This is a genomic window from Succinimonas amylolytica DSM 2873, from assembly GCF_000378405.1.
In the GTDB taxonomy this organism is placed as follows: domain Bacteria; phylum Pseudomonadota; class Gammaproteobacteria; order Enterobacterales; family Succinivibrionaceae; genus Succinimonas; species Succinimonas amylolytica.
On the sequence record NZ_KB899641.1, the window covers coordinates 72,823 to 130,493 of the forward strand.

Genomic DNA, 57,671 nt, shown 5'->3' on the forward strand with positions numbered 1-57,671 from the left:
GCCAACGAACAAAATCTATGCAGTGCTAATTTATTGCCGATTTGTACCAGGAATCGGAAAAATGCCTAACCCTCACTGTCAGATATTAAAGGCATCTGTCCCAAATATCAACATCGATAAACGTTTTGTGGAATGTAATCCGCCGCTTAATAGCGGTTAAACGTTAGTTTAGGAAAAAAAGGAGCCAGGTCAGAAAAATTCCAGGCCATAATGGGCATGAGCTTAACAGGATTATGAAGTGCGTTAGAAGTACCTGAACTGAACTCCCTGTCTGCCGATATCAACGAGCTTAGGTATCAGAATGGCAAGTTCATCCTCGGTAAAGCCGGCATATTCGTTAAAACAGGCACATGATGTAACATTGCGGGCAATATTGAATCCGGAGATAAGAGAATCAGGAGATACTGATGACACTCCGGTAATAAAGGTTTGGGCGACAACGCTTTTAGCTCCCTCCTTTATGGCTGCATAGAAACCTTAAGGAATCCGCCGGTGCCGGCAATAGGCCTGAACAGTTCCAAATTCTGAGAGAGAATACTGTTGGCAAAATTGTCATATTCGTCAACCATCAGGCAGAGTGACTTTTTGGAAGGGGGCTGCTTATAAGTATTAAAGAAGGACCTGATAAAGCTGGAAGGAGTTTTCATTTCTGCTTCTGCAGGCTTAAAGATAAAATCATGATAACGGCTTGTAAAGTCTGTTATCCCACTTTTAACTGCAATAATAAAACTTCTCACCAGGGTATATTCCGTATTCCAGATACTCCGAAAATCTCAAAATCAGTTACAAGATAGGTGTTATAACCAGGAATAATTTTCGTATAGATACTCTTCCTGTTAAAGATTTCATCGTATATGTCATTGTATGAGATGCGGGAGAAGCATTTCAGCATTTGGGCAAAGGTACTTTTGCCAAAGTGTTTCGGACGTAGCATAATCGGGTATGGCACGGAATCATACTTTTATCATCAAGAAACTTGATGACAACGCCTTTATCCACGAAAGCAAGATCTGCTTTACGGAACATTTCATAATTGACCTGTCCGTACGGATTATTTAGCAGTTCAGCCTTGTGCTCGCTCATAAGCAATCCTTAATCCCTTCTTCTCTGAAAATCTCATAACGCCGTATTATTAGCTCACTCTGCTAACGAATAAAAACTATTCAATACGGTGCAGAATCTGTTTTAGAATGAAAAAGAACTGTTCAGCAAAAAGGGAATGCCATTCCCAATTTTTAATGATTTAAGCCCCGGTAACACTAAAACCTCTGTTCTGCAGAAATTCATCATGTGAACGCTATCGTCTGGGCAGTGCGGATTTTCGGAAGCTCCGGCGGATTCCCGAAATAAGCATGCAAACCTTGTTTCATAGCTTCGAAACGCAACCGTGAGGCCATGTCTGACTACGTTACTCTGCCATTTTCCGGACCTGATGTTCCGGATGACATGCTGATTCTGCAGCACGTCTCAGAAAGTTTTTCTCAGGTACCTGAAATAAACGGTCAAAGCAGCATTTCACAGCGAGGAGCCCGATCTTCCGATTAGGCATTCGCTTTCCGCCCTGATTAAGAACTTTTGAAAAAAAAATCTCCGCGCCTAAATTAACGGATCAGGAGACATTCGCTGGTTCTTCATACTGAGAATTAATTCCGGATTTATACTCCGTGCTTTCTTACGGGATCCATTCCCCTTTCTCACCTGCTGATGTGGTGATGTTTTATCTCAAATGATGTAATTAATTTTCAGACTTTGTTGTCAGGGTGTTAAAAAACTTGCAAAATTTTGTTAACAATGTATCATTACCGAGTTATTTTCGACTAAAAATCAAAACCGGAGTTGTGTCCATGACCAGATTTTATTATTTCCTCGTTTGGGTAGTCTGCACCCTAGTCATCATGGCTGTAACCGCAAACGCTGTACTTGGAATAGATCAGACAACACTTATGAATGCTCAGACACCTGAGGCCATGAAGGAACTTCTGGCTCCGTCTGTAATAATGCTTCAGAGCGTAGCTTTCCTTGCCACTGTCATCGTTCTTGTGGCTACTGCCTTCAGACTTGGTAATGCCAATATGTCGAAATGGCTGACCCTGCTCATGTTCGTTCCTCTGGTAAATTTCTTATTTGCTATTTTCCTCTGCATTAAGAGGTAATGAGCACGGAATTCCTTTTCAGGAATTTGACTTACCTTAACAATCCTGTCTCTTATGGCAGGATTGTTATTACACTTTGCCAGTATCCAGAACATCTCTCAGAGCCGGATGGCCTGCCGTGAAAATCATAAAGGCAGCTCTCCGTTTCCGAAAAGCCGCCCTTTCCTTACACTCGTATAGCAGATTCGCTACTCAAAAAGCACCTCGCTCCTGGAGGGATCGCCGGCAGATTTCTGCACCCGGATCCGCGACCATATCATGGCTCCGTTAACGATCTGATCCACATGGGTGATAATGCCGATCTGCCTGGGACTCACGGCGGTCATGGCGCTGATAAGCCTGTCCAGCCTTTCATTGTCCAGGGTATCGAATCCTTCATCAATGAACATATTGTCGACTCTGACATTGCTGGAAACCAGATCCGAAAGACCAAAGGCCAGTCCCAGCGCTACCCGGAACTTTTCACCTCCGGACAATGAGCTTACAATGCGGCTCCGGCCACCCCGGTCATGATCAATTACCATAATTTCAAAAGGATTCACTGTTGTCTTGCCGTTATTCTGCGTCCCGGTGGCCTGCCGCAGCTCATACCTTCTTTCAGTAAAATCCCGGATATAGACATTGGCACGGCTGATAAGATAGCCAAAGGTAATGGTCTGGGCATACCGGGCAAAGCCGCTCCTGGTTCCGAACATCCCGCACAGGTCATAAAGAGCGCTGTTGTTATTTCTAAGCTTCTCCTCTTCGGCTGCACACAAAGCGGAATTTCTGACACACTCCTCATTGTTTTTAAGACTGCGCCTGAGCTCCTCTGCTTCCGCAGCAACCAGCTTCCTTTCTTCAGCAAGCTTTAGAGGAAATTCCTCTCTGAGTTCCCCTTCCGGACTCAGGAAGTCAGCAGGAAGCCTCTCACGAAGACCGGAAAGCCGTTCGTCAAGTCTGCCAAGGAGATTTTTATGTTCGTCGATTCTGGCATCCAGATCCCGGATTTTATCTGAAAGAGACTGTACCCGGTTCCTGGCGGTACGGTATTCATCTTCTGAAATTCCAAGACCGTTCCGGAGATCATCTTCAGAATAGCCGGGGTTTTGGGAGACGATAGCCAGAAGCCTCCGGGAGAGCTCCTTCTCATTTTCAGAAAGCTCTGTTTCCTTCCGGGTTAATTCGGAGGCGCCCTCCTGGATTATCCGGTTCTGGCTGTCCAGATCCTTTTCGGAGGCCTTCAGGGTCAGCTGTGCTTTGTTCAGATCGGCTGACGCCTCGCTGACCGCCTTCTCCAGGGCTGTTCTGAATCCGGACACGGAAAGACCTCCGGTAAGAGCCGCAATGTCATTCAGAGCCTTCTGCCTGTCTGCCTCCAGTGCGGAAAGCTGCTGAGAGATGGCGCGGAGCTTTTCGGTAACAGAGTTTTCGCGATCCCGGATAGCTGCGCAGTTCTTCTCAAGTCCGGCAAGCTCGGCAGAAATCGCCCGGTGATTTCCGTCATAGTCTGACAGCCGTCCGATAACCTTCTGATACTCTGCAATTCCGGATTTGAATTCCGGCTCTGCTGATCCGGCAAGTTCCTTCCAGACCCGGGAAACCAGAGGGCTGACATTGTTCAGAACCAGCTCCTTCATCCGGCTCTCTGTGGCTCCGATTTCCTTAAGGGAGTTATTACGGGCTGTGCAGGCGTTTTCCAGAGAGTTAAGTCTGTTTCTGGCATTTCCGATAATAGCCACGCTATCCCTGATCCGCTTTTCCTGCTTCTCAATGACTGAGGCGGCGTTCCTGATAATTCCGCCATAGGCTGCAAGCTCGCCGGATACTGCGGCAAGACTGATTATTTCCGGAACAGCGGGAATCTTTGCGGCTAAAGCGGAGACATCCCCGGAAACATCAAGCTCCTTCAGAACCTGCTCAAGTGCATCCACATGGTTGCTTAGACGGCTAAACTGGAGCATATTAGCCGGGGGAGGTGCGTGCCTGTCAAGCTCCTCCAGCTGATCCCGGATTATCCTGAAAGCAGCGGTCTCATTTTCAGGAATCCCCGCACGAACCTTCAGAACTTCAGCCAGATTGCCGGTGATTCTCCCATATTCCGAAGAGATCTCAATCTGCTTTTCGTCCATGGTCTCCCTGAGATTCCCGAGACCGTTATAATATCCGGTAAGCTCAAGTCGGGATTTGTGAACAGCATTACCGGCTTCCGTTACCCTTTGAGACAGCCCGGCCCGGAAGGCTGCGGCAGAGGAACAGCCGTCTATAAGCCGGGCAATTGTTTCTTCGTCTGCGGCAATTACGGCTTTCTTTTCGGAAATAGCCGCCACGATTTTGTCCCGGATACCATTCGCAGTATTCAGTTCCTGCCGGGAAACCGCTATCTCGGCCTCCTTGGCCTCCAGTGCCGTCTGAAGCTTTCCGAGCTCTCCCGCATAGCCGTTAATGCGCTTTACAGTCTCCCCCAGTTCCGTAACCCGGGACTGGTATTCTGCATCAGAAGCTATGGTAAGCTCCTGCCAGATCCCGTCAAGATCCGGCCGGTCCGAGTAAGGGGACTGGCTGAACAGAGCTTCAAGATCTGCCCGCCTGTTCCCGAGAGCTTCAAGCCCGGATTCTGCTGTACGGTACTTTTCCCCAAAATTCCGGAGCTCCCCGATAAGCACCGGAATGCCGCGGAGATCTGACTCGATCCGGGAGATCTCCTCCAGACCGGCGGTAAGCACCTCTGTTCCAAAGACTTCAAGAGCATGGCGGATATTTCCGGCCGCATCCGCAAGGGAAGAGAGAGTTTTGGAAAGGGAGTCCGGAGGAACCGGTATCAGTTTTGCGGTTTCCAGAGACAGGTCACTCCCGGAAGCCGCCTTCGCAAATTCCTTCCAGCCTGCCGCAAGATGCGACACCTCATGGCAGAAATCCTCTGTTTCATGACCGGAAAACAAAGGAAGCGCAAGTCCCCGGGAGCAAACATCATGCAGACACTTACGGGCATCCTCAATTCTGGCGGGTAAGTTCCCGTTCCCGGGTAAAGGGTTCTTCAAGGACTCTATGCTGTCCCGGAACGCCCTTACTAGTCCTGAAATCTCTCCGGCTTTCGCGGCAATTTCGGAGGCGGCTCCAGGGTACTCTCTGCTGTGCTTCACAATGGCAGTGGCCAGAACATCCTTCCGGGAACATAGCCGGCTGAGTTCATCGGATACTGCAACGCGCTCTTTTTTAAACTCATTCATGTCATGAGTTATCCTGGCAAGATAGGATTCGGGATTCCCGGCCGCTCCGTCCAGCTTCGGATGATCCCGGGATCCGCAGCAGGGGCATTCCTCTCCGGGTTTTAGGTTTAGCGCCACCTCGCTAAGCCGGATCATGCCCTGGCAGGTGCGAATGTTATCCTCCAGTTTCTCAAGACACTCTTTCTTTCTGGAAATGGGGGAACCAGCATCAAGAAGCCCGAGAAGCTCCTCCCGTTCTCCGGCAAGAAAGCCGGAGGTTTCGGAATAATCCTGCGCCAGCCTGAGGAAAGCTGCGAATTTTTCCATAAGATCCCTGGCCTGATGATTAAGTTCTCCGAAAACCTTCGGACACCGTGCCAGGAAAGATCCCGCTTCATCATAAAGACCGGCATCCGGAAGGATCTCTTCGGCAATGCTGAAAGACGCCTTATCCCCGGTTAGCTTCTGATATTTCCGGTATCCAGACTCCCAGTCAGATCTGACAGCTTCAAGAATCTTCTCCTTTTGGGAAATCTCCCCGGAGATCCCGGCAAGATCGTCTTTTACGCGGCGATGCTTTTCAGCAGCAATCGCAAGGTCATTCCAGGAATCCTTTAAAAAGCTCAAGTTCTCATCCTGCTCATGCTTCTTTTCAAGAGCTGTCTTTCTTTCCTGAAGCTCCCCCTGTTCCCGCTGCAGAACCTTAAGGCGCTGTCCGAGCTTGCCGATGGTATCCTCCCCGGTCTTTTTTTCACCCACAAGGCCTGAAAGCTCGTTCTTTGCCTTAAGGCACTTCTGTTCCAGCTGTTCGGCCTTCCCGATATCGGCTTTTCGGGAATCCAGGCTCCTTTCCTCAATGAGGAGATCCTTCCTGGCGTCCAAAAGCTTCTCAAGGGCGTTTTGGCATAGCTGTGCGTCACCGGCAAATTTTGCAGCGTTCCCGTCCAGTTCATCCAGCTGCTTCCCAAGACGGGATACGCTGTCAGAAATTCCGGAAAGAAGAGACTGCCAGTTACCAAGAGCCCCTAAAGCATTTTCATAGGGAGCGGCATCCGGAAGCTCCTTCTCCGGAAAAGAATAAACACCGGGGTCTCCTGAGATGACCCCATAGCGGGCGGCATCTTCCTTCAGGGCCGCAGATATTTCAGAAATCCTCGCGTCCTGTTCCCTGACGGCAGCCTTAAGACTCCTGAGAACGGCTTCTCTGTCCCGCCAGGCCGCAACATTTCCGTTAAGTTCGTTCCAGACCGGAACCAGATCCTGAAATTCTTCGTCTTTCCGGTGCTCATCCTCCAGAGACTTGAGCCTGTCTTCTGCCGCGCTTCGGGTCTGAAGCTGCTCGTCCAGGTCTTTCTGAACCTGGGCAAGCACCGCGTTCTCAGCCTCCCGGTTTTCCAGAAGACCGGAGGCAGCACTGTCCAGTCCGGCCACCTTCTTTTCCAGCATCTCGGCCCGGGCCACCTCCGGCAGTTTCAACTCTCTTTCCCGGTTCTTTTCGTTATAGATCCGCTCCTTATCCAAAAACGCAGTGCGGGATTCCTCATACTTCTTCTCAAAACTCCCCAGAGCTTCCTTCTGCACCTCGTTCTTCTGCTTAAGCTCCTCCAGCGACGTTTTAAGAACCCCAATTCCGGTATAGAGATCCCGGACCGGTGCCGCCAGGTCATGAAGAGCCACGGCCCGGTTTTCATTCTGAAGTCCCGCAAGCTCTGTCTTCAGATGTTCCCGGGAATTTTCCGCCCCGGCAATTTCCGCTTCCTTCTCCCGCATCGCAGTCCGGGTTTCAGAAAATTCCTCCGCGGCCCGGGTTACCGAGCCCATGTCATCAAGTCTTTTCTGAATCTCCGAAAGCTTCTGTTCCTTTGCCTGAATATCCTCTGACGTCAGAAGCTGGGCAGTAAAAACGTCCTGGCGCGATTTGATATCCTGAAGCTGCTTTTCAAGATCCCCCATGCGCTTCCGGGCCGCCTCGTCAATAGCCTTGTAGACTTCCGTGCCGGTAAGCTTCTCAAGGAGTGCAATCTTGGCTTCGGAGGGATCGTCCAGAAATGCGGAAAACTCCCCCTGCGGGAGGATGATCACCTTGCTGAACTGATCCCAGGTCAGACCGGTATATCTGACAGCGTGATCCTGAACAATCATCTTGTTGTCGACACTGACCTCGGTTCTGACAATGTTTCCGGAATCATCAAGAAGGCTGATCCTGAAGGAACGGCTGAATTTGGTCCTTCTCTTGACAATTTCATAGCAGGAACGGTAAACGGAACCGTTATTTGCCACAAAATCCACCGTGGCAGAACAGGAGCTTTCCCCTCTGGTCATAATGTTCAGGGGATCGTACTTGGCGAGTGATAATTGCTCATCCAGGGAAACAGCTCCGCTCTTGCTGTTAAATTTGCCGATGCGCGGGGTATTGCCGTACAGCCCCAGACAGATAGCATCCAGAATGGTGCTTTTTCCGGCACCGGTGTCACCGATAATGGCAAATACTTCGTTCCGGCCTCCGAGAAGCTTTCTGAAATCAATCTCGAAGGACGCCAGACTGGCCAGGTTGGTTCCCGCAACTCTTAATATTTTCATAGCGATATCCCTAAATTCCTAACATGCTTGCTATCTGGTTCGTTACTTTGCATTTGGTGCTGCTTCCCGAATACCCTGCGCTTCGGCAATAATTTCCGAAAGGAGCTTTCGGACATCCTCAGGCATCTCCTTTCCCTTATTGACATCCCGGTACATGCGGGCCGCCAGCTGCATAGGATTCATCACATCGTCCAGAGACTGAAAATCCAGGTCATTCTGGGATCCTTCAGAGCAGCCGGAATCCCTGAGCTCTACCTTGAACTGGCAGATACGTGCTTTGACCCCGGAAAGCTTCCGGAGCTCCTGGTCCAGAAAAATCCGGTATTCTCCGATGCTCTTATAGGATGTATGCCCGGGATCATATGCGGCAAACACCGACAGGAACGGGAGCCCTGCAGGATATGGACCGGATAGCCCCCGGAGAGCATTAAGACCGGCAAGCACAGTATCTTCAGAACCGCTTCCGGTGCCCCGCGGTATTCTGATAAACTCCACCGCCCTCTTGTATACATCCGAAGTAACCGATACGCTGAAGGCCGGACCTCCGTCCTTGTGTTCCTGCGGAGCAAGTTCCACAAGATCCACCCCGTTCCGGTAGGCGATCTCCCCGAAATTTACCGGAAGCGGGGACCCGGAATAGCGAATCCGGGCACTGCCGGCCAGATTCTGTCTGAAATGAATATGCCCGAGAGCCACGTAGTCATAGCCGTCAAAAATTCCGGTGCCCACCTGGTCTTCGCCGCCCAGGGCATTTCCCTTGCCGTCGTTATCATCTCCAAGGGCGGAATCCCTGACATAGAAATGTCCCATGGCGATTACCGGAATCTTTCCGGCGGCTGTCTCGGGCCAGTTTTTTCTGATATAGGAAAGACACCCCTGGTAAATGTTGCGGACTCCGGTCTCGTAACTGACATCACTGTCCCCGGAACCGCGGTTCATGGAAAGGCCGGCCACCGTTGTCGGAGTCAGAAACGGCACGGCTGCCACTACCGCCAGCAGTCTCTGATCCGCTGCATAGACGGGATATGCCAGTTTTTCATAAACAGGCTCGCAGATTTTTCCGTTTTCACCGCTGGAGGAAACCGGAAACTCCCCGACGATTTTCAGCCGGGTACAGCTTTCCATATAAATGGAAATGCTTTCGATCTTTCTCCCGCTGTCATGATTGCCGCTGGTAATCACGATATGCAGATCGGGATAGGTCCTTCTGATTTCATTAAGGGTTCTCCCCAGAAACTTCTCTGCCTCTATAGTCGGCGTTACCGTATCAAAGACATCTCCGGCCACAAGAAGAATCCCGGGACGGGTTCTGGCAATGCTTTCCATAAGGGCGGTTCTGAAGCTTTCGTACTCTGCTGTCCGGTCATAATCATGAAGCCGTTTGCCAAGATGCCAGTCGGAGGTGTGGAGAATTCTTAAAGATGTGATCTGGTTTTCCATATGTAAAGATTCCTGAAAATGATAATACGGAACGGAAGTAGCGTCTGGTTAATAAACTGTCTAAAAAACGACATCCTCCGTTATAAAAGAATGAAAGACTTCGAAAAGCATGCAGAACTGAACGATGGAGAAAAGAAAGAACAAGAAGAAGCCGCATCCTTTCGCGAAATCTTTCATCGCTTTAATAATGGCATACCGCAGTATCAAAAATCAATGTTTTTTGAAAAATAATTTAAAAATTTGATCGGCCTATAATTTCGCAAAGAAAAAGAATCTGAAGAAGCTGGCACTGCTCATAAATGCGAACCCGAGAGCTGCGGTTCTGACTGATGCCGATTAGGCCCGCTGAAACATAGTACATCGGGCGGGATGTTAAGGTGATATCCATGAGGTTTCCGGAAACAAATTTCTGCAGACATGCATAGGAAATTCATGAAACCTGAAGCTGTACCCCGATGCGTAGGCTTTAAAGCGGTGCTGCGGAAATGTTCTCTAGCACCGCTTGTTTTGCTTCGTTGCGGCGGGTGGATTCCTGATTAGAAGATTTCAGATTACAGATTCACCCACAAAGCGGGCCGAACAGTAATGGAATCACTGTTGACATCGCTACCAGTAATGAGTAGTGCATCGTCCGTAAAGACACTCGCATCATGAAACTGACAAAACCCCTGACAGTAAATGACGGAAGTGAGGACGAATGTATCTACCTCATCGAACTGAAGTACGCCGCTAAAAAAGACGCTACGGAAGCAAAGATTGAAAGTCTGAAAAAGGAAGCAGCCGAACAGGTACAAAGCTGCAAAACCGCCCTCGTGTTCAAGGATAAACAGGTCAAGGCCTATGCCATGGTCTTGGCCGGTTCGGAATGCGTGTATTGCGGGTTGCTATTTGAACTGTTGCAGATTTTGCAGCAGCTCAATAGAACCTTTTGAGAACGGGAAACTACTTAACACAAACAAAAACACACTAAGCAGGATTTTTATTGTTATTTACTCTGATTCCATAATTTTCATTATGACCCGCAATTTCTGATTCATTCATTTATCGGTGCCAAAAAGTATTTCTGCAAATAATAGAGCTAATGAAGCCTTTAAAACATCCCCTTTTTGAAAAAATGAATTTTTCGGAATTTGGACACACTCATATATTTCTTATTAATATGATTTGGCAGACATTTCATCTGTTATATTTAATTCGCTCAGTAATTCTGTTGTATCGCTGTGATATAATCAGATACAGATGAATTGTCCTGACAAATAATAATTTAGGATTCACCATCCCTGCGTGTATCTTCCTCAAAAGAATCTTGGGCTGCTACGGTACTGTGAAATTTCAGACTGCCCGCACTGCACAAATCTGGCCAGATATACAGCAGTCCCCAGCCGGAGCATCAGAGTTTATATCCTGATAAACATGACGAGCAGAAACATTATCAGGAATCGATTTAACTTAGTATTGCTCTATGTAAAACTTATTTTAGATTAATTTCTAACACAAATCTAACCAAGGAGCAGTTTATGTATAAACGCCTCTATACCGCCTGTCTGATTTTTCTTCTTAGCTGTTTTGTATCGTCAGCAGTTCAGGCCAGACCGCTGTCCGAATATATAAAAAAGATTGCTCCGGACGATGACATAATTGTTGACACCGTTAATGATGAAGAGCGGGCCCTGGTTGCTGACAGAGAGCGTGATATTAAAAAATTCTATGATTTGATAATCACCGACGACCTGAAAAAAATAAACCTTCTCAGCAAGTCGGTATTTGAAATGTTTTTATCAGAGAAAACCGATTTTACAAAACTGTCCTCCATTGATTATTACAACGTTTACAAAAACAACCAGGCCGACAGCGACAGCAAATATCTGGACAGGACAATAATGCTCTTCGGCACCGTTGAAAAAATTGACACCGCAGACAGCAGGGGCCCGGTTCTGCATTTGGAAACCGAAGACCGCCGCGTTCATGATGGAACCCATGCCTTTTTCAGGGAACCGGAACGGGATAAAGCTCAGATTGTAAAACTGGAAAAGGGGGAAATTGTGACTCTGCTTTGCACCGGCAACGGCATTGCCGGTGGCTTCCCCTCCCTTAAGGACTGCGAATTTCTGGACGGATACCAGGCTGAGTTTCGCAAAGCTCTTCACGAAAAGCTGGATGCCGTAATGAGCGGAGATCTCCAGGCTTCGAAGTTTGCCCTGGCAAGCCTGATCTTTTCCTATGCACTGCTGGTGGACGAACCCAAGCTGATGAAGGATCTCATAAAAAGAGACACCCTCCCCAGTCTGGCAGAAAAGTCACTCCGGCATAACCTTCTGGTGTTGATGTGGATCTTCGATATGAAAACACCGGTTCCCCTGGTTCTGTCTCATAAGGACAAGCTGCGGGCCAGACTGCTGAAGCATGAGATATGGAAGTACCTGATTGTCAAAAAGATCGTCGATCAGAAAAACCGCAAACTCCTGGTTAAGGACTTTGATTTCGACAACGCCCCGCTATTGTAATTATCCCTCATAAATTCCGGCCGATAATCCTTTCTGCGATCTGCTCCAGGATCTTCAGATGCTCAGAACGGCCTTTTCGGATCTTCGCGGGGCAGCTATCATCCGGAACAATACAGCGGGATTTCTTCTGAACGAATCCCGCTTTATCACCGGTAAACTGCTCCGGCTGGTATCGCTGTCCCGCAGAACTGTTTTCTGAAAATCAGTAGTGCCTAATCACCTCAAAACGTTCCATTGTGTAGTGCTCTCCGGGATCTATCCCCGCTTTATGGCAGGCAATGAGAATCTGCTGGCTAACGGAGTCCACGCCCTCAAGATCCGGAAGGAGAAGCCCCCGTCTGCTGCCGCAGCTAACAATAACTCCGTACCTCTTAATGTCCAGCTCCGCCGGCGATGAAATGCGCTCCGGAGACTCCAGCACATCCACCGAAATGTCCAGAAAAGGAAGCTCTTCCGGGGAAACCGGATAAAACCGCGGATCCCGGGTGGCTGCAGATACGGCATTGCGGATAATTTCCTCCGCCAGATTCGGCATTACAGGAGAGATAGTGCCGATGCAGCCCCGGAGATCTCCGAGCTTATGAATGGAAACAAATGCTCCGGCCCTTTTCCGGAGAAGCTCCTCCGGAAGTCCTTCCGGAACCTCCGGTATTTTGCCGTTAGTTACATATTCCGTTACCGTATCCCAGGCAAGCTTTACCCAGGGATCGGCTTTAAGACGCTTGTCCAGACATTCCTGTACATTGGCTTCAGTCATTGAGATTTCTCCATTATCTGACAATTAAGTTCGGTAAGATTTCCCCTGAAAGGCTGGACGGCACCCTGTCAGGCCGCCCTGTAGCAGGAACTCCGCATTCCAGCCCCGCCGGAGGCTGTCACCCTTTTGTGCTCCTGGCAAACGAGCAGATCCCGTAGCCCACCCCGGTGGCATCCTCGTGAGAATATACCCGGGGCTTTACGGCATACCCAGAAAGCGCTCCGGCCATCATGACAAAAGAAAGATGGCCGCACTCTGCCGCCCGGTCCCGAAAATCCTCCTCAAAATCAAAGAGCTCGTTAAAGGCGGCTCTACCCAGCACATCCATGATCCGGGCATCATATTCGGGGCCTTCGGGAGCAAAGCCGTAGGGACCATCCTCTCTGAGCTTATGGGAAAGATCCCCGCTGGCCACGTAAACTGCTCTTCTGGAGAGATCCTCGGTCGCTCTCCGGATCTGTTCTCCGGCCTCATAATAGGCCTTTATAGGCAAATCGGAATAGCCGGTAACCAGAAGCCGGGAGTTAGGAAGGAATTTTCTGATAAACCAGAGAGGCACCATAGTTCCGTGATCCAGCACCGGTCTCCCGAAAGGAATAAAGCGTCCGCTGTACCTCGCATCACCGGCCAGAAGATCCCGGAGTCCGGTATCAACTGTCTCGGTGAAGCGCACTCCGGGGGCCCGGAACTGTCCGAAATCTCCGGTAACGCGCTCTCCGCCGTGCAGGATAAAGCCACCCATTCCAAATTCAGCATGGGGACTCGAAATCACAATGGTATCCGGCTTTAATGCAGCGATCTCTCTTGCCACAGCATCATAGGAAGCAATGGTCTGTGCCACTATCGCCTCGTGGCCTTGCCCCACCGCAGGCACTATCAGAGGCGGATGCGGCACGGTAAAGGCAGCAATAATGCCGGTTTCTCCTTCCGCCTGTCCGGCATTGGCGGATACTGGATTATCAGTCATAGAACCTCCGTTCATCTTCTCATGATTAACAGCAAAAATCTTTCGGGACGCTTCTGATATGTATTTCCGTTTTCAGCAGAATGAAAAACTGCCGCCCATATCCTGCTATGCTAGTTTCGGATCCTGACGGCCGGCCTTATCAGATTCCCCGGCTCATGGACTGCCGCCTCAAGGAAAGTGGCGTCAGTTCAGATTAGAACCGCCCTCGCTCTCTGCCCCGATGGTGCAGAGCCACCAGGGACTGCTTATCCGCCGGATCATTTCCAGCACCGCGGGCTTCAGAGCCTCCCCTCTCCGGAACAGCCTGAACACATAGGCACCGGCTGCGGAGGAGGCAAATGTGCTCTGACCTGCAGCAGTACTGACTGCGGGATTTTCATGAGAAGAGGAATGCTTTTCCGAAACCGGATTCCCCTTCTCAGAAGCTCGGGCAGGAACAAAGATAAAGATCGGCCTTACCAGATACCACTTCCAGCTTTCTTTCCACGTAAAAGCCGTCCAGAATCTTTCCGGTGTCCTCCCTGACACAGTTTAAGACTGTTTTACTGAACTTGTCAGGAAAACCGGTATTAACTCCTGTTACGGTCATAGGGACTCCGCTGACAGAAGCTTGAGCTCCAGAAATCCCTGCCAGGTCACAGTCGAGGAAACAGAAAACAAATAGTCAGCGGGGCTGCACCTGCCATCTAAAGAACAAACGAAGACTCTTTAGGGAATTCCGCATCCGGACTGAGGTTTTCTCTGACAATCTTAAAGAACTCCTGGCAATAGGAATATCTTGTCATTCAAGCTGATTTCGTTAAAAATCCCGGCATCTTTTTCCATAGCGGCACCTGAAATTCTGAGGAGCAGAGGTTTATACCTGATTAAGTATAGCAATGGAGGAGCCCTGGAGTTTTCATATCGATTGAAAAAACCAGCGCTATTCAAATTTTCTGAACACTTTCTATTAAATATTGGGGGATCTTCTGACTCCCCTTCTCTTTGTTCACAAACGTTTCTGAATGGATTACCGGATTATCAGAACCTTCTCTCAGATAATCAGCGGAAGCTGGCCTTTGTACACTGAAGCCCCGCCGACTCTCGCAATATATTCCAGGTCCGGAAGCTCGCTCAGCATCTCAGCCGGAAACGAAGGTTCGCTTTCCTCAGTTACGGTTCTGACGGTATTGAGATTGGGGTCTGTCATGCTCTCCGCGGTGCTCTGGGTGCTCTCGGACACACCCCGGTAGCTGATACGCACTTTGGGAAGAGAATCAGCAACATATTCCCGGGTTTCCCTGTCAATTACCCGGAGACTGATGAGATTGTTGACGTTGCCCAATACCTGCATAGCCCGGGCCGCAGATCCCAGCCGTGATTCGAAATCAGCCACCGTCTGAGTCGCCATGGTGATCCGGAACTGAGCCCCCCGCCCCTTGTTCAGAAGCTGAATAAGCTGCTCATTTATCACCTCTGCAGTTTCATCTACAAAGATATTCACCGGGCGGAGGTTTTTCCCGTAGTTGTACCGGCTTCCGGCCACGGCTGCAAGATCCGCCAGCAGAAGGGAGCCCAGAGCCGCTCCCACTATGGGATCGGTAAGAGAGTCCAGTCCCAGGTAAACAACCCTTTCATGAGCGATAAGACTTTCGAAATCCCAGAGCTCCTCACCAATTCTCACATTATCTGACGGCGACAGCAGATTCCCCAGTTCCCCCTGAGTCAGCATATCCAGAACCGGCAAAAGAGACGCCACCATCTTGCCGTAATGGGCACTGTCATGCTTTGCCAGGGCGAACAGGGCCTCCAGCTCCTCGCTGGGACTCCATTTCTTTATTGCCCGGAGGTAAAAGGCGTTGTATTCATTAAGAAGCTTTCCCGGAATCTTGCTGGTGGCTCTTAACAGACGATCCCGCTCTTCCCGGAAGCGATCCGGGGTATGCTTCAGAAACCATTCCCGAAAACTCAGAAAAGCGAGCTCCATTACCCGGGAGTCGGTGTAGTACCGCACCAGCTTCAGGGTAGGCCTTTTTCCGGTAATGATAATGCCGCCGATAACAGTATTAAGAGCAAGCTCGGCAAAGGCCCTGAAGGGATCCGCCCCGCCCCGGGCCGTGGGAACCAGAGCGGACAGCCGGCTGGCAAGATCGCTCCTTCTGCTGAAATTGTACAGGGGATTTATCTTTATACTCCGTTCCGGAAAACCGGGGTGAAAGAACTTGAAGAGACGGGGATCTGTGGTTGCGGAGATCGCCCTGGTATGAGCCGCCAGATCCTGATCCCCTTTGGGATCCAGGATGATGACGCACTCTCCGCGTAAAACCGCCTGGGCAATCAGAAGGTCAAACAGCCTGGTCTTGCCGGCACCTGTAGTTCCGGTTATAAGCACATGTCCGGCAATAAAGCTCAGAGGAATATACAGGGATTCCGGTTTCCCAAGCCCCTGAATAAACCGGGAGCCCCTTACTCCGGGATCCCGGGTAAGCAGCTGTCTCTTCCAGGAGCTTTCGAGATAATCCCGAAGCTTCTGTGCCTCCTGTTTCCGCCAGGGAAAGCCGGTACCAAGATAGAGGAGGTCCGGTTTCATAAATTGTGAAAGACTGCCCAGCGGCAATTTCCGGAGCCCCTGACCTGAAAGTCTGGAAATGTGCTCCCGGAGTTCCTGATGCTTCATTATGCGGTTAACAAGGAGTAATGAAAGGCCCAGGACAGCCAGCAATGCTGCAGGAGACCGGACCGTGCCGGGGTCAGGCAAACCAAATACCGCGACAGCAGGGATCGCTATTGCCAGCATTCCCGTTCTTGCCCGGGACAGTGTCAGGATCAGTGCCTTATCCGCTATTTTGGTACTGTTCATATTTATCCTTCCGATACAGCTATTCTCTCTGTGCGGGGATCAGACACTCTACGGAGTTTTCGGGAAGCCCGGTTCTGAAAAGCCGGACTCCTCAGCTCCACTCTATGATGACTATCCCAGCAGCCCTCGCATAGTCCCCGGAATCCCGTGGACACCTTGCTAAACAAAATAGCGCGGCCCCTTTCCAGCCGCATTTTCCCCCGCCTTTTCAGTTTCAGCCCGGGCTTCAGACAGCTTGATAAACCTCCCGCTGGCATTCCGGGGCCGCGGCGGCGTCCTCTTTTCTCTCAGGGGGTTAAGAGCCCAGTCGTCATCTCCCGGGCTGTTGCCTGACTTACCGCCCTTTTCAGAATACGCTTCAAGTCCGGTGCGTAAAATGATCTCCCGATCCGGAACTTCAGTTTCAGGAACCGGGAACAGCGGAACATCCAGATGTTCTTCGGGGGACGGAGTCTGCAGTTTTTTCTTCCGGGAGGCTTTTCCGGATACTGCCCCCTTTTTCTGAAGTTCTGCAGTTTTCTTAACGGAACTTCCCTGAGACATCGTTCCCGAAACTCCGTCGTTCCCGGCGGATGCGGGCTTTTCCGGGAGAGACGAAGAAGAAGCAGAAACGGATACGGCTTCCCTGGGAGGATTTTCCTTTCCGGCAGGAGAATGCTGCGCCGGCTTTTGGCCTGCCCTTCCCCCTCTGGCGTCCTTTCCCGCCCTATCCAGGAAGGCTGGAGAAGTCTCATTACGGAACACATTTCCAGTCTCCGGCGGACAGGATTCCTGGGAACTTTCCGGGGCAGATTCCCTGCCCGGATCTCCGCAAGCTTCACCGTTCTGTGCGGTCTTTCCGGCAGCCCCCGTTCTACCGGAGCCTCTGACATGCTTCCTTTTGCTGTAAAGGGCATTCACGGCCGCATACAGGGTTCCCCCTGAGGCTTCAGGTGTCTCATTTCCGGAATCCAGATATGCCAGAAAGTCCCGCAGAGGTGTGCCGCCTGTTCCTGTTTTCCGGGGAGGGGTGTCTTCTGACAGCCCATAATGACAGGGATCCTGAGGAGAAAGCGGTTCTGTTTCCGGATAACCGGCGTCAGAACCAGCCCCTTCCGAATGCGGAACCCTTCTGTCATTCCCTGCACCGGGGGTTTCTGATCCTCCCGCATCTTCGCATCCGCATTCCGCATCCTGAGAGGAGGAACCGGCTGTTCCTTCATGGGAGCTGCAATCAGATTCGGGAGATGACGGAGCTTCTTCTGCAGCCCCCGGAAGCAAAGCACTGAGTTCCTCCATAGAATATTCCCGGGAGCTTCCCTCCCGCTTCAGTCTCAGCAGGAGATCCCGGATTGCGGGATCCGTTCCGGGAAGAGAGCATGGCAGCACCAGATTCTGGCAAAAATACTCCGGGGCAATAATCTCAAGTCCTAAAAGGAGCCGGGCCCGCCCCCGGTCGTTAATGACCAGCGGTGTCAGAACCTCGCCAGAGGACTCACTGAAGCTCCGGGCAATCCCCAGAAGCACCAGCTTTTCTGCCAAATCCCGGAAATCCCGGAGATTAAGATTAATCCCCATATCTGCTCCAAAGCGGATAAGCTCCCAGAACCGGTCCGGGGTCAGCACAAGATACAGTATTTCATCTATGTACCAGAGATAGCTACCGGGAGCATTAAAGGGAACGGGACTTTCCCGGATCCGGTTCTGGAGTGCTGCTATCAGCCGAATCAGCGCATGAGGCTTCCGTGCAAAGCGCTGCAGGGCAGCTCCGGTTCCCCGGAGGTCCGCCTCCACACTGCCGGTATCCGCCTTTTTTATTATGGAGTAGAAGGCTGAACCCGGGTTGCCGTACAGGGCGTCAAAGAGTTCGGAATATAAAGCAGGCTCAGACATCAGAACTCTAAGGAGCGGCGGCGGAATGATTTCCCTGGCGAGAAGCGGTGTCAGATTCTCATGGGTTCTGCCCCGCTTCGGACGATAGCGAAAAAAGTAGCTTCGTGCCCCGCATCTTTGCAGGAATCCCCGGAGGCTTTCCTGTACCGGACTCCAGACATCACCGTCAGCGGTCATGACCTCCATGTCCGACACTGCTTTTCCGGCATCATGAAGAAGTCCGCCGGTGTACACAGAAAGAGCATACAGCACCGCTTTCCGGCGCCGCTGTTCCGGTTCGTCTCCCACCGTCATGACATCCCTTTTGAGAAAGCTCAGGGTAAGCGCCGCAGTCTCCATACTGTGCCGGAAAAGCCCGCCGGCTTCACAGTGATGGTAACATTCCGAGGCCGGGAGCGCGTCCATGTAATTAAGAGCATTTTCGATAAGAGGAAGTACCTTTTCTGAAAATTCATCCGGCCGGAGGGGAAGATGCTCCCTTGCCTCCCCGATAAGGGCTGCCAGGTTCTGAAAATACTCTTCCCGGGGCCGGAGCTCCAGTCTTCCGGAATACTCCGCGGCTCCCTTTCCCGAAAATTCCGACACCTGGGCGCTGACAGCCTCTCCGTCCGCGCCCTTCTGAATCACCCGGGAGGCGGAATCATGGCCAGAGCTCCCGTTCCCCGCGAGATAATCGTCCAGACTGAGAAAAGGATCTTTGGATACGGGGATGGCGCCGGACATAAATTCTTCCGAAAAGAAAATACCGTCGCCGGAAAAAATCTCCCGAAAGGGCTGCCCTGACTTTCCGGTTTGGGAATCTCGGGGATCGCAGAGCTCCTCTGCAGACTTCCCCCTTCTGCGGGAAGCTCCCTCATGGGGGAGTCTCTTTCGGGAACTCCGGGAATTAAAACTGCTCCCCGTCTGCAAAGACGCAGAGGACAGCTCCTCCTCAATGAACCGAAGATACTCCCGGGAAGTCTCCGTCCGGATTCTCCCGGATGCCGCTTCTGAGTGTACCCTGTTCCTGCGCTGTCTTCGCGGTGCTGATAAGGATCCCTGCGGTACCGGCTTGGTTTTCTTCCCGCAAGAGCCGTCAGCACCAGAAGGCTGATTCTGTGCCCCCGCAGGGTAATCACACCGAGCCCTGCGTTTCCCGGTTAGATTCCGGACTCTGCTGCCGCTGTCAGGACAGGAACCTGAAAGCACTGCCATAATCCGCCTGATGAATTTCAGCATATATTCTCCCCTGAAAATTTCAGATAAGAATAACCTGAAGATCCGGGAACAGCGTAAAAAAAGCCATATAGCCAGATTTAGGTCCTTCATGACAGGGAGAATTATTAAAAAAATCGGGTAGGGGGAGCCTAACTCACCCCTCCCACACCACCGAACGTGCGGATCCGCATTCGGCGGTTCAAAACGATAAACGCAGAAGTAAATATATCAGCCCTTCCACGCAAACTGTTCCAAAGTAGCCCATCCCTCACTCAGCAGACGCTTATTACTAAGAATTCTGTGAATCACAGGAGTCATGGACATAGTCCAGTACCTATTAGAGGAATACGCATATTGAGAGGGGGATGCGGACAAAAAAGGCCGAAGAAACTACTTGACCCCACCGCCATTTACACATAGAGGAAGAATGATTAAGAAAGGGGCCCATGAACAACTTGGACATCCGGAAGAATGGAAATCAAAGCAAAGAGACTGGGGGCCCTTTGTCGACACTCTCCATGAGCTTTTTGCCGATCTGTTATGAAGTCATTTAGCGGCCTGCGAGCAAGAGTCGCCTACGAACAAGAGAAATGCGCCCAGGCAAAAGATTAAAGATACTCTTTTGCCTGATGAATACAGTAGACAGTTGCCATAATGATCCCAAGCATCTCACATATTAGAAGCGCAGGCATAAGAAGCATCTGTTGAAACTGCTAAAATGAAAAAGCACTGCTTGGCAATGGCTTTAGAAATCTATTATTCCAAATGCATAGGATGACACAGGATGAATAGAGATGACGCTTTTCTAACGGAGCTTCAGGTTAATGATAAGGTTAAGGTGACCGTAAATTTCTTCGGTCAGGAAATGCCGTTCGAGGGAACCTGTACCGGAAAAACTGATGACAAGATCAGCATTCTGACCAATGCTAAACCGGAGCCAGTGGAATTGCCGCTGTCTGCCATTATAGAAGGAAGTATAACAGGTAAAAACAAAATCAATATTGAAGAATCAGCAGATGACAACACTTTCGAAAATATTGAAATTAAGCACCCTGAAGTAATATATGGCTATTACATTACAGATCTGAACAATGAAGCACAATCCGGCAATTACACAAACAACCCAAATGAATTCACTTTATCCAATATTATTACAGCCATCATATTGGCATACAGAGAATTTAGAAGCAACATAATAATTAAAAACTTATATAATAACAGTGCCTTTGATTTGAATAACGTAGAAACATTTGACAGCTTTTACAAAAACAACAAATCTCAAAACGATGATGTTAATGAATTATATAATCAGTATATATCTTCATTAGAAATATTTATAAACAAAGATATCACACATGAATTATTAACTTATTACTTAAAAAATTATTTATCCGATATCTCTTACCTTAGCAAATATTGTTATTATTTTTCTTATGATTCAGAAGAAGAAAAATCAGATATAAACGACAGGTACTTTATCTTAATTATAGAACTATTTAAGATTATTTTGCTCTATACTTTTGTTTATGACAGCAAACAAGAAGAAAATTTCAAACAATATGTAAATACATTTCACAATTTCTTGTTTATAAAAAATATTATATTAAAATCTTTTTTCAAAACAACATTTTATAAAATTATAGATAAATTCGAATACAAACCAGAAATACCACTTCAGCTAATAAGATTCTCAACTCTAATAAAAGGCATGGCATTTCTAGAAAAAAAAGATAATAATTTATCAGAATTAATTGAAGCATGGTATGAGGAACAGATTACAAAGCATAACCTATTTAATCCAAAGTTATTAATCGATAATGCTGCTGACATTGTTTCTAACAATCATGTACTAATTCCTATAACATCATTTGATTATTTAACGCAATCAACGAAATACATTCTTATTAAATTTATGTATTCACTATATGCAAATGAAGTCGGATTGCTGTACCTTTCAGTATCAAACAAAGAATTGCATAAACGTTTAACCAATTACATCAAAAGCAAATTCAATTTGGATGAGGATTTAGATTCATCCGTTAAAACCATCTTCAGCCATTTTACCAAAATTGTTAATTGTTTCTTTTTCAATATATTAGAAGTTTGCAACGCTCTAGTTAACATTATGAGTTATGATAAAGAAAATAAAAAATCATACAGTATCATTAATGAAAAAACAAACTCAATTATACATTTACTAGAACATGAAGCAGATAAGTACATAACAGTCACAACAAAATTCAATAACAGACTTAGATTATTTTTTAAAAGATTAGCGTCAATCTCATCACCAATAAACAAACTTGATTTTTTAAAAGCAGAAGAACAACTATTACTTAGTTATCAAAATTGCTCAGATCTTATAGAAGCATCGAATGAAGAAATTTTCTCGGAAAGCATTGAATTTTATTTAAGTCTTATCAATAAATTTACACATTCTAAAAAAATCACAATATATTTTTATTCAAGATTCACCACAATCATTAATATTTCTGTAATCAAACAAGCCATAAGCTTTAACGCTGACCTTGGCCGTATATTCATTCCTTTAGAAATATCCAGTTCAAAACACGTACAAACATCTTATATTACAAAAATACGCATACAATCTTCATTATCTGATAAAACAAATAATGATATCAAGACTAATGTAAAGCTCCTGCCTGATGATCGTCTTTTTTATATTGCCGAAATATCTTTTGCAGATTTTGATTCAGTTCTTAATAACGGCTTTGACATCGATATCACTCTGGAATATAAATTCAAAACCGCCTGGGATTTTGAGAAGTGCGAAACCACCTGGGAAACTCGGGAAATTTCAGAATCATTCTTCATTCAGGACGAACTTAAACACCTTGCCGAATTCCATGAAATACGAAATCTGTTCCGCGATTACAGCAGCGGCAGCGTCATCAAAGATGACAGAATGTTCTTCGGTCGTGAGCAGGACATCAAACATGTTATAGAGAACATCCGCGACAAATCGGGACGGATCGTGACGAACCGCTGTGTCTGCATTTACGGGCAAACACGCACCGGAAAATCTTCTCTTCTTTACCATATCAAGAAAGGCCTTCAATCCTCCCCCTCTAATATTGTCGTGGATATAGGCGATATCGGTTCATCCGGAGCCTCGGAGGCCGGAATCAAATACCGCATTCTTAGCTGCCTTCTGGAAGAAATAGAACTTGAGCATGATGACCTCTGCACTCTTCTCACAGACTCCGGTATCAGCATGACTGCGGATCAGGAACGCAATAAAACCGATGACAGCTATTTCACGGAACAGATCGGCAAAATCCGTAGCATTCTCAGACGCAAAGCCAAGGATGTCCAGATCATTATCCTTATCGACGAATTTACCTATATCTATGACTGGATCAAAGAGAACAAGCTGTCTGAGACTTTCATGAAGTTCTGGAAGGCCTTTATTACCAACTACGATATCTGCGCCATAATAGTCGGCCAGGATCACATGATGAAGTTCATTAACGACCAAAGGTTCACCAATGCCTTCGGAGCCATCAGAACCTGGGAAGTTAACTACCTAAGGGAACCTGATGCCTGCAAACTGGTAACCATGCCGATTTCTGACAGTCCTGATTACGCCGGACAGAACGGCTGCGCAATTCTTCCTGAGGCAGTGAATATGCTTGTAGAAATGACCTCCGGTAGCGCTTACCTTCTCATGAACATCTGCGCGGACTTCGTCGATTACCTTAACGAACGGCATGCTTTGACTGCAACCGGCGGTCATGCTGAAGATTTCCTCAGAAGGAACCTCTCCAAGTTTGAGGAACGCTGGTTTGAACCGCTATTTAACGATAAATCAGATCTGGATTCTGATGCATCCATTACCGCCAACAAGGAGCTTCTCAAAAAGCTGGCTCTAAGCTATTCTGAGCACTCAGGGGTTCTTCCTGACGAGCTTTCGCTTACTGATCAGGAAAAAGAAAGACTGCAAAGTCTGGAAGCACGCCGGGTATTGGAAATGAATGACGGCCGCTGGCGGATAACGGTAAGACTTTATGCTGAATGGCTCAGAAACAAGTTCGGGAGCAGGTAAGATGAATAAGGACAACATTTTTGTAATCGGCGGACAGGTTAAAGGCCGGAGCTTTATTGGACGGAAAGCCCTGCTGACAGAGTTCCGGAGAGACTTTTTGGAATCAGAAAGCCGCAAGGTAGTATCGGTAGTCGGTCTCTCCCGTTCCGGTAAAACCTCCTTTGTCAAAAACGTTTTTGATAATCAGGTTCCGGACGATGTTTTCTACTGCTATTCGGATCTCTCCGTCTGCAAAAGCTATTTTGAAATCTGGTATAAGGTGATTTGCGAGCTGGCAGACTTCATTGAGATGCAGGACATTCCGGAAGAACAGGCAAAACACCAGAAGCTTCTTATGAAAAAGATTCAGGAAATTGCCTCAGCTAAAGAAGCTCCGGATCTTAGCAACGACATAGAGTGGTGCCGGTTCAATGCTCTTGTCATAGCTATCTTCAAGCTCCTGGCCCGAATGAGCATAAAGTCGATACTGGTATTTGACGAATTTGATCAGGCCCGCAATCTCTTTATCCTTAAAACGCCGGAGTTTGCTCTATTCAGAACCATATTTTCCGACGGGGACATCAATGTCTTTGCCATCACCATTTCCCGGCGCAAAATACAGACCATTGAAGGCGGCGTTAAGCTGAGTTCTTCAGTTTCCGGAGTAACTGACATGCGGCCCTTCGTAGGATTCAGCAAGGAGGATTTGGATGAATACTACCAGATTCTCAAAAATGACTACGGTCATGAATGCACCGCTTCCGAAAAGCAGGAAATCGAATACTATGCCGGAAACCTTCCCTATCTCATGGCTATTATCGGACACAATATCGCCGACACTCTTATGGAAGGAGATACCAAACTTAATATCCGCGAAATATTTCAGAACAAATGCAAAACCATCAACGAATATTATGATGCCTGCTTAAAATCATTTGAGACTGAGGATTATCTCAAAAAAATAATTCCTATTACCATAGGCCCCAATATCGGTCTCACTAAGTATGACATTGATGACTTTAAGAACATCGGCTTAATTCATGTCAGCGATGAACGTTATGTCTGCATCTCAGAATATTTTACTGATTATCATCTGACCTCAAAGCTTCTGGAGATTTCTATTTGGGATGAAATCAAGGAATTTGAGAAGACGCTTAAGAGACTTATTTTTATCGAAACTCCAGGTATCATCCAAAATTATAACCTTGCTCAAAATACGGTTAATAATACCGAACTGGCAGTAGCCAAAAATGCAGGTATTTCAGATCAAAGTATGGCACCTTCCAAAAAATTTGCTACTATCAACCGATCAACATTTTATCAGTCAATGACCATACCAATTACTATCAAGATTATCAAGGGATACTGGGAAGATTTCTTTAAAAAATATTTTAATAATCAATCGGTCTTGGAATTTGATTCCTTCTTTTCAAAAATCATAAAGGCTCGTAACGGTATTTCTCATGGCCATGAAGACGAATGCATCACCGATTCCGAAAGAAATGAAATCGACATCCGCTGCAAGGAACTCACAGACATGATAGGTAAAAAGATCTCACCGATAACCAAAATGCCAGATGAAAACACCTTTACTCGCCGTCATTATTCATGATAATACACATATATAACCTTATGCTAAAATCTTGCATCAATTTACAAAAACACTTTCTATTTAACATATTAGCAACTTTGGCATAAATCAGAGGACTTCATTTGCAGAGCAAATGGTCAATTTGATATATCACAACAGACCATCTCAGCTATCATTAAATAATAGCCATAAATTCATAACTCGAGTTTCCCACACCTAAAATGACACTTAAAGCTCTAAATCTAAGGCATTGGAGAGAAAAAGAACTTAAATGATTGAGATCATAAAAATAGAAAAATATCGACAAATGTTTTAAAAGTCATTATAGAACAATGTTTAGAGCCTTGTTTTTATGATAATGTTTATTTATCGAAAATTTAAACAAAATAAAAACAAGGCAAGTAAAATGATACAGAAAGACGACATCAAACATAAGGACTATTCTCATTTTTGAGACTTTTTTCACAAATTAAGATCTCTGGAATCATGAAGAAGCTGGGATTTTATAAGGAGAAGGGGATTCAGCCAGTATCTATGATGCTGCAGTTCCTTATGTCCCTGATGACAACCACATCAATACTCAAGTTCATGGCCAGAGGCGGAACTTCAAACAATGATGAAAGGTATTCCAGGAGTGTATTGTACCGGTTTCTCGGAAACCCTTCATACAACAGGCGGGCCTTGCAGATGAGCATTGCTATTATTTTGAGCAAAAAATTTCTGCTCTGACCAAAAACAGGCGTAAGTGCCTGATTGTTGATGATTCTCTGTATGACCGAGGCAGAAGCAGGCACCCCCAAATGCTGTCCAGAGTTTACGACCATGTCACTCAGAGCTACAGTTTACAGCGTATCTGACAGAGCGGGCGGTTCCGGGAGAATTGCAGTCGCAGCAATAATGCCGGGGTAATACAGTTCAAAATTCTCATTGGGCCACATTGATGAGCTGTCATCATCACAGAGTTTGCCGATGCATTTCTTTAAGTCCTTATTGTATTTCCTGGCCGGGATATAGGTTGAACTAATGACATGGTAAACATATTTGTTGTCATTACGTTTGAACAGCTTCGTCCCTTCCGGTATCTTAACCCTAACATTGCTCGGCATACCGTGATATAATTTAGTCATGCTGTATGACTAAATTATATCACGGCACCCGACAGGAAATCAACAATTATTTTTCGGGCTGGAATGGCTATTTGTAAAGGATGGCGGGGGGCGGTGGGATGTGGTACGATAACTTTGAAATGACGGTGAGGGTGGTTTAGTCATACTCTGCCAGAGAGTTTAGGCTAAAGACGGCGATTCCATCATAATCTCCACTGATGGATGGTATGACGTGGAATGGCTGAAGAATCCGGACGGCACATATAAGGCAAAGCTGGTTGGCTGTCTGGTTCATCTTCGACGATATTTTTACGACATTTACGGGGCCCACCAGAACCACATAGACAAAGAAAGCGAAGAATATCAGGTTTCAAAACGTGTGGTTGAGCTTATCGGGGAAGTATTTCACCGGGACAGCGAGTGCAGTACCATCGAGGAACGAACGAAACTGCGGAAAAGTGATGATTTCAGGCAGTATTTTGAAGAAATAGGGAAGCTTACAGAAAAACATTTCAAAATCATTTCTGAAAGCGAGTCCCCCAAAGGGATATATACGGAAAAATTCATCAAAGCGGTCAAGTACTCTCACAATCAGTGGGAAAAATTCACCAGAATCCTGGAGGACGGCTCTATTCCTCTGGATAACTCGGCCGCCGAGAGAGCTATTCGTGACTTTGCAGTGCTGAGACATTCAATGCCCAGCGGATTTGGCTCTATTGAGGGAGCTAAGTCTACGGCTGTGTTTTCATCATTTCACGAAACCTGCAAAATCCATGGAGTTGATCTGGAAGATTACCTTGAATTTCTGTTCAGATATATGGGTATTCACAGAGACGAACTGAAAGATGAATCGCTGTCTGATGAAAGAAGAAATGCTATTCTTGAGCAGGCAATGCCGTGGAAATTTAAGAAGGCCTAAAGTGCTGACTTTAGACCTAATACAAAATTTTCTTTTGGGATCCCGTTACTTAATGTGTCATAATTTCGGGTGCTGGGATCGGGAGCAGCCCCTGTTTTAGGAGTCTGCTTCAATTTATGTTATGTGTAAAAATCGCCGCCGTGTACCCTGAATCCTGCTATTGCCTGTCCGGCCACGTATGAACACACCGATTTTTACCAATATTCACGGAGAAACAGTTTATGAAAATGTCATTAAATCTTCTGAAGGCTACTGCACTTGCTGCCTGCGTTTTTCTGCCGGCCGCAGCCACTGCCGACAGCCCTTCCTTCAAAACCGGCCGCTATGCTCTGGGACCAACATCCAATCTTAACAGCTTCACCTGTGCCAGCACCGGAGAAGAAGCCTGCAAGGCCCTTTTTCAAATGAAAAGCAAGCTTACAAAAGAAGAGCTTAACCACCTGAGTGATTCCGGAGAACGGGCCTATCTGGGAGATTTTGTTGTTACCAGGGAAAACGGGGAAGCAGATCTCTATTCCGTAAAGGGGGGAGTATTTGTCGGACGTGCCGGAGAATACAGATTTCACTCCAAAGACTCGGACAAGGCTCCATGCCAGCTAGCCAAACCGAATGTACTTGTCTGTTCCGTATACGATGAGGACGAGGAAACGGAAACCCGGGCAACCCTGACATTCCAGAAAAAGGAAAAGGATAAGGTCGATCTTCAGGTTGAAATTGCCGGAGATTCTGCAGGTGCCTCACCAGTGATTGAAGAACTGATACGTTTTGTAGATGGTCAGACATTCACCTTCGAAACCGAAGAGGAATACCGGCACGATATGTATATCAGCGCCAAGCTCAATTATCTTATGGTTGATGCCAGCCTTAACAAAAAGTGGAAATCGCTGGATAAGAAGGTAAGAGACAAGCTTCTTCCGGAACAGAGAAGCTGGATTGCCGAGAAGGATCAGGAGTGCGGTGCAGTTACCATGAAGGGTTCCGAGAGCGAGCTGACCGAAATGTACACCTGTCAGAGTAAAATGACCGCAGACAGACTGTATGAGGAGCTCAGCAATTACTAGTCTGCCCTGTGCGGGGACCGGATATTCCGGGCTTCCGGTTCTGCCCTCTTAAAAATCCCTTTCAGCCGGGCAGTCCGGTCTCCCGCCAGAAATGCTGCCGGGGTTCAGATTTGCTGAATCGCTTGTCCGGGACGTACTCCAGACATGGTCAGGAAACAGGTACTGACCGGATTTTCGGGGATTCTGGAGAATAATACTATTCCCGCCCTCCCAGCCTGCTACCTTCGGGCTCCGCCGCCTCTGGTATGACCTCCGCCGTGGGAACGGCCGCCGGAACTGCTCCGGCGATAGCTTCCGGATCCCCCGCTACTGATACTTCCGCCCCCTGCTCCGGGAATGCCTTCTGCAAGAGCCGCAAGGAATATAAAAAAGAAAACTGTTGCCGCCAGCTCCGGAAGATCTTCGCTGTTCCCGGAATCCGGGGAACTTTCCGTACCGGCAGCTTCACCGGAATGCGGGGGATTTTTCAGATCCAGACGAAACTCCGGTCCCAGTTCCGTTACCTGGTTCTCCCGGGGAACCTCTGCTACCTCCTCCGGAACAACGGCCGGAGGATCGAAAGTCTTCCCCTCGCAGGCATACATTCTGACCGCCACCTGAAGTGCGGTTTTTCTGGCCGCCAGATTCCATTTTCCGGCCCGGCCCTCGGTTACCGCATTAGCATCAAGAATCCGTCCGGCCTCTGCATCCGTAATGCAGGCTTCAGCTCCGGAACCGGTACGAAGTACCATATGCGGTTCAGCAGTAGTGAACAGAATGAGCACCCCGTTATCCTTGGCACGGGATCCCAGCCCCAGTCTGTTAAAAAGGGAATCCGCCATCCTGTCCAGATCCGCATAGCCATCTTCCCCGGTAGCCGGCGGTGCCGGGAAGGCAGCAGTAAATATTTCTGCTCCAGTGGCATCCTGAAGGCCGTTGTTAATAATGCTGAGAAGCTTATCTGTTTCCGGCGTAAACACCCGGGAATAGTCCATTACACTGCTGCCTTCTTCCGGCTTTGCCAGGGGAAATTCGTAGCTGCCCCCTCCGGAACCGTGAGCAATGCCGTTATTCAGGCCCATAAAAAATACGGAAACAGCGAAACCGGCAAAAGAAAAGAGCAGAAATGCCTTTCTTGCAGCGGAGATGGTCATCTCGGAATCCTCTTATACAAATACTAAAAACAGACCGGGGCCGGAAGTGCCAATCCGGTTCACATTCCATGCATTATAAACCGCTTCCCGGAACTTTCGGGAATACCTGAGCCGGGATCCCCCATACTGCAAAACCGGAGAATCTTACCAGTATTCCGGAAATGCAGAAAAGGCCTCCGCTCTGCGCCCTCATCCTGGTTCTCCTCATATCACAGCATCGTGTATGGGCAATACCAGACAATTTTTCAAAAGCGTCCATCCGGATCACTGTATGCTCACCCGGAATCCGGATTTCTGATTCACTGTTCTATGCCCCGGGATTCGTGATCCCGTGCATAGAACTGATGACCAAACTGTCTACCGTGTATTATTTAGTTGGATCGGGGCATGATGTTCAGATAATATCAGGAAGCCCGAAATACAAATAATTCGTGCCTCCAGCCCCTGAAACCCGCATCAAAAGCATGCCGGAACTCCGGCCGGATGTTCTCTGTAGCTGATAATCTCTTTGCGGGGTATCTTATAATGCCTGACAAACTTGACTGGCTCAACAAGCACTTTGTACTGCTGAAGCATAAAACGGTACAGGAAACGGCTGACACTTCCCACTACAAAATTCCCTTCGAACAGCGGGAGCTAGCCCAGAACAATCCCCAGGCCGAGGATTACATCGGGGCACTGGCCCAGAAGGGCTGTTACCCCGAGGCATCGGAATTCCTGGCCTACAACATCCACCAGCGGGCTCTGGCCTGGTGGGCCTACTGCTGTGTCCTCTCCCTGCAGAAGGAGCTTTTGCAGGTTCCTCACAAACCCCGGGATATTTCTGAAATCGGAGTCCGGAAAAAGCCCGAGATCCCTGACTGGGCCAAAATGCCGCAGGACCAGCCTGTAGATTACAAGTCAGATCCGGAATATATCCGTCTCCAGAGTGAACTCGGCAATATCAAGGTCAGCACCGAAAAGCTGATTGAGCGCCTGCCCCCCGGATTATGGGAGGAGCATCTGGCACTCCGGAAACGTCTTTACGGCGAATTCAAGAAAGTCGTGGGCATGGATCCGGAAGAGCTTATGACCTACGCTCTGGATCAGGTCAAGAAAGTCAACGCCCAGAAGGAGGCATGCGAAAACAGCGCCCCGGTCTACAAAATGAGAGAGGAGCTGGAGGCCAAAATCGAAAAGATCCGCCAGGGAACCATCTCCCGCATCAAGGAGGCCCTTCCTAAAAAAAGCCCTGCGGAACTTCGGGAGCAGGCCGAGAACGCCATGGATGCGGTTTATGCCTGCATTACAGCACCTACAGAAAAAAATGCCGCAGACTGTCTCAATGCCGGAAACGCCTGTCCGGAAATCCCTGAAGGACTGGCCGCACTGGTCTCCTTCTGGTGCTACGGCAATCTGACTCCGAATGTTGACAGGGTGATTAAGACCCCGCCCGAACTCGCCCCCAACGGCATGAAAGGACTTCTTCTCAAATGCGCCCTTACTCCGGGCGGCACCAGAGGCTTCCGGGAAAGAACCCGCCTTTACTTTGAAATCGGAAAGGAAGTGGTCTTCGGACATAACAACTGGACAGAGTTTATGAAGAATGAGGATCCGCCCCACCGGAGGCTGAACCTTGACGAATTTGACGGTTATCTCGGAGACAAAGCCCCGGTCAAAGCTGAGGAAGCGCCCGCCGGAGAAGAGGCCTCTGCCCAGAAGCCGCCCGTTTCCGAACCCAAAAAATTCGAAAGATTCAAGGGATAAGTTCAAAGCGGCACGGCGAATGTTCCCGGGAGAACCTGTCAGCACCGGCCGTTCCCAGTAAATGCCGGCTTCATACAGGCCGGCCTGTACGGAAGAGCCCCGGAAAATCTTCCATGCCGGAAATTCATTGAAGCACTGACCGGCCGATGAATCCCGGCAGACCACAGTCACAGAACAGCACATTTTTCCGCACAGGAGAGAGCAGTCATGTTTAAAAAAGAAATCACCGCAGCGTTTATTGAAAACTGCCCCCTTTCCGGAGCCTTTGCCTTCAGATGCACCGTAAGCGAGGGTATCAGCCTTCCGTTCCGTGCCGAGGTGACGCTCTTTTCGGATAGCGCACTGACTCCGGAGGATCTGGAATCCTGCCTTCTCATGAAGACCGAGCTTTCCCTCATGCAGTACGATACCACGGGCACTCTCTGCCGCGGCCGCAAATATCAGGGCGTAATTACCTCCTACAATGCCCTGGGACTGATATCGGATCTGGAAGGATACGAACCTATGACCGACTGCTACGGCTATGAGATTATCATTGAGCCTGAGATGGTGCTCATGGGTCTTGATCCCCGCACCCGGAGCTTCAGTTCCGAAAAGACTCCGGCGGAAATCATCACCGAGATTTTCGGTGAGTACAATCAGAAATGCCGCTTTGATCCGGGACTTTTTGACAGGATGCCCGACCACGGCCAGATCGCCCAGCAGAACAACGAAACCGATCTGAACTTCATAAACCGCATCTGCTTCAACTACGGCTTCAACTACACCTTTGAACTGGAATCTCCGGAGGACGAGTTCTCTGCGGTCTCCGTGGTGTTCTCCCGGGGGTACTGCACCGGAAACAGCCATGAGATTACGGGAAATACCCACACCGGGCTTTCCGAAATCCCCTGTCTTACCGGAAAAACCGGAAACAGACTCTTCGGCGACCGTTCCGTATTTCTGGATCGGCTGGTGCGCACCGGGATTGCCGGAGGCGGCAGCATTCGCAGAAATTCCGGAGCTCTCCGGAACGGGGTCCCCTTCTTCCGGAACGGCTTTGAACCGGTGCGCGGCGAAGGCAGTCATCCCGGAGAAAGCATTTACGCCTTCGGGAAGGAATCCTCCATAGCACTGGACCGGCTGTCCCGTAACCGCACTCTGATTTCCGCCCGGGATTTTGCGGTGGCCTCCGGCATTGTGCTGGATACCGGTACCACCCGCTATCTCACAGTACGGGTGCGGTTCGGCTTTAACCTTAATTTCCCCAAAACCTTCCGGGGCTCCCGCAGCTATCCGGAAAACGAGGACGAGCTCAATCTGACCGCTGTTGCAGTTCCCATTCCGGAAAACAGCACCGAAACCCTGGGCCCTCTGTGCTGTTTCGGCCCTATTCCGGAAAACCCCACTGCCGCTACCGCCTTCGCCATCACTGATATTCCCCGGCCGGGAAGAAGCAGCCGCACAGCCGGGGCTTCGGATCTCCGGAGCTCTGCTGTCCTGAAAGAGGAAAACGGCAGCAATGCCATGATTGTCCAGGCCACCGTCTGCGACAAATCCGGTGTCACCCTAAGCACCAGCGGTACCACCACAGTATGTCCGGGGATGATCGTTACCTCGGATAACGATAACACCGCTTTTCCGGCCATGTTTTATGCCCTCCCGGACGGCGACAGCGCCAAAGTCATCGAGGTAAACTATGTCAGCATGTCCGGAAGCGCCGCCCCCCTGGGCAACTTTCCCAAAATTGGCGAGAAGGTGCTCCTTCTCTACACCGGAAGCAGCTACTATTTCATGGGGTATCTCCCGAATAGCAATGCTCTCAGTACCTATTGCAGCGAACTGAGAAACGATCTCCTGCACAGCTCATTCCTCAGCTCCGGATATGATCCTGACAGCTCCGCAGCTTCTGCCGGCACGGACAGAGTCCCGACCAATGAGAACCGGGACATTGATAATCAGTACTTTTCTTTCAGCAGATTCTCCAGCTCCCGGGTGCTGGTGGAATACATCATCATGCAGAAAAGGCTGAAAGAGTTCTTGGATTGCCTGGCCTATAAATTCGATACCCACAAAATCACCGAGATTTACGATGATTACAAGTCAAAGGCCAGTACGTGTCTCAGCAATATCATCACTTCCCGCCAGAAGCTGGACGATGCTGTAAAATCCGGCAGCGGCATTTCGGATGCGCAGCAGGAGCTTACCACTGCCTACAATTCTCTGTCTGAAACTGCCGGCAGTATTGTGGACAGGATAAAAGGCGTTTCCACTGTCAGCAGTCAGCTCAGCAGCCTTTATAATGAAGCAAAAACCAATAACAGCACCAGATACACCGGTTCAGAAAACGCGATGAAGGAGCAGATTCTGGGAGATCTGCTGGGAACTGTCTCCGGCGATCTGTTTTACGACGGCACCCACCGGGTATACGGCAGCCGTCTGGAAAACGCCGTATCTGATGACATCACCAGCATCGCCGACGGCAACATCAATCTCCATGCCGGCAAAAAGATCTGCATTACCGCCGATGATTCTATCCAGCTGCAGGTGGGAAACAACTCCATCAAAATAAACGGCAATACCATTGCTATGGCTGTGGCCTATTTCAAGACCTCTCTGTCACCATGGGATGCCAAGATATCTCTGAGCCCCACTTCCGGTGTCAGCATTTCCGGGTACCAGTTCAGTGCCAGCGGGCTATTCTCTGCCAGCGTTGCCGATAATTTCGGTGGCTGTATGAGCACCAAATCGGGGATGATGACACTAACGGCCCCGAAGATCAAAATCACCAACATGGGCAACATCGCTATCATTAAAACCCTGGCCAAGCTGGCGTGCAATACTGCAATGGAAGTTGGCAACGCCATTGCAGCCTGTCCCGACTATGATAACAGCGATGCCGCAGACAAGGCTGCAAGAATTATTAACAATATTAAAGGCTATTTAGGCAGCGGGATAGGCATGGTAGCAGACGCCGCAACAGCAATACAGCTTTTCTCAAGATCTATCGAAACCGGCGTCAAGAACGTGAGGGCCTGGGAAAGTCTGGCGGTCTCTCTCATTCTGGTGGCATTGGATGCCGCAGATACCATTGAAAGCATCATTGCCGATTCCATGCTGGAAAGCAAAGCCAAGGACAATGTTTTTGTAGAACGCAACAAGGATAACAACTACATCAGCGGCAGAGATATCTATCTTATGGTAACCAGCGGCCTCAGAATGGCAACTCTCATTGCAAATGATCTTTTCCTCATGGGTGATAATCTGATATCCAGCAAGACTTCATCAGCAGAGCTCATGGCTACCGGAGTCACCATAAGCGGCAATGATATCGCGCTGTCTTACACAAATGAAAAGATTATGGCCAGTGCAATTGCCAGCAAGAATGTAGACCAGACGGGAAAAGCAGACCAGACGAAAAATGTTAACCAGCAGCCAAAGGACAATGATCAGCGTGATGACAATGACCAGCTTAACTGACAGCCAGTTCAGGAGCTTGATTTAGATACTGGAGATCACAGAGACAGTCAGGAATCATAAGGAAATAGCTAACTGCCTGAACGTTTTTGAATCCGGGAAATTCTCTGACTCAGAGGCCCCAAAGCAATTAGGTTAAATCCTTATGATTTCAGCCGGTGCAAGGCAGGTTTAAAAAATGGCCAAAAATAAAATTAAAACCAATAGTAACAATGACAACTAAATAAAATTTCAGGTAATTAATGGTAATGACGATGACAGCTAATGACAATGACAGCCAGAACGGAATTCCGGCTTCCGGCAATGATGGCACACAGGATCAGGACAAAACCGGCACTGGCGGTAATGAACAGAGCGGTGCCGAAGGCACTCAGAGCAGCAACGATGACGACCCGATCATTAAGGCTGCTATTGCTGCAGTCGCTGCGGTAGGAGAGGCTGCCCTGGTGGGCATCGGTCTCGCAACCGCCAACATTATTCAGAAGATTGCCGTGGTCGGCACGACCTCCAATCTGGAAATTAAAAACACCGAAGGAAATGAGTCCATATGTGTAATGGACAACGATACCTCTATGGACAGCAACAGCGTTTCCGGAACTGAAAACAGCGGCGCTCTGGCAAAGGATCAGGTAAACGGCAATGACGGTACTCTGGATGCCAGCACCCTGGACGGAAAGGCTGTCAGCACCGAGACCAATGCCCTTGAGAATAACGCCGGCGCTGTCAAGAATCAGGGCGGCGTGCTGGACACCAGTTCCGACGCTATGAGAATCAACTGATAACCCAGGACAGCAGTTCTCATTAACGTCTCCCCTAAATCAGGCAGCCGCTCTGCAGGTTAAAACATGACAGAACTGCTCCCTGATGCTTCCCCGGGAACCTGGAATCTCAGATTCCGCCTGATTCCGGGTTCTGTCTGTTCGCCCTTTTCTCCCTTCCTGCCTGCATTTCCCCCCGCACCTGGTTTAGGAAGACCTGCTTCTGCTGGCCCGGCATTAATCCGGAAGCGGCAGATCCAGGGCTTTCAGGAGCATCCTTTTGATAGTCTCAAAATCGAAGGCCGTATCTAAAGGCAAAAGTCCGCCGGTGTCCCTGCTGAGTTCCTTCAGCGCCTCCTCCTGAACCATCAGGTCGCTGGCACTGGTCTGGGCATCATCCTGTGCGTGGTTTATCCGGTTCCTCATGATTTTTGCATAAAGATAGCACTTCATGATATTTCCCAGTCTCCTGATGCTGTCATTGGCCTCGGCACAGGCGAGCAGATTATTGATGGCATCAAGCTTTTTCAGGTAGGTGTTTCTGGATCGGAACTCCAGTCTTTCATATTCCTGCGGGCTGTTTCTGAGATAGAAATGAATGATCTTCGGATAGGCACTGACAATTCTGCCTAAAAACCGGAACGGCGATGTTTTCCCGGCAAAGTGTTCGTCATAGCAGTCGAACTCCGCTATGAGCTCGCCGTCGCTGTCAAAGCAGTTCATGATGGTATCACTGATTCTGCGGAGTGCCTGCATGACAGCGGCGCCGTCTTTTTCCGGCAGCTTTTTCCGGAGAAGCTCGGAAGCAGCCTTCAGAAAATGCGATCTGATAAGCGCCGCACTCTTCTTATTCTTGCATTCCTGTCCAAAGGTCTCTCTTTCTACCTGATTTTTGAATTCCGAAACAATGTCCCTGATGATGCTCATTTCCATATCCTGAGGCAGGACACGATCCTTCAGTCTGATCCTGTATATCGCGTTGTCAAACACTCCGCTGTAAAACCCGTCTCCGTACAGGGATTTTCCATATGAAGGCGTCTTTGCCTCTTTGGCTGTCGCCTTCGGGTCATAAATTTTCCGGATGAATTCCAGCCTGAAATACTCCTCCGGCATCTTTTCCACATAGAGGGTGAGAGCCTGATTAATCAAATCATGGCTGAGACACCATCTAATCATGTTCTGATAGGAGATCTCTCCCGAGCCGTCCAGAAAAAACTGCTTTTTGATGATGCCGAACAGCCTCGCGAACATGGCAATATACATATTGGAAGAGTTTTCCGAAGTGCGGATCCGGTTCATATCCTTTTCAATTTCAAGCTTGCAGGCATCGATTTCGTTGACATTGTTGATGGCAATGCATCCGAAGAAGCGGTCAAAGCTGTCAATAAGGTGCTTCATATCCGTGAGCCCGCCGCTGTTTTCCCTGCCGATCCTGTCAATGATGTAGCCATCATCAAAGAAATCCCTGAGCTGTCTCACATTGCCGGTAAGACTGAAGGCGTTCACAGCCTGAATCAGGTCGGTAATGGCCGTGATATGGAGAAGACTGTAGATTTTTCTGTCGTAGTAGTTAGAGTAGACAATTTTTCTGAGATGAATGCCGGACACCTTCAGAAACTGGATAACCGAGGTCATGAGATAGCTGATATCCCGAAGTCCGGAAGTAAAGTCTATGTAGGCATTTTTTGTCGCTTCCGGGGCGGAACTGATAATAATCCGGTAGAACTGATTAATCATGCTGTTGGTGCGGACACTGGCATTGGCAATGAGTTCACCGGTACTTTCAATAAAGTCATAGAAAACCGGACAGAGTGAGGCCGGGCTGAATTTATCCGTGATTCCGAGAGAATCTGCAAAATTATCGAGGTTGTCCCGGAATATATCGTACTTTGAGACGGTGTCTCCGTTTTTCTGATATACCCGCTGGCTCACTATGGCAATTACCGTTATCCGGTCGGCTTCCTGACTGGCCTTTTTCATAAGATACTGCATGGGAGCATCGCCGGTTTCCAGCACCTTGAAGCGTTCGTCTTCATGGCCGTTTACAGTATAAATTTTTTTGCTGTCCGTATCAGGAGCAAGACATCCGTCATTGGGTTCCTGTCTTTCCCCCACAAAAGTAATGATGTAAGCCTGGGCAGACATGCCTGTTCCTCCTTGTTCCGGGTTCTGAACCGCACCTCCGGGTACCAGCATGAATAATCCGGATTCTGCCATTCTAGCTACTGAACCGGGAGAATTCCTGTTTTATTCTCCTGTGGTTTTACCTGCTTCGCATTTTCAGCCATTATATTATTGCGGATGTTCTGAAAACAGGTCTTTCCGCTGGTGTCAGGAAGGTATGCGGATCCAGAGGGCCGGTACTGGAATCCCCGAAGATTAGCAGATTATCCGTAAGGCGGGGCGTACTGCACGGCTGGAAGACCGCACCACAGGTCATAAACTGCACCGCGAAGGCAGCCGGGAACTGTATGAGCCGGATATCCCTCAGATGATGATTATACCGGAGTATACTGCTGCCTGCACGATCTCCGCTTCGGGAATGATAAAGGCGCCAGAACTGACCGGAGCTCCAGGCAGTTTTACTTCAGTGCTCCCGCAGTGCCTCATGATTCTCCGTCCTAGGGCCGGCTGTCAGCGCCCTCAAGTCTTTTTACGGTTCTCACTGCAGCGTTGTCCCGGTTTCCGGTACTAAGCGCGCTTCCGGATCCGGTAAGACGCTCCAGCGAATACTCTCCGTCCGGAAGAAGCCCGCTCCGATCCAGATAATACCCCCACTCCGAGAGGTCTACAGTGCTCAGATCCAGCTCCCCCAGTCTGCTGAGAGGAATTCCCCCGCAGGCTTCTCCCGCCATTTCCTGCACCTCCGGCCGGGACATCGCAATCCGGGCCAGCGGAGACGAATAGCAGCAGTACCGTCTTTTATGAACCAGACACTTCCTCAGTACCTTCACAGAACAGGAGCTTCCCTGATACACACAGGATTTCAGACCAATACGGAGAGCCGTTTCCTGTTCTCCGGCTCTGCAGGAAGTCAGCATTTTGAATGCAGTATGGGTCAGCTGCCAGGCCACATAGGCCGTCATGGCCCAGCTGGCACAGGCCACCAGGGTTTCATTAAGCTGCACTGTCATAGCCCCCGCCTCATTCACGCCTTCCGTAAAAACAGCATTCCGGAACTCCTCTCCGAAGGTTTCCGCCACAAAATCAGCGAGCTTGCGGGTCATGGCCTCTGTAAAGCCTTCCGCGGCAGCCTGAGCAGTGGCCTTTCCGGTATCCGCCACAATGGAATCCAGGGCGGAGCTGATAAATCCGGTACTGTCCCGCAGTGCCTCCCTCCGGGCCCAGCTGCCAAATGCCGGCTCCAGAGACCGCACTGCCCCCAGTGCTGCCTTTATGCTCATGGTGTAGGCAGTGAGCCGGACATAGTCCGTGATGTCGGTAACGGCCCCGTCAGTGCAGCAGCGCATTTTGCCGTGATAGCCCTCGCGGCATTCCCGCATCTCGCCCCGAAAAATCCGGCAGTCAGCAGTTTTACTGGCATCAGTACCGGTACACACAATATCATCCTGCATATAATTCATAAGCTGCAGTGCCAGCATGGCTCCGGTAAGATCCCCGGTCTCCCCGGTTAGCGTGCCGGTCAGGGCGGTTCCCGTGCCCAGATCCGTTCCCGGACAGTTCAGAACCGTCTCCCGGAGCTTTCTCCCGGCGGTGTATTCCCGGGGACAGTCCCACACCAGAGTCTGCAGCGAGCAGAATTCATCAGGATTCTTCCCGGAATCCAGACATTCCCTGCCGGCCAGCACACAGCCCGCTTCCGGAAGTCCCGCACAGCCGTCACTGCCCTGCCCGTCATCATCCTGATAAACAGAGCAGACCACCCTTTCATGATAAAGTCCGTCTTCCGGAACCGTAATGTCCCGGAACGTTCTGGTGCAGCCTGCCGCTTTACCGGTCTGTCCGGAGGTGCCGGCAGTATCTTCGCCCCTAAGCTCCGCAAGGTAAGGGTTGCCGGCATGGGTACAGGGCTCCCGGTCAGAGCACCGCCAGATTTCCTCCCGGGAACCTCCGCCATACTGTCTTTCGCAGTAGCGGTAGAGATCGAGAGCGGGACAGGAGCTTTTGTTTTCAGAATAGGCTCCGTCCCCGGAGGATTCCCGCACCGTACCTTCCAGACAGAAGGGATTCCACAGATCTGCAAAAGGTCCCGCAAACTCCCGGGGCTTCTCAAAAAAGGATCGCCCCGCCGGCATGATTCCGGCCCCGTAATATCCGGGGGCCACCTCCGCAGCATAACGCTGGCAATCAAGAGTCCACAGGCCCTCCCGGGGAAGCCCGGAGAGACAGTCAAGCCCCCGGTATTCATCCATGTCCAGAGCTCCGGAATTAAAGCGGATCCGGAACAGCATGTAGCCTTCGCCGTTTCCGGTCACCGAAACCCGCTGCCGGAGCCGCACCCTAAGAGGCTCCCCGGGACGCAGCCTCCTTTTGAAATAGGGCCAGATATCCCGGCCGGGATATTCGTGCCGGCTCTGGCCGAGCTCACAGGGCCCCGGGGTTTCCGGCGGAAAATCATCATTCGGGAAGGACATAAGCTTTTCCATAGCGTCATCTTCCTGAGCCCCCGCGTCTCCCTCAGTGCCGTTAGCCTGGGATAGCCTCTCCGGTTCCGGTTTTCCGCCCCGGCCGGTATTCCCCCAGAGCTGAAGATAGTCATCATAGAACACCTCGGAAAGCGTCAGATCCCGGACGTTTTCCGGAAACCTGACGGTAAAACCGGTTTCCGCCTCAAAAATACTGCAGTTTCCCGAAAGGCTGCTGTCCCGGGTATCCCCCATCCAGAACTCGTAGCAGGCTCCGGAATCAGAGGCCGCAACACTCTCCGGACAGGGGCGGAAGCTGATACCGGGATCCGTTTCCAGCATCCCGGTACGGAAGGCATGGACTATCAGACAGGAACGCGCATCCTTTCGGGAAGGAGGACAGTGAATTTCCCGAAAGGAAAGCCGTTCCCGGGGGAGACAGGAGGAGGCATCCCCCGCTCCTTTCCGCATCTCATCCGCATCCTCCGGCAGCTCCATTGCCGCAGTGTAAAGCCGTCTCTCCCGGGACAGACGGCGCTTTTCCTCAGACCCGCGTTCCCGCCTGAGAAGATCCGCCGCCGTCCCCAGAGCGAGATCCGCAGATCTGCGGTCCTTCCCGGAACCGCCCCCGATCCGGGAAAGCTCCTCTTCCCGGGCTTTCAGGATCTCCGGGTCAAAACTCGTGCTTCTTATGGAATTTCCGAGCGCCCGTCCTGCCAGGAGCGCCCGCTCCCGGGAGGGAGCCGCATTTTCTGCCGGAGCGGACAAAGGAAGCCATGCCAGAATCCCTGCGGCCAGCACCGTGAGGGGAAGCCTTCGGAGAGTCCTCCTGCCAGAAAGAAAAGCTTCCTTGCCGTAGCTCTCTGCTCTCCTTCTTCTGCCGCTATTTCCGGCGCACCTTCCTCTGTTCCTTCCCAAATCTCCCCCCTGACCGTTTCCTGAGCCGTTTTCAAAGACATCTCTTCCTAAAATGGCCAGGGTTTTCCGGGGGAATCTCCCGGCATAATTCCCGCAGCCCCTGTTTAACACCGTCATCACCGCTCTCCTGTAAATTCTGTCCCGTTTCATTCCCTTTCTTCCCTGTTCCCGCGCCCTCCGCATTTCCCAGAGAGATTGCCATCAGCTTCCTCCGGCCCCGAGGCAGCAGTTCCGGTAGCGCCACACCACATACACCGCTTCATGGCTGCCGGGCGGAACTCTCATATCACCCTGCCAGGACGTGACCGGTTCCCCCCAGAAATGCGCACGTCCGGACTCCGGCACGGGATAAAGCATACTGAAGCGGTAAAGCGATTTATCGAGAGTCAGGGAATGCTCTCCGGCACAGAGGGCCTGATCCCCCATGGTATTCCGGAGAAGCCCCCGCCGGTGGAGCAGTGTCAAAACCCGGGCTGTCAGCAGAGAGGTGTTTTCAGAAGTGCCGCCGGAGGTTCCGGTCCAGCCGGTAAGAGGATAGAGATAGCCCCAGGCGCCGGCGCAGTGCGGAAGCGCATTACTAACCTTCCCGTTATAGGCCGCCATGGCATCCTCGCCACAGGAGGACACCCCGGCGGCACTGGCAGTCAGCCGGGATTCCGGAACCTCCTGAAGCGCCCGGAGCTCTGACTGCCATACGGGATCCAGCTCCGAGGCATAAAGAAGATCCATATCCAGATACTCGCTCCGGCCGCAGTTCAGATCAGTGAAAAGATTCAGCATCGTAAACAGCGGAAAGGAATACAGGTGGACATGCATAAAGGAAATGTCCGCGCCGGCATCAAGACCCGATCCCAGAGAGCCCAGAGTGTTTTCCGGCACGGGAATCTCCGTCCCCAGCACCGGAAAGCATCCCGGCTTTCTGGTGAATTCCACAAGAAAGGCGGGCTCCCACATTCCCATGACCACACCGTAGTTCATGCCCCCAAGAGCATCCCGGCAGCCGCATACCTTTCTCCGGGAGGCATTTTCGGGAACGGGGGAGCTCCCCCTGCCGACGGTGGTGCCGCCCAGATAAACCGGCAGGGTCTCGGACCAGGGGAGATCAGACAGAACCTGCCCCAGAATATTTACCCGGGGACACCCGATTCCTGAAAACACGTCGCGTTCCCCGGCACCGGCAGATGCTGAAACTGCCGCCAGAAGCATAAAGGCTGCTTCAGCAATAATATTGTGTCTCATGAGATATCCCTTTCTCCTCATTCCATCCGTTCTCACTATCTCTTTCCCCATCCTTTTCAGTTCAGCCCGCTCTCCCTGAAGCTGCTAATCCGGATCCCCGGAATCCCAGCCGGAAATTTGCCGTATTCTCCGGGAGCGCACAGTTTCCGGTTCCCGCGCAGGAGCTCCGGAATCCCCGGACGGCCCGAAAGTCTCCGGAGGAACACTGTTATAAACGGCATTGAAGTCAGGAATCCGGCCTCCGGAAATCCTGGAGACTATCCGGGAAAGATCCTCCGAAAGATGTTCCCGCACGCCGGGAAGATTTGTCCGGATCCTTAACTGCATCCCGGCGGCAAAGTTCCGGAAATCCGGTAGCTGGCCGGCCTTAAAAGGCTTCCCGGCATCCGAAAGACCGCCGGGGCCCGCCCCGGTCTCCGCTCCATCCTTCCCGGACTGGAAAAAACCGTTTTCTGGCAGAGGGCCTCCGGATTCCCCGGGAGCACCGGAACTCCCCCATAGCGGAGGCCCCGAAAGCAGCAGAAAAGCCGCCAGCAGAAATCTGCAGCGCAAAAATGGTACGGCTGGTCCCGCACACTCCATATTTTCATTCTCAGTCCTCTCTGCGATCGCCCCAGGCCCCGGGTTTCCTCTGCTGTTCCTGATCATGGCTGCTAGAAAATCCGTACCGCCCGGTAGACCGCTGCGGCCCCTGAGAGAGGGAACGGCCCCAGAATCCGGGAATCCAGCGCCTCCTCCCGGAAGCCATTAAGAAAAATGGAGTTTTCGGGAACAGGAAAGGCTTGCCGGAAAGGAGCCGGCACCGTATCTGCCGGCACGGCCGGAAGCCCGTTCATGTTCATCTGGGCCCCTCTCTTAAAGAAGCCCCTGGAAAGAACTCGCTGCCATTTTTGAGGAATCGCCGGAAGAAGCCGGCAGCTTCCGGAGCCTGGCGCCTCAAGACAGAGGCCCTGATCCGAAAACCGTATGAGATCTCCCGAAACCCCGCCGGCCTCCTTAAGCAGCAAAGTCCCCTTCCGGAAACCAAACCAGTCCCGGGACAGCTCCACCGCCAGCAGACTGTTCCGGAAATCCTGCGGCGAAACAGTAAGATACGGGAGCACATCGCGTTTCTGAAAAAGGAACACCCGTCCGATACAGGTGCGTTCCTGAAAATCCGCCCCGATGCGCCAGTCCAGAGCTGCCATTGCCGCCGCCAGCATGCCCGAAATAAATACCAGTGCAGAAAGAGCGCCTTTTAGCAGGGCTTTAGATTTTCCTTCCGTCCCGGATATCATGCCGGCGCTCCCGGTGCCGTACCGCTGTTTCCCGGCTGGTTTTCAGGAGCGCGGGATTCCCTGCCACTGGCAGCCTCCTCACGATCCCGGAGCACGGCGTTAACAGCAGCTGTCAGAGACATTCCCGCTTTCCGGTAGGCGTTTATGGCAGTTACATCCTGGGCTCTTGTGGAATAGAGAAGCTGCCGGAAAGGGTCCACCACCAGTCTCCCAATAGCCGCACCCCCGCCGCTTATCACAAAAATCTCCGAATAGGCTCCGGGCTCGGTATGCACTGACTTGAGGAGATCGTAGCCCCCCGGAGTCAGGGGCAGGCGGGAATGCTCCCGGAGACCGTCCACGGTTTCCGCCTTCTGTCCCATGAGGTACATATGGGCACTGTTTTCCATGATTGCCATCCCCGCCGGAGATTCATAGAGATCGTTTACGGACTGAGTGACGGTTACCGCTGCCCCCCCGTACTTCCGGAAACGCCGGTAGCCGGTTTCGATGAAGCTGGAAGTATCCCCGTCCCGCAGAAGATCCCAGGCCTCGTCAATGATCAGGATTTTCGGGCGATCCCGCTCCCCCAGATACATGTCCTGCTGGATCTGGTAAATCAGCTGGAGCAGCACCACCTGCTGGAGGTGCTTCCGCCCTTTAAGCTCTTCCAGCTCCAGCACGGTAAGGCTGCCGGAAAACGCCAGACTGTTGCTGCCCGCAAAAAACCGTCCGTACTCTCCTCCGGAGGTAAACGGAAAGAGCTGCGTTCCCAGATCCCGGATGCGCTGGTCCGGCGAGGCATTCAGCTCATCTGCCAGAAGATCCAGGGAAAGCGCCGTCCCGTGCTTCCTGAAAAGCTCCCGGAGGATTCTCTTCAGGGCAGCCCCCTGAAAATCCGTAAGCTTTTCGGTAGGAGCCAGCATGGCGGCCAGAAGTCCGTTAAGCATGTCTGCCTCCTCGTCATAGCTGCGAACACAGCAGAAGGGATTCAGAGAAACTCCGGAACCGAGGCCAAAGGAAAGAAAGGTGCCTTCCAGGAATTCCGCCAGCTTTTCGTAGGAACGCCCCACATCAATGACATAGCAGACAGCGCCCCGGGCCAGAAAGCTGACCAGAAGCTCGTTTACCAGAAAGCTCTTTCCGGACCCCGACTGGGCCGCAATGCAAAGATTGTAATTAGTGGCGGAATCATACAGGGAAAGGTTCATCAGCTGGCCGCTCCGGGAAATCAGGTTGAGAACGCTCTGGCCGGTACCGGGGCTGTCTCCGAACAGCGGCAGCAGGGGCAGGATCTCCCGGGCGGTAAAGGTTCGGTAGCGCATGAGCCCCCGGGCCGCTTCGTAATCAGCGCCGAAAGGAAGAGCATTAAGAAATACCGGCAGGCAGACATAGCGGTCGGGAATCAGCTCAAAGCCGTTTTCGCGGTAGTAGGTGCGCACCTGGGATCTGACGCTGACAGCCTCGGCTTCATCTCTGGCAAAGGTAATAAGACTGAGGCACAGTCTGAGCGGCCGGGAGCCGTTATCCATCTCCCCGCAGATAAGGTCGAGGCCGCGCTTCTTTACTGCCAGCCGGGGCATAAACTTCATCAGGGGCCCGCAGGCCTGATTCACCGCCCACTGTCTTCTGGCATTAAGTCCGGAACGCAGTTTCCGGGCTGAACCTGCCAGGATAGTGCCGGTCATGATGAAAGGAACCCTGATTCCCCGGGTTCCTGTAAGGAGATCCGCCTGATAGCGGCGGGCCTGTCCGAAGAACACGAAATCGGGGTATCTCTTTACGGAGAAGGTATTTACATAGTAGCCGCCCGCTTCCAGATGATCCTGAAAAACCTTTATTCCGGAATCAAAGTCCAGTAGCTGGTCGCAAAGCAGGAGTTCGGGATTTACCGCCGGAGGGCCGCCCGCAGTCCAGGAAGACTCGGGACTCATATTGAAGAACGGGGTCAGAGTCTCCAGAAACGCCCCGGCGGAAAGCGGATTTGCCCGGATACCGGCCGTTTTAAGCACCTCCTCCAGCGAAACCCGAAGCCGGGAAACCTCCGCAATAGCGGCAGCGTCGGGACAGATGCCTGAAACGGGAATGCTGACCGTGACAATCAGAAGATAGTTCCGGACGGGAGAGGCCATGCGGGGGAGCGGAGTGCGGGTTCCCCTTTTCAGAAACTCATTCTTGTTTTCAATAATGCGTCTCAGAAAGCATTCCGGGGGAAGGGACACGGCCGTGGCGGCATTTTCCGCCAGAAGTTCCTGAACGGCCGGTGAAGCCACCAGAGAAAACTGTACTCGGGTATTTTCCGGAAAATCAGAGTTCAGAAACACCTCCAGCCGGTCGCTTATGCTCTCGTCACTGCCGCACAGCGGAGATGATACAAATCCAAAGCCCAGATCGGACGTTCTGCTTCCGCTGATAAGAAAAAGCGCATTTTCGGCATCATAGGCCAGCACCGGATACACCGTGCTGAGTCTTGCCGTATAATCTCCTGACATGGTTCTCTGCTATCTCCTGTTATTCATGAACCGCCTGACGCGGCTGTCAAACAGGGATCATTGTAGGAGGAAATTTTCAGAACACCGTGAAATAAGCCTTAACGCCCTGCCCGCGCACAAGATCGTATAACGGCTCTTAGAACAGTCATTGAATAAAGAGACAGTCCTGTATCAGAAGTGCAAACGTCAAAATCACGGAATAATTCCGCACCTTTCCGCAAAATGGACTCCGTCTCCGGTATTGCACAGCGCAGTCCTGACTTTTAACGCACTTTGTGCGAAAATCAGTCCTGACGTCTGAGGATGAGCTAAGAGGAACGGTAAATGCTAAAAAATCTTCCCACCTCGCAAACAGTGCTTCCGGTTATCGTTAATGAAGGCTATGTCTTTATTGACAAGACCGGGTTTATTGAAACATACGAACAGGGCAAGTCAAAGGTATCCTTATTTTTAAGACCCCGGCGCTTCGGAAAAACCATGTTTGCCGAGCTCCTGAAATACTACTATGACGCGGCACTGAAGGAAGAAAGCTCCGGAATCTTCAGAAATACCTATATCGAATCCCATCCCACCCCCAGAAAAAGCAGCTACCACGCTGTCAAATTCGATTTTTCCGGCGTGGCAACAAATAATGGGGTGCCAGGAACATTAAACTCCTTTCTTGAAAATGTCATTATCGGTATTTCAGATTTCTTTGCCCGCTATCCTGATTTAATACCGCATAAAATCATGGAAACTATTCCTCACGACAGAAAAGTTAATCTGAAGGAATATGTTACAGATTATTACTGTAATAAACAGCAATTCCCGGAGAGTTCAGCACTGTTAAAAAAATTTCTGAACTATCTGGGAGGTTTTCCGCGCAGGATTATGGTAATTATTGACGAATACGACAATTTTACCAATGACATTTTAAGCCGGGATGCGGGAGCCTTTGCCGAAATTGCCAGGAAGGAAGGAGATGTTGGGAAATTTTATCAGGTTCTCCGATTATTTAATCAGACTGGCTTAATTGACCGTATTTTTATCACCGGCGTCCTTCCCATCACCCTGGACACCTCCCTGTCCGGATTTGTATACGATAAAATCCATGACGATCCCAAATTCAATGCCATGGCCGGATTCACCGGCGAGGACGTAGCAGAGCTTTTAAGAGAAACTGTGGATTTTGAGAAATGCCGTTTTTCTCCGGATGCTCTCAGAAACGAAATGAAGAAACGCTATGACGGGTACCGGTTTTCGGGAATCGCCCGGAACTCCGTTTACAATCCTGCCCTGTGTCTGAGCTTTGTCAGCAATCTCATCAGGGACGAATACCAAAGGCTGCCCCTCCTCCAGACCGAATCCGGAAATGACATAGATTTTGAAAAGTTTTCCGGCTACCTGAGTCTTGTGGATGCTAAGGAACTAAACAGCATTCTCGCCAGACTGGACACGGATCCGGAAAACCATTCCGCAAACGAGGGCTATCTGGGGATTCCCGGGCTGGCCGGCTCCCTTAAAATCACCGCCCAGGGCTCCAGGCTTGATGCCAGAGCCGGGGCCACCCTGCTGTACCATCTGGGCTTTCTGACCATTATGAGCACTGACGAGGCCAGAAAAACCGTTACCGGCTACCAGGACGGAATGACCTATCTTAAAATTCCCAACCAGTATTACCGGACGCTGTTCTCCCAGTACCGGCTTTCCCGGTATCCGGCAGTGTTTTCCGGAATCAGTGCTGAAAAATGGGGTATCGGAGAGCTTTCCAGAAGGAACAGTATCAAATGCCTGTCCGACATGCTGCAATCCATCGCCGGAGCCTTTGTAAAAACCTCCTGCTCCCGGGAAGGCGAAGATCAGCTCGTCCTCACGGTATATGTCGCTCTCACCATGCTGGCCGGATCGTCATTTGAGCTTACCAGGGAATACAGCATCAGGCATAATCAGGAGTATGTGTTCAGCGACGGGCTCAGTGATGACGAATACGGAGAAATCGATACCGAAGACGCGCCCCGGGAGCACCCTGACAGGAAGTCAGCACCAGGCCAGGATTCCGCAGCTTCTGAAGAATCCTTTGAAATGGCCCTGGCCAGAATCGGACTGGAAACCGCAGACAGCAGAAAACGCACGGTGAATATCAAAAAAGGCCGGGCGGATCTGGTGGCACTGAATACCGGATGCGGTCCCAGCTATATTTTTGAGTTCAAGTATCAGCGAGATACCAGATCAGGACAGGAAACCAGGGTAAAAACGATAAAGGCCCTTTATGACAGAGCGGTGAAGCAGCTTAATTTTTATGTTACCGACGACAGATTAAGCCAGATTCCCGACCTTCACAAATATGTAATTATCTTTGCCTACGGAAAATTCATTCTGAAAGAGGTCTGAAAGAACCGGAGCCGGATCGCAGGTCTTCCTGAAAAAGCGGCAGGCGGACTGAAATGGCTCCATAACGGAACTCTGAGGCATTTGTTAAAATCAGCCTGATACTGGACGTTTCGGAATTTAGCGGAGATAATCAGGGTACAGTGCCGCAGGATCAGACTCTGAACAGAAGACGTTTTAAAGAACGCAGTCAGATGTTCAACGATACCGAGCAAGGAAGAATGCCGCGGATAGGAAGGTTCAGAGCATGCGTGAGCGCCGGGGAGCCCTGGAAGAGTTCATCAGGGATCTCAGGGAACATAGCACTCCAGAGGACGGAGTTCAGTGATACCCCCTGGTGCGGCCGGAGTATGCTTTCCCATACGCTGACGGGAGGCAGGTTCTCCGGTTCAGTAATGATTCTGAAACTGAGGGGTACTTGTTTATCATACTTGCGTTCAGGCCCATATATATACTCCGAAGGGTTTTGTTTCTGTTTTTTAAGGCAATTCCCGTCATGAAAATAATTCCTCCCGGGGTTTCACCCTCATTGAACTTATCGTCGTTATCGTTATTCCTGGCATCCTTGCTGCTGTTGCCGCTCCGAAATTCATGGATCTTCAGAGTGATGCAAAAGCCGTCTCTCTGAAAGGGCTGGAAGCGGCTCTGAAATCTTTTGATGAGATGGTTTACGCCAAAGCTGTTATGCAGGGCCAGGAAAAACTCTCGTGGAATAATTCGAGTGTTGATATGGGTTCCGATGTACCTGTTAGCACCTGGTATGGACATATTGACCCATATGACGCTTTTTTTGAACTGTTAGATAAACCTGTTAATGAATGCTCTATGTATTGTGTCTACAATGCAGACTGGATTGGAATTAGGTACGATGATGAAGGTGATTACAGGGTGGCTCACTACTGCATCCGGGATGCCGGCATTGATCCAGCCCCGGAAAATGTAAGAACCGCATACAGTAACCTGTGCCAGAACTGCCGCATTACCCACAAAGTTAACAAAAATAAGAGCGAAGTCATTATAAGTTCCGAAATTTCCGGCTGCTAGCACGCCCCCTCAAACGGCCCGTCTTTATGAAGGGCCTTTTTCTCACCCGGTCTGGACACACCTTCCAGCCAGAAAGCCCAAAGTGCTGAAGCAGTCCTGACAGGCATATACAAACACCAAAGGCATTGCGGCAAGGCTTTGAACCGGACTCATCACCGGTATTTCCTGATTTTTCGTAATCGGCGGCAGTGGCAAATAAAGAGCCGCGGCTTTCCATTCCCGGCAGGACTGTCCTTCACTGCCTTTCAGTTCACCGTACGTCACTATTTCAGGAAATTCCGGCATCCGGGAAACTATTCTGCCTCCGCAGCTTAAGACAGCAGAAGCAGGTCCGGGGCTTTAAACCATATGTCTTATCTGGAGACTTGTTACCCTGAGATTTTCCGGCATGCCGGTTTATTGCATACAAATCTATATCCGGCGTTATAGCCGCGGCAGCAGAATGCCTCAGTGCATTTCCGTTTCTGACCTGTCATTTTTCTTTCCGGATATCCTGTTTCTCCTTCTTTTGATATCCTCCCTGTGTCCCAATTCCGCATTCCCCGAAAGGAATTCCGCGGTATGAAGGAGTATAATTGTCGCGTTTTAGTTGCAACCTCTTAAGAACACACGGTTCCCCTATATGAAATTTATGAAACCAGGCAGCCGGCAGCACTTTCATAGCGCAGCCGGCCTCCTCCTTACTGTTCTTGCCGTCCTGACTCTCCCGGGCTGCAGTTCCGAAACGGAAACCCGGGAAATCACGACCGTAGAAGATCTCTGCCAGGCCCGTATCGGCGTTCAGATCGGCACCACCACGGAGCTGGCCATTAACGATTACCTGAAAAAGCATGAATGTCCGCTGGCAGAACGCTTTAACAGCACTCCGGACGCGGTGGCCGCCCTGAACCAGGGCAAGCTGGACGCGGTGCTTACAGATGAACTCCCGGCCAGAAGATTTGTGGAAGACAATCCGAACCTGCGGCTTCTCGACACGCCCTTTCAGACCGAATCCTACGCCGCCATTCTCCCGAAAAATCAGGAAGAGCTGCTGACAAAGTTCAATGCCATCATTGACGACATGAGCCGGGAAGGCGTTTACGATCAGCTTTATGATACCTTCGTTAACGGAACCGGAAACTTTCACTACACTCCGTCCTCCTGGGAAGGCCAGCCGGAGCTCGTTATCGCCACCAGTCCGGATTTTCCGCCTTATGAATTCTACAAGGACGGCCAGATCACCGGCATCGAAATGGAAATGGCAGCCATTATTGCCGACCGCCTCCACATGCCCCTGAAAATTGAAAGCATGGAATTTGACAGCATCATCAACGCCGTAAGCTCCGGCAAGGTTCATGCAGGATTTTCAGGCTTCTCAAAAACCGAGGAACGGGCAAAAGTCATTAACTTTACCCATGACATCTGCACCACCAGAATCATGGTAATCATCCCTGCGGCCGCTGCCGCTGCTGCCCGGGATCTGACCTTTACGGACCGTCTGTACAACAACTTCATAAAGGAGGATCGCTGGCAGCTTCTGGCCAAGGGGCTCGGTGTTACTATCCTGATTTCGGTATTTGCCGCCCTGATCGGTCTTATGGGAGGAACAGTCATGGCCACCATCAGGGTCATGAACCACCGGACCGGCCGTTTTGCCATTCCCAGCCTGATAATCAGGCTTTTTGTGAACATCATCAGAGGCACTCCGGTAATGGTGCAGCTGCTGATCATCTATTATGTGATATTCGCAGCCGTGGATATTGACAAGATTCTGGTAGCCATTGTGGCCTTTGGCATCAACTCCATGGCCTACACCACCGAAATTATCCGTTCCGGCATCCAGGCAATTCCTGAAGGCCAGTTTGAGGCAGGGCATGCTCTGGGGCTCCGGCCTTTTACCATCATGAAGCATATTGTGCTCCCCCAGGCCTTCAAGAATGTACTTCCGGCGCTGGCCAACGAGGGCATTTCGCTTATCAAGGAAACCTCCATCTGCGGCTATATCGGGCTTATGGATCTCACCAGAGGCGGCGTGGTAATCAGAAACACCACCTTTGAAGCCTTCCTGCCGCTCCTGGCCGTGGCTCTGATATACCTGGCCATTATCGGCACTCTGTCTGCCGGCGTATCCCGTATGGAAAGGAGTCTGAAAAAGAATGAAAGATAACGGCATTGTGATGCAGATTGACGGCATCTCTAAATCCTACGGCTCCAACGAGGTCCTGAAAAACATCTCCCTCACTATCTCCAGGGGAGATGTCATCGCTATCATCGGGCCCTCCGGTTGCGGCAAGTCCACCTTTATCAGAATGCTGAATCTGCTGGAAAGGCCCACCTCCGGAAAAATATTTTTTGAAAACCAGGAGCTTACCGCCCTGCCGCCAAACCGCCTTATGGATATCATTCCCCGAATCGGGATGGTTTTTCAGCAGTTCAACCTGTTCCGGAATCTCACCGTAAAGCAGAACATCACTCTGGCGCCGGTGCTGCACAGGCTCTGCACCCAGAAGGAGGCTGAAAACCTGGCCCTGAAAATGCTGGAAAGGTTTGATCTTGCCGGACATGCCGACAAGTATCCCGCTCAGCTTTCCGGCGGTCAGCAGCAGCGGGTATCCATAATCCGGACCATTGCCATGAAGCCCGCTCTGGTACTTTTTGATGAACCTACCAGCGCCCTGGATCCGGAAATGGTGGGTGAAGTGCTGGGCATGATGAAGGAGCTGGCTGAGGAAGGCATGACCATGGCGGTGGTTACCCACGAAATGAAATTCGCCCGCAAGGTATCAAACAGAGTACTGTTTTTTGACAATCAGGGGATTCAGGAGCAGGGAACTCCCGATGAGGTATTCGATAATCCCCGGGATCCCCGGCTCCGGGAGTTTCTGAGCAAAATTTCCTCCTGAAGCAGGAGTGTCCGAAACAGTAAGGCCGGACGGCATAAAAACTGCCCCGGCCTTTTTGCTGTCCAGCCCTCAGTTAACCGGTCCGCAGGCAGCCTGCCGCCAGACGAGAATCCGGTCCGGTACTCCGCATTGCGGAAACTAAAACCAGCCCTGCTTCTGCTTAAGGATCAGACTGTCTCTGGACTTGCTGCTCTTCCTGTAGAGGAGCTTTCTGTCTTTGGAAGAAACAGTGTTGTCCATAGCGCTGACATAATCATTGCTCTCGCGCCGGAATTCCATGGCATTATCCTTTTTGATAACATGGAGCGTCCAGATCGAGGTGGAAATAACCCCGAAAACAAATACCGCCAGTACCATCAGCATATCAAAAATGAAGCGGCCCCGGGATTTGTAATAATCATCCTCCAGGCACAGCGAAATCAGACATGCCGAACAGGCAAGCATGGCCAGGCAGGACAGACAGGAGTTCAGGTTTCTGGTAAAAAGATACTTCACGGAAACGAACCGCACAAAGACGGCGCTCAGGAAAAACATCAGTGACATAAAGTCCCCCATCTCTTTGCCACCGCTGCCTTTTTCAGGGAGCAGAATCAGAGCCAGCCACAGCCCGAAAGAGGAGGCCATAAACCAGCTGCTCAGCTGACAGGTGAAAAACTTCCCCCAGCTTATGGGGAACTCCTCGGCGCTTTTTCCGGTCTGGCCGTTCATGGCAAAGCGGAATTTAACATTATTCCAGACCAGATCCATAGTCCAGATGGGAAACAGAGCATAGCTGACCTTCAGGGGCTCCATCTTATAATCCCGGCGATCGATTCTGGTGTAGGTGAAATTTTTAGCATCACTCAGAAACGCGTCAAAGGAGGCGGTAACCCGGCGTCTTATGCTGACATAGCTGTCATGAGAATCCATATTGTAGATAGTGGCATTAAGACCGGAGAGCCAGGCGAAGCTGAAGGGCTGCGCTGCCTCTACCGGGTACGGTTCCAGCGCCTGGGATATCCGGTCATCCACATTGGAGCTGCCGTCCTGCGGCACATGGAGATATTTCTGACTTCCGGCGGTATGTCCCTGATATACCAGATGCTCATAACTAGAGTATTTCCCGAAGCCCCGGCACTCCACCTTTTCAGCCTGGTAGTCCGCCTCTCCGGAAACTTTAACGTCATAAAGCCAGAACGGCACATAGGTGGCCCTGACGTTTTCCGGCACGGCCTCCCGGATAAAGCCGTCCGGCACAAAATATTTTGTGCGGGCCCGTTTTCTGAAATTTGCAATAAAGTACGACTTCTCCCGGATAAACGGCAGAATGAAATCCGGCATCCGCTGCTCCCGGTACTTATCGGTAAAGACAATGGCATTGCCGCAAAAAGGACAGAAATCCGCGGCACCCAGAGCTCCGGGATTGATTTCGCCGCCGCAGGAGCTGCAGGTATAGGAGCGGTTCAGACTGGCAAACCCGTCGTTTTCATCCACATTTGGTCTGGCCCCGGAGACGGCTTCATCAGAAACGCCCTTCTGTTTCTTCTCGGCAATGATAAGCTCATACTCGTCCGGAGACAGCATTCTGGAACAGGAACTGCAGACCAGCTTCTGCGCTCCGATATTAAAAATCATGCTGCCCGAACAGGACGGGCACCGGGCATGATCCGAATAATTCATAGAGGATTCCTCGGGAAATAAATACACGGGAGAACGGAAGTATATTCCTTTTCGGAATGAGCATCTGCGGGCAAAGCCTCATATCAGCGGAATATCCTGACAGCGCCGGAGGATATTTGCCGTTTTTTGGACCATCAGGAGTTCCAGAAGCAGGGACTTACCAATAAGGTATGCGATCCCTGCCCCAGGATTCCCCGTCCCTGTTGCTGTCCAGCCCTCAGCTAACCGATCCGCATCCTGCCGCCAGAGGAATCCGATCGGGTACGCCGCATTCCGGAAACTAAAACCGGCCCTGTTTCTTTTTCTGAAGGATCAGGCTGTCATCAGAGCCGGTACTCTTTTTGTAAAGAAGCTTCCTCTCTTTGGAGGAAACAATGTCGTCCGCCGTGCTGACATAATCTTTGCTGTCTCTCCGGAATTCCATGGCATTATCCTTTTTAATGATCTGAAGCATCCAGCCCGAAGTAAAAATAACTCCGGAAACAAAGCCCGCCAGCACCAGAACAAAAATGAACCAGTCCCGGAATCGGTTCTGAAAATCGTCCAGGCACAGCGACATCAGATAGGCCGAGCAGCCGAGCATTGTCAGGGCAGAAAGCCAGGAATTCAGGTTTCTGGTAAAGAGATACCTCACGGAAACATACCGTACAAAGACAGCGCTCAGTAATAGCATAAATACCGCAAAGACCCCCGGCACTCTGGCATCCGTGACTTTTTCAGGGATCAGCACCAGAGCCAGCCACATCCAGAAACAGGAGGCCATAAACCAGCTGGTCAGCTGACAGCTGTAAAACTTCATCCAGCTTACGGGAAACTCCTCGGCGCTTTTTCCGGTCTGGCCGTTCATGGCAAAGCGGAATTTTCTTTTCTTCCAGACCAGGTCCATTGTCCAGATGGGAAACAGGGCATAGCTGACCTTCAGAGGCTCCATCTTGTAATCCCGGCGATCGATTCTGGTGTAGGTGAAATTTTTAGCATCACTCAGAAACTCGTCAAAGGAGGCGGTAACCCGGCGTCTTATGCTGACGTAGCTGTCCTGAGAATCCATGTTGTAGATAATGGCGTTAAGACCGGAGAGCCAGGCGAAGCTGAAGGGCTGCGCTGCCTCTACCGGGTACGGTTCCAGCGCCTGGGATATCCGGTCATCCACATTGGAGCTGCCGTCCTGCGGCACATGGAGATATTTCTGACTTCCGGCGGTATGTCCCTGATATACCAGATGTTCATAATTAGAGTATCTCCCGCCGCCCCGGCACTCCACCTTTTCAGCCTGGTAGTCCGCCTCTCCGGAAACTTTAACGTCATAAAGCCAGAACGGCACATAGGTGGCCCTGACGTTTTCCGGCACGGCCTCCCGGATAAAGCTGTCCGGCACAAAATATTTTGTACGGGCCCGTTTTCTGAAATTTGCAATAAAGTACGACTTCTCCCGGATAAACGGCAGAATGAAATCCGGCATCCGCTGCTCCCGGTACTTATCGGTAAAGACAATGGCATTGCCGCAAAAAGGACAGAAATCCGCGGCACCCAAAGCTCCGGGATTGATTTCGCCGCCGCAGGAGCTGCAGGTATAGGAGCGGTTCAGACTGGCAAACCCGTCGTTTTCATCCACATTTGGTCTGGCCCCGGAGACGGCTTCATCAGAAACACCCTTCTGTTTCTTCTCGGCAATGATAAGCTCATACTCGTCCGGAGACAGCATTCTGGAACAGGAACTGCAGACCAGCTTCTGCGCTCCGATATTAAAAATCATGCTGCCCGAACAGGACGGGCACCGGGCCTGATCCGAATAGTTCATAAGGGATTCCCTCAGAAAATGAATACACGGGACAGAAGAAGTATATTCCTCTTCTGAAATAGTATCTGCCGGGAAGGCCTCACATTGAACAGAAATTTTGCCCGTGCCGGAAACTCATTCCCCAGGCGGCCTCAGAATCTTCCCGGGGTTCGCCCCGGTCCGCCGTCCCGGCCCCCGATCAGACTTTCATTCGGATGCTTCCGGGTATAGAGAAGCCGGTTATCGCGAAAACCGGCAACGCTGCCGGCTTTATTTTCGCAGTAGTCGCATTCTCTGCGAATGACGGGAATATCAGCTCCTACAAAACTGCCGGCGAGAATGATACCGCACCACATGCCGGCCAGCAGATAGCACACCAGACCAAAAACAACCAGCACTGCAGGATAGCTGCGGAACAGCCAGAAAGCATCCGCAATCAGAAAAACAGCAATTCCGGCCATCACCGCAGATGATATCAGCGATGCCGTTTTTCCGAAAAAGAGGTATCTTACAGAGACGACCCGAAAAAATCCTGCTGTGGCAGTAAAAAGCAGCAACAGCATGAGAAACAGCATTCCCCGTTCATGCCGGTAAATTCCGAAAAGCTCCAGAGCTCCGGCTCCGGACAAAAGCCAGGTGCTGAGTTCGCAGAGCACAAATCTCCCGTGGCTGACCGGATAGTTGCCGGTAAGTTTCCCGGTCTGACCATTCATCACAAAACGATAGGGATGGTCATCCCATGCCACATCCGCAATCCAGAACGGCAGAAGTGCGTAGGTCATTGCAGCAGGGACAGGACTGGAAACCAGTTTTTCAATTTTGAGAAACTGAAAATTTTCAGGCTGCAGGAGAAAATTCTCAAAAGATCCGGCTGCCCGTTCACCCGTACTTTTAAAGCATTTACAGGCATTCCGGTCGCAGTCCCCGCCATAAAGGCCGGCCAGAAGTGCCGGACTAAAAGGACAGGATTTTGAAAAATCAAAAGGCTCCAGTATCCTGGCAGTCTGGTCGCTGATATCCCGGCTGGCATTCTGCGGTACCGCAGCATAGTTCCGGGCTCCTTCGGCATGGCACTCATACACCTCGTGAATCCACTTATCACCGATATGGGGGCGCACCTTTTCCCCCAGATACAATGCCGCGCCTGAAACATCCACATTACTGATCCAGAATGGAAGATAAACAGCTCTCAGATCCGCCTTCGCAAGCTTCCGCAAAAAACGTTCCGGAACAAAGATTTTATCCCGGGCCCGGTTACGCAATGCGGCCAGAAATGCGTTTTTATCCTTTTCAAACGGCAGGACAATATCCGGAAGCCCGGATGCCAGAAAGCTGGCGGACCAGGGAGCCGCAACCCCGCATTCGGGACAGACGGAAAGCGGCCGGGGTTTTCCGGAAACCGCAAGACTGCCTCCGCAGGCGGGACAGACAGCAGTACTGCCAAAACCGCCGGTAATCCCTGTTAAAGCCTCATCTTCCGGGGAAACGTCATTATCAGAAGCGGAATCATGATGATTATCGTGCCGTATTTTTGAAGCAGCTGCCTTTTCCAGTTCCCCGGGAGAAAGCTTCACAGAGCAGGATTCGCAGACAAGGCTCCGGGACGTAATGCGGTAAACCATACTGCCTGAACAATAGGGACACCTGACAGGAAGGAAGAGTTTCATTTCATAAACACCTTGAGAGCAAGAGCTATCCGTATCTCAGCATCATTCGCCTGAGTCCCTGCAAGAGCGGTTTTCCGCAGGATATCAGGGACATTATACTCAATAATCCCCCGTATAAAAGACGGAGAGATCGCGTGAAAATGGGAAGCCATCAACCGGTAATACGCCTCAGGAGCCGTCCTCATGGAACAGGATCCTAGACAGGGATCCGTACAGAAGTCCGGTAAAACATACTGCCGCAGCAGCCCGTAATCATAGCAGCTATTCCGGAAATTTCAGTCCCGTTCTTCCGAAAACTGTCCGTTACGTCCAGAGCATTCTCCAAGCAGCATATCCGGCCCCGGGAAACACCAGTATTCCGGAAAACTCCGGACATCTGCCAGAACGGGCATCTTCGAGCGCCAGGCAGATCAGGAATCTCTGTTTTCAGGAGCATACGGATCCGGGTTAGCGGCCGTGAATGATTGCAGAA

39 protein-coding genes (1 of these 39 running past the window's edge) are annotated in these 57,671 nt (G+C 50.4%); 17 read left to right on the top strand and 22 right to left on the bottom strand.

The window, feature by feature from the left end; genetic code table 11:
- Positions 1-243: 243 nt before the first annotated feature.
- The gene (locus tag F557_RS22030) at positions 244-414 is read right to left on the bottom strand and encodes a hypothetical protein (protein WP_019003399.1); all 171 of its coding nucleotides are present in this window, start codon (positions 412-414) and stop codon (positions 244-246) included.
- 44 nt (positions 415-458) lie between these two features.
- Positions 459-647 carry a hypothetical protein gene (locus F557_RS0116955; protein ID WP_157617945.1) on the bottom strand — a complete coding sequence of 63 codons (189 nt, stop codon included), beginning with the start codon at positions 645-647 and terminating at the stop codon, positions 459-461.
- 1,197 nt (positions 648-1,844) lie between these two features.
- On the opposite strand from F557_RS0116955, the gene F557_RS0116975 reads away from it, so the two are divergent.
- The gene (locus F557_RS0116975) at positions 1,845-2,153 is read left to right on the top strand and encodes a DUF805 domain-containing protein (protein WP_019003404.1); all 309 of its coding nucleotides are present in this window, start codon (positions 1,845-1,847) and stop codon (positions 2,151-2,153) included.
- 188 nt (positions 2,154-2,341) lie between these two features.
- Here F557_RS0116975 and F557_RS0116980 read toward each other — a convergent pair whose 3' ends face one another.
- Complete coding sequence (locus F557_RS0116980) at positions 2,342-7,921, bottom strand: AAA family ATPase (RefSeq protein ID WP_019003405.1); 5,580 nt, start codon at positions 7,919-7,921, stop codon at positions 2,342-2,344.
- A gap of 42 nt (positions 7,922-7,963) precedes the next feature.
- Entirely contained in the window at positions 7,964-9,361 is a 1,398-nt protein-coding gene (locus tag F557_RS0116985) for a metallophosphoesterase family protein (protein WP_019003406.1), read from the bottom strand.
- Between the two features lie 90 nt (positions 9,362-9,451).
- Here F557_RS0116985 and F557_RS0116990 point away from each other — a divergent pair, with 90 nt between their 5' ends.
- The 4 genes from F557_RS0116990 to F557_RS22475 all read left to right on the top strand — a co-directional run bounded on the left by F557_RS0116990 (position 9,452) and on the right by F557_RS22475 (position 12,064).
- Positions 9,452-9,592 carry a hypothetical protein gene (locus tag F557_RS0116990; protein WP_157617946.1) on the top strand — a complete coding sequence of 47 codons (141 nt, stop codon included), beginning with the start codon at positions 9,452-9,454 and terminating at the stop codon, positions 9,590-9,592.
- A 419-nt stretch (positions 9,593-10,011) separates the two neighbouring features.
- A complete protein-coding gene (locus F557_RS0117000) occupies positions 10,012-10,293 on the top strand; it encodes a PD-(D/E)XK nuclease domain-containing protein (RefSeq protein WP_019003409.1) in 282 nt (93 codons plus the stop codon).
- Between the two features lie 585 nt (positions 10,294-10,878).
- Complete coding sequence (locus F557_RS0117010) at positions 10,879-11,865, top strand: OB-fold protein (protein ID WP_019003411.1); 987 nt, start codon at positions 10,879-10,881, stop codon at positions 11,863-11,865.
- Between the two features lie 58 nt (positions 11,866-11,923).
- Complete coding sequence (locus F557_RS22475; protein ID WP_019003412.1) at positions 11,924-12,064, top strand: hypothetical protein; 141 nt, start codon at positions 11,924-11,926, stop codon at positions 12,062-12,064.
- A gap of 3 nt (positions 12,065-12,067) precedes the next feature.
- Here F557_RS22475 and amrA read toward each other — a convergent pair whose 3' ends face one another.
- From amrA to mobH, 6 genes are all read right to left on the bottom strand, one after another.
- The gene (amrA, locus tag F557_RS20640) at positions 12,068-12,622 is read right to left on the bottom strand and encodes an AmmeMemoRadiSam system protein A (protein ID WP_019003413.1); all 555 of its coding nucleotides are present in this window, start codon (positions 12,620-12,622) and stop codon (positions 12,068-12,070) included.
- A 118-nt stretch (positions 12,623-12,740) separates the two neighbouring features.
- On the bottom strand, positions 12,741-13,589 hold the full coding sequence (locus tag F557_RS20645; RefSeq protein WP_019003414.1) for a class III extradiol dioxygenase subunit B-like domain-containing protein: 849 nt from the start codon (positions 13,587-13,589) through the stop codon (positions 12,741-12,743).
- A 183-nt stretch (positions 13,590-13,772) separates the two neighbouring features.
- Entirely contained in the window at positions 13,773-13,901 is a 129-nt protein-coding gene (locus F557_RS23560; protein ID WP_274968659.1) for a hypothetical protein, read from the bottom strand.
- 106 nt (positions 13,902-14,007) lie between these two features.
- On the bottom strand, positions 14,008-14,178 hold the full coding sequence (locus tag F557_RS22480) for a hypothetical protein (RefSeq protein ID WP_157617947.1): 171 nt from the start codon (positions 14,176-14,178) through the stop codon (positions 14,008-14,010).
- A 444-nt stretch (positions 14,179-14,622) separates the two neighbouring features.
- Positions 14,623-16,428 carry a conjugative transfer system coupling protein TraD gene (traD, locus tag F557_RS20650; RefSeq protein WP_019003416.1) on the bottom strand — a complete coding sequence of 602 codons (1,806 nt, stop codon included), beginning with the start codon at positions 16,426-16,428 and terminating at the stop codon, positions 14,623-14,625.
- 159 nt (positions 16,429-16,587) lie between these two features.
- On the bottom strand, positions 16,588-19,518 hold the full coding sequence (gene mobH, locus F557_RS0117035; protein ID WP_019003417.1) for a MobH family relaxase: 2,931 nt from the start codon (positions 19,516-19,518) through the stop codon (positions 16,588-16,590).
- A gap of 763 nt (positions 19,519-20,281) precedes the next feature.
- Here mobH and F557_RS0117050 point away from each other — a divergent pair.
- The 5 genes from F557_RS0117050 (at position 20,282) to F557_RS0117075 (ending at position 28,219) form a co-directional block, all read left to right on the top strand.
- Complete coding sequence (locus F557_RS0117050) at positions 20,282-23,563, top strand: nSTAND1 domain-containing NTPase (protein ID WP_019003420.1); 3,282 nt, start codon at positions 20,282-20,284, stop codon at positions 23,561-23,563.
- Between the two features lies 1 nt (position 23,564).
- On the top strand, positions 23,565-25,154 hold the full coding sequence (locus F557_RS0117055) for an ATP-binding protein (protein WP_044143807.1): 1,590 nt from the start codon (positions 23,565-23,567) through the stop codon (positions 25,152-25,154).
- Between the two features lie 429 nt (positions 25,155-25,583).
- Complete coding sequence (locus tag F557_RS0117060) at positions 25,584-25,862, top strand: hypothetical protein (protein ID WP_157617948.1); 279 nt, start codon at positions 25,584-25,586, stop codon at positions 25,860-25,862.
- Between the two features lie 609 nt (positions 25,863-26,471).
- Positions 26,472-27,158, top strand: coding sequence for an IS66 family transposase (locus tag F557_RS0117070; protein ID WP_019003424.1), 687 nt, complete (start codon positions 26,472-26,474; stop codon positions 27,156-27,158).
- Between the two features lie 221 nt (positions 27,159-27,379).
- A complete protein-coding gene (locus tag F557_RS0117075; protein ID WP_019003425.1) occupies positions 27,380-28,219 on the top strand; it encodes a lysozyme inhibitor LprI family protein in 840 nt (279 codons plus the stop codon).
- A 218-nt stretch (positions 28,220-28,437) separates the two neighbouring features.
- Here F557_RS0117075 and F557_RS0117085 read toward each other — a convergent pair whose 3' ends face one another.
- The gene (locus F557_RS0117085; protein WP_019003427.1) at positions 28,438-29,352 is read right to left on the bottom strand and encodes a TPM domain-containing protein; all 915 of its coding nucleotides are present in this window, start codon (positions 29,350-29,352) and stop codon (positions 28,438-28,440) included.
- Positions 29,353-29,877: 525 nt separating this feature from the next.
- Between F557_RS0117085 and F557_RS0117095 the strand changes: the two genes are divergently transcribed.
- From F557_RS0117095 to F557_RS0117110, 3 genes are all read left to right on the top strand, one after another.
- Positions 29,878-31,098, top strand: coding sequence for a DUF6931 family protein (locus F557_RS0117095; protein WP_211209603.1), 1,221 nt, complete (start codon positions 29,878-29,880; stop codon positions 31,096-31,098).
- A gap of 207 nt (positions 31,099-31,305) precedes the next feature.
- The gene (locus tag F557_RS0117105; RefSeq protein ID WP_019003431.1) at positions 31,306-34,557 is read left to right on the top strand and encodes a contractile injection system protein, VgrG/Pvc8 family; all 3,252 of its coding nucleotides are present in this window, start codon (positions 31,306-31,308) and stop codon (positions 34,555-34,557) included.
- 245 nt (positions 34,558-34,802) lie between these two features.
- Positions 34,803-35,333 (top strand): hypothetical protein, encoded by a 531-nt coding sequence (locus tag F557_RS0117110; protein WP_157617949.1) that lies wholly within the window; start codon positions 34,803-34,805, stop codon positions 35,331-35,333.
- 216 nt (positions 35,334-35,549) lie between these two features.
- Here the strand turns inward: F557_RS0117110 and F557_RS0117120 are convergent, their stop codons facing one another.
- From F557_RS0117120 to traC, 6 genes are all read right to left on the bottom strand, one after another.
- The gene (locus F557_RS0117120) at positions 35,550-37,457 is read right to left on the bottom strand and encodes a TM1812 family CRISPR-associated protein (RefSeq protein WP_169335229.1); all 1,908 of its coding nucleotides are present in this window, start codon (positions 37,455-37,457) and stop codon (positions 35,550-35,552) included.
- Between the two features lie 476 nt (positions 37,458-37,933).
- Positions 37,934-40,933 carry a conjugal transfer protein TraN gene (traN, locus tag F557_RS0117130; RefSeq protein WP_169335230.1) on the bottom strand — a complete coding sequence of 1,000 codons (3,000 nt, stop codon included), beginning with the start codon at positions 40,931-40,933 and terminating at the stop codon, positions 37,934-37,936.
- 84 nt (positions 40,934-41,017) lie between these two features.
- Positions 41,018-42,055 carry a TraU family protein gene (locus tag F557_RS0117135; RefSeq protein ID WP_169335231.1) on the bottom strand — a complete coding sequence of 346 codons (1,038 nt, stop codon included), beginning with the start codon at positions 42,053-42,055 and terminating at the stop codon, positions 41,018-41,020.
- Between the two features lie 84 nt (positions 42,056-42,139).
- A complete protein-coding gene (locus tag F557_RS0117140) occupies positions 42,140-42,607 on the bottom strand; it encodes a hypothetical protein (RefSeq protein WP_157617950.1) in 468 nt (155 codons plus the stop codon).
- Between the two features lie 101 nt (positions 42,608-42,708).
- Entirely contained in the window at positions 42,709-43,332 is a 624-nt protein-coding gene (locus F557_RS0117145) for a hypothetical protein (protein WP_019003439.1), read from the bottom strand.
- The gene (gene traC, locus F557_RS0117150; RefSeq protein WP_019003440.1) at positions 43,329-45,803 is read right to left on the bottom strand and encodes a type IV secretion system protein TraC; all 2,475 of its coding nucleotides are present in this window, start codon (positions 45,801-45,803) and stop codon (positions 43,329-43,331) included. The genes F557_RS0117145 and traC overlap by 4 nt, the downstream gene beginning before the upstream one ends.
- Positions 45,804-46,127: 324 nt before the next feature.
- On the opposite strand from traC, the gene F557_RS0117155 reads away from it, so the two are divergent.
- Entirely contained in the window at positions 46,128-48,173 is a 2,046-nt protein-coding gene (locus F557_RS0117155; protein WP_019003441.1) for an AAA family ATPase, read from the top strand.
- A 534-nt stretch (positions 48,174-48,707) separates the two neighbouring features.
- Positions 48,708-49,214, top strand: coding sequence for a type II secretion system protein (locus tag F557_RS21600; protein WP_245539428.1), 507 nt, complete (start codon positions 48,708-48,710; stop codon positions 49,212-49,214).
- A gap of 42 nt (positions 49,215-49,256) precedes the next feature.
- Here the strand turns inward: F557_RS21600 and F557_RS0117175 are convergent, their stop codons facing one another.
- Positions 49,257-49,478 carry a hypothetical protein gene (locus tag F557_RS0117175; protein ID WP_157617951.1) on the bottom strand — a complete coding sequence of 74 codons (222 nt, stop codon included), beginning with the start codon at positions 49,476-49,478 and terminating at the stop codon, positions 49,257-49,259.
- Between the two features lie 358 nt (positions 49,479-49,836).
- Between F557_RS0117175 and F557_RS0117190 the strand changes: the two genes are divergently transcribed.
- Positions 49,837-51,360 carry an ABC transporter substrate-binding protein/permease gene (locus tag F557_RS0117190; RefSeq protein WP_019003446.1) on the top strand — a complete coding sequence of 508 codons (1,524 nt, stop codon included), beginning with the start codon at positions 49,837-49,839 and terminating at the stop codon, positions 51,358-51,360.
- Positions 51,350-52,096, top strand: coding sequence for an amino acid ABC transporter ATP-binding protein (locus F557_RS0117195; RefSeq protein ID WP_019003447.1), 747 nt, complete (start codon positions 51,350-51,352; stop codon positions 52,094-52,096). Before F557_RS0117190 ends, F557_RS0117195 begins: the two co-directional genes overlap by 11 nt.
- 138 nt (positions 52,097-52,234) lie before the next feature.
- Here F557_RS0117195 and F557_RS0117205 read toward each other — a convergent pair whose 3' ends face one another.
- The 4 genes from F557_RS0117205 to F557_RS0117235 all read right to left on the bottom strand — a co-directional run.
- Positions 52,235-53,755, bottom strand: coding sequence for a hypothetical protein (locus F557_RS0117205; RefSeq protein ID WP_019003449.1), 1,521 nt, complete (start codon positions 53,753-53,755; stop codon positions 52,235-52,237).
- Between the two features lie 280 nt (positions 53,756-54,035).
- A complete protein-coding gene (locus F557_RS0117215; RefSeq protein WP_019003451.1) occupies positions 54,036-55,553 on the bottom strand; it encodes a hypothetical protein in 1,518 nt (505 codons plus the stop codon).
- A gap of 131 nt (positions 55,554-55,684) precedes the next feature.
- Entirely contained in the window at positions 55,685-57,199 is a 1,515-nt protein-coding gene (locus tag F557_RS0117220; RefSeq protein WP_157617952.1) for a hypothetical protein, read from the bottom strand.
- 410 nt (positions 57,200-57,609) lie between these two features.
- Positions 57,610-57,671 carry the final stretch of a hypothetical protein gene (locus tag F557_RS0117235; RefSeq protein WP_019003455.1) on the bottom strand. The gene runs 1,453 nt beyond the window's last position, so the window shows 62 of its 1,515 coding nt (coding positions 1,454-1,515); its start codon lies beyond the right edge, outside the window; its stop codon occupies positions 57,610-57,612.

Bases quoted from the DNA above. Each gene is read 5' to 3' on its own strand.
- F557_RS0116975 (WP_019003404.1), top strand. From the start codon at position 1,845: ATGACCAGATTTTATTATTTCCTCGTTTGGGTAGTCTGCACCCTAGTC.
- amrA (WP_019003413.1), bottom strand. From the start codon at position 12,622: ATGACTGAAGCCAATGTACAGGAATGTCTGGACAAGCGTCTTAAAGCC.
- F557_RS0117215 (WP_019003451.1), bottom strand. From the start codon at position 55,553: ATGAACTATTCGGATCAGGCCCGGTGCCCGTCCTGTTCGGGCAGCATG.
- F557_RS0117000 (WP_019003409.1), top strand. From the start codon at position 10,012: ATGAAACTGACAAAACCCCTGACAGTAAATGACGGAAGTGAGGACGAA.
- F557_RS0117085 (WP_019003427.1), bottom strand. From the start codon at position 29,352: ATGACCATCTCCGCTGCAAGAAAGGCATTTCTGCTCTTTTCTTTTGCC.
- traN (WP_169335230.1), bottom strand. From the start codon at position 40,933: ATGACGGTGTTAAACAGGGGCTGCGGGAATTATGCCGGGAGATTCCCC.
- F557_RS0117155 (WP_019003441.1), top strand. From the start codon at position 46,128: ATGCTAAAAAATCTTCCCACCTCGCAAACAGTGCTTCCGGTTATCGTT.
- F557_RS22480 (WP_157617947.1), bottom strand. From the start codon at position 14,178: ATGACCGTAACAGGAGTTAATACCGGTTTTCCTGACAAGTTCAGTAAA.
- traD (WP_019003416.1), bottom strand. From the start codon at position 16,428: ATGAACAGTACCAAAATAGCGGATAAGGCACTGATCCTGACACTGTCC.
- F557_RS0117220 (WP_157617952.1), bottom strand. From the start codon at position 57,199: ATGAAACTCTTCCTTCCTGTCAGGTGTCCCTATTGTTCAGGCAGTATG.
- F557_RS0117050 (WP_019003420.1), top strand. From the start codon at position 20,282: ATGAATAGAGATGACGCTTTTCTAACGGAGCTTCAGGTTAATGATAAG.
- F557_RS0117120 (WP_169335229.1), bottom strand. From the start codon at position 37,457: ATGTCTGCCCAGGCTTACATCATTACTTTTGTGGGGGAAAGACAGGAA.
- F557_RS20645 (WP_019003414.1), bottom strand. From the start codon at position 13,589: ATGACTGATAATCCAGTATCCGCCAATGCCGGACAGGCGGAAGGAGAA.
- F557_RS0117145 (WP_019003439.1), bottom strand. From the start codon at position 43,332: ATGATATCCGGGACGGAAGGAAAATCTAAAGCCCTGCTAAAAGGCGCT.
- F557_RS0117055 (WP_044143807.1), top strand. From the start codon at position 23,565: ATGAATAAGGACAACATTTTTGTAATCGGCGGACAGGTTAAAGGCCGG.
- F557_RS0117095 (WP_211209603.1), top strand. From the start codon at position 29,878: ATGCCTGACAAACTTGACTGGCTCAACAAGCACTTTGTACTGCTGAAG.
- F557_RS0117195 (WP_019003447.1), top strand. From the start codon at position 51,350: ATGAAAGATAACGGCATTGTGATGCAGATTGACGGCATCTCTAAATCC.
- F557_RS22475 (WP_019003412.1), top strand. From the start codon at position 11,924: ATGCTCAGAACGGCCTTTTCGGATCTTCGCGGGGCAGCTATCATCCGG.
- traC (WP_019003440.1), bottom strand. From the start codon at position 45,803: ATGTCAGGAGATTATACGGCAAGACTCAGCACGGTGTATCCGGTGCTG.
- F557_RS0117010 (WP_019003411.1), top strand. From the start codon at position 10,879: ATGTATAAACGCCTCTATACCGCCTGTCTGATTTTTCTTCTTAGCTGT.
- mobH (WP_019003417.1), bottom strand. From the start codon at position 19,518: ATGCTGAAATTCATCAGGCGGATTATGGCAGTGCTTTCAGGTTCCTGT.
- F557_RS0116990 (WP_157617946.1), top strand. From the start codon at position 9,452: ATGAAAGACTTCGAAAAGCATGCAGAACTGAACGATGGAGAAAAGAAA.
- F557_RS0116980 (WP_019003405.1), bottom strand. From the start codon at position 7,921: ATGAAAATATTAAGAGTTGCGGGAACCAACCTGGCCAGTCTGGCGTCC.
- F557_RS0116985 (WP_019003406.1), bottom strand. From the start codon at position 9,361: ATGGAAAACCAGATCACATCTTTAAGAATTCTCCACACCTCCGACTGG.
- F557_RS0117135 (WP_169335231.1), bottom strand. From the start codon at position 42,055: ATGAGACACAATATTATTGCTGAAGCAGCCTTTATGCTTCTGGCGGCA.
- F557_RS0117105 (WP_019003431.1), top strand. From the start codon at position 31,306: ATGTTTAAAAAAGAAATCACCGCAGCGTTTATTGAAAACTGCCCCCTT.
- F557_RS0117190 (WP_019003446.1), top strand. From the start codon at position 49,837: ATGAAATTTATGAAACCAGGCAGCCGGCAGCACTTTCATAGCGCAGCC.
- F557_RS0117110 (WP_157617949.1), top strand. From the start codon at position 34,803: ATGACGATGACAGCTAATGACAATGACAGCCAGAACGGAATTCCGGCT.
- F557_RS0117205 (WP_019003449.1), bottom strand. From the start codon at position 53,755: ATGAATTATTCGGATCATGCCCGGTGCCCGTCCTGTTCGGGCAGCATG.
- F557_RS0117075 (WP_019003425.1), top strand. From the start codon at position 27,380: ATGAAAATGTCATTAAATCTTCTGAAGGCTACTGCACTTGCTGCCTGC.
- F557_RS0116955 (WP_157617945.1), bottom strand. From the start codon at position 647: ATGAAAACTCCTTCCAGCTTTATCAGGTCCTTCTTTAATACTTATAAG.